41 protein-coding genes and 1 pseudogene (1 of these 42 running past the window's edge) are annotated in these 45618 nt (G+C 62.2%); 22 read left to right on the top strand and 20 right to left on the bottom strand.

Annotated elements, in window-relative coordinates; genetic code table 11:
• Window positions 1–775: the 5' portion of a fumarate hydratase gene (locus tag H620_RS0122835; protein ID WP_023378890.1), read on the bottom strand. The gene continues 749 nt to the left of window position 1, outside the view; only the first 775 of its 1524 coding nucleotides appear in the window; it begins with the start codon at window positions 773–775; the stop codon falls past the left edge of the window.
• A 249-nt stretch (window positions 776–1024) separates the two neighbouring features.
• Here H620_RS0122835 and H620_RS0122840 point away from each other — a divergent pair, with 249 nt between their 5' ends.
• Window positions 1025–1945: an iron-sulfur-binding ferredoxin reductase gene (locus H620_RS0122840; RefSeq protein ID WP_023378891.1), complete on the top strand. Its 921-nt coding sequence runs from the start codon at window positions 1025–1027 to the stop codon at window positions 1943–1945.
• A gap of 80 nt (window positions 1946–2025) precedes the next feature.
• Here the strand turns inward: H620_RS0122840 and pyk are convergent, their stop codons facing one another.
• Window positions 2026–3480 (bottom strand): pyruvate kinase, encoded by a 1455-nt coding sequence (gene pyk, locus H620_RS0122845; protein WP_023378892.1) that lies wholly within the window; start codon window positions 3478–3480, stop codon window positions 2026–2028.
• A 180-nt stretch (window positions 3481–3660) separates the two neighbouring features.
• Between pyk and H620_RS0122850 the strand changes: the two genes are divergently transcribed.
• From H620_RS0122850 to sbcB, 3 genes are all read left to right on the top strand, one after another.
• Window positions 3661–4047 carry a tol-pal system YbgF family protein gene (locus tag H620_RS0122850; RefSeq protein ID WP_023378893.1) on the top strand — a complete coding sequence of 129 codons (387 nt, stop codon included), beginning with the start codon at window positions 3661–3663 and terminating at the stop codon, window positions 4045–4047.
• Between the two features lie 124 nt (window positions 4048–4171).
• The gene (locus H620_RS0122855) at window positions 4172–4531 is read left to right on the top strand and encodes a PilZ domain-containing protein (protein ID WP_027908098.1); all 360 of its coding nucleotides are present in this window, start codon (window positions 4172–4174) and stop codon (window positions 4529–4531) included.
• Between the two features lie 46 nt (window positions 4532–4577).
• A complete protein-coding gene (gene sbcB / locus H620_RS0122860; RefSeq protein ID WP_027908099.1) occupies window positions 4578–6014 on the top strand; it encodes an exodeoxyribonuclease I in 1437 nt (478 codons plus the stop codon).
• A gap of 70 nt (window positions 6015–6084) precedes the next feature.
• Here sbcB and mvaT read toward each other — a convergent pair whose 3' ends face one another.
• A complete protein-coding gene (gene mvaT, locus H620_RS0122865; protein ID WP_023378896.1) occupies window positions 6085–6462 on the bottom strand; it encodes a histone-like nucleoid-structuring protein MvaT in 378 nt (125 codons plus the stop codon).
• Between the two features lie 278 nt (window positions 6463–6740).
• Here mvaT and purU point away from each other — a divergent pair, with 278 nt between their 5' ends.
• Together purU and H620_RS27530 are read left to right on the top strand one after the other, a co-directional pair.
• Entirely contained in the window at window positions 6741–7592 is an 852-nt protein-coding gene (purU, locus tag H620_RS0122870) for a formyltetrahydrofolate deformylase (protein WP_023378897.1), read from the top strand.
• 14 nt (window positions 7593–7606) lie between these two features.
• The gene (locus tag H620_RS27530) at window positions 7607–7840 is read left to right on the top strand and encodes a hypothetical protein (RefSeq protein WP_081669750.1); all 234 of its coding nucleotides are present in this window, start codon (window positions 7607–7609) and stop codon (window positions 7838–7840) included.
• On the opposite strand, the gene gpgF is transcribed toward H620_RS27530, so the two are convergent.
• From gpgF to H620_RS27945, 5 genes and pseudogenes are all read right to left on the bottom strand, one after another.
• Entirely contained in the window at window positions 7746–8738 is a 993-nt protein-coding gene (gpgF, locus tag H620_RS0122875; RefSeq protein WP_023378899.1) for a glucosaminyl phosphatidylglycerol flippase, read from the bottom strand. The genes H620_RS27530 and gpgF overlap by 95 nt on opposite strands.
• Window positions 8735–9499, bottom strand: a complete 765-nt coding sequence (gene gpgD, locus H620_RS0122880) for an N-acetylglucosaminyl phosphatidylglycerol deacetylase (protein ID WP_023378900.1) — start codon at window positions 9497–9499, stop codon at window positions 8735–8737. Before gpgD ends, gpgF begins: the two co-directional genes overlap by 4 nt.
• Window positions 9492–10613: an N-acetylglucosaminyl phosphatidylglycerol synthase gene (gene gpgS / locus H620_RS0122885; RefSeq protein ID WP_023378901.1), complete on the bottom strand. Its 1122-nt coding sequence runs from the start codon at window positions 10611–10613 to the stop codon at window positions 9492–9494. The genes gpgD and gpgS overlap by 8 nt, the downstream gene beginning before the upstream one ends.
• Window positions 10614–10784: 171 nt before the next feature.
• Window positions 10785–11549 carry a methyl-accepting chemotaxis protein gene (locus tag H620_RS27940; RefSeq protein WP_374374736.1) on the bottom strand — a complete coding sequence of 255 codons (765 nt, stop codon included), beginning with the start codon at window positions 11547–11549 and terminating at the stop codon, window positions 10785–10787.
• 93 nt (window positions 11550–11642) lie between these two features.
• Window positions 11643–12728 (bottom strand): annotated as a pseudogene (locus H620_RS27945) (HAMP domain-containing protein); the annotation flags it as partial.
• A gap of 99 nt (window positions 12729–12827) precedes the next feature.
• Here H620_RS27945 and H620_RS0122895 point away from each other — a divergent pair.
• A complete protein-coding gene (locus H620_RS0122895; RefSeq protein ID WP_023378903.1) occupies window positions 12828–14303 on the top strand; it encodes a helicase HerA-like domain-containing protein in 1476 nt (491 codons plus the stop codon).
• Between the two features lie 109 nt (window positions 14304–14412).
• On the opposite strand, the gene H620_RS0122900 is transcribed toward H620_RS0122895, so the two are convergent.
• The gene (locus H620_RS0122900) at window positions 14413–15885 is read right to left on the bottom strand and encodes an inorganic phosphate transporter (protein ID WP_023378904.1); all 1473 of its coding nucleotides are present in this window, start codon (window positions 15883–15885) and stop codon (window positions 14413–14415) included.
• Window positions 15886–16198: 313 nt separating this feature from the next.
• Entirely contained in the window at window positions 16199–16399 is a 201-nt protein-coding gene (locus H620_RS0122905) for a hypothetical protein (RefSeq protein WP_023378905.1), read from the bottom strand.
• Between the two features lie 536 nt (window positions 16400–16935).
• Between H620_RS0122905 and pcaR the strand changes: the two genes are divergently transcribed.
• The 9 genes from pcaR to pcaC all read left to right on the top strand — a co-directional run bounded on the left by pcaR (window position 16936) and on the right by pcaC (window position 26535).
• Window positions 16936–17811: a pca regulon transcriptional regulator PcaR gene (gene pcaR / locus H620_RS0122910; RefSeq protein ID WP_023378907.1), complete on the top strand. Its 876-nt coding sequence runs from the start codon at window positions 16936–16938 to the stop codon at window positions 17809–17811.
• 294 nt (window positions 17812–18105) lie between these two features.
• A complete protein-coding gene (gene pcaK / locus H620_RS0122915; RefSeq protein WP_023378908.1) occupies window positions 18106–19449 on the top strand; it encodes a 4-hydroxybenzoate transporter PcaK in 1344 nt (447 codons plus the stop codon).
• 202 nt (window positions 19450–19651) lie between these two features.
• Window positions 19652–20512 (top strand): CoA transferase subunit A, encoded by an 861-nt coding sequence (locus H620_RS0122920; RefSeq protein ID WP_027908101.1) that lies wholly within the window; start codon window positions 19652–19654, stop codon window positions 20510–20512.
• Window positions 20509–21288 (top strand): CoA-transferase subunit beta, encoded by a 780-nt coding sequence (locus tag H620_RS0122925; RefSeq protein ID WP_023378910.1) that lies wholly within the window; start codon window positions 20509–20511, stop codon window positions 21286–21288. Before H620_RS0122920 ends, H620_RS0122925 begins: the two co-directional genes overlap by 4 nt.
• On the top strand, window positions 21285–22490 hold the full coding sequence (gene pcaF, locus H620_RS0122930; protein ID WP_177325259.1) for a 3-oxoadipyl-CoA thiolase: 1206 nt from the start codon (window positions 21285–21287) through the stop codon (window positions 22488–22490). Before H620_RS0122925 ends, pcaF begins: the two co-directional genes overlap by 4 nt.
• A 184-nt stretch (window positions 22491–22674) precedes the next feature.
• Window positions 22675–23964, top strand: a complete 1290-nt coding sequence (locus H620_RS0122935) for an MFS family transporter (RefSeq protein WP_023378912.1) — start codon at window positions 22675–22677, stop codon at window positions 23962–23964.
• Between the two features lie 9 nt (window positions 23965–23973).
• The gene (locus H620_RS0122940) at window positions 23974–25326 is read left to right on the top strand and encodes a 3-carboxy-cis,cis-muconate cycloisomerase (protein WP_027908102.1); all 1353 of its coding nucleotides are present in this window, start codon (window positions 23974–23976) and stop codon (window positions 25324–25326) included.
• An 11-nt stretch (window positions 25327–25337) separates the two neighbouring features.
• Complete coding sequence (gene pcaD / locus H620_RS0122945) at window positions 25338–26129, top strand: 3-oxoadipate enol-lactonase (protein ID WP_023378914.1); 792 nt, start codon at window positions 25338–25340, stop codon at window positions 26127–26129.
• Window positions 26130–26139: 10 nt separating this feature from the next.
• On the top strand, window positions 26140–26535 hold the full coding sequence (pcaC, locus tag H620_RS0122950; RefSeq protein WP_027908103.1) for a 4-carboxymuconolactone decarboxylase: 396 nt from the start codon (window positions 26140–26142) through the stop codon (window positions 26533–26535).
• 78 nt (window positions 26536–26613) lie between these two features.
• Here the strand turns inward: pcaC and H620_RS0122955 are convergent, their stop codons facing one another.
• The 5 genes from H620_RS0122955 to ttgA form a co-directional block, all read right to left on the bottom strand.
• Window positions 26614–27138 carry an Mpo1 family 2-hydroxy fatty acid dioxygenase gene (locus H620_RS0122955; RefSeq protein ID WP_027908104.1) on the bottom strand — a complete coding sequence of 175 codons (525 nt, stop codon included), beginning with the start codon at window positions 27136–27138 and terminating at the stop codon, window positions 26614–26616.
• A 222-nt stretch (window positions 27139–27360) separates the two neighbouring features.
• Complete coding sequence (locus tag H620_RS0122960) at window positions 27361–28614, bottom strand: OprD family porin (protein WP_023378917.1); 1254 nt, start codon at window positions 28612–28614, stop codon at window positions 27361–27363.
• Window positions 28615–28885: 271 nt separating this feature from the next.
• Window positions 28886–30340: an AdeC/AdeK/OprM family multidrug efflux complex outer membrane factor gene (locus tag H620_RS0122965; RefSeq protein ID WP_027908105.1), complete on the bottom strand. Its 1455-nt coding sequence runs from the start codon at window positions 30338–30340 to the stop codon at window positions 28886–28888.
• Window positions 30337–33489, bottom strand: coding sequence for a multidrug efflux RND transporter permease subunit TtgB (gene ttgB / locus H620_RS0122970; RefSeq protein ID WP_023378920.1), 3153 nt, complete (start codon window positions 33487–33489; stop codon window positions 30337–30339). Before ttgB ends, H620_RS0122965 begins: the two co-directional genes overlap by 4 nt.
• Before the next feature lie 3 nt (window positions 33490–33492).
• Window positions 33493–34647 carry a toluene efflux RND transporter periplasmic adaptor subunit TtgA gene (gene ttgA, locus H620_RS0122975; RefSeq protein WP_023378921.1) on the bottom strand — a complete coding sequence of 385 codons (1155 nt, stop codon included), beginning with the start codon at window positions 34645–34647 and terminating at the stop codon, window positions 33493–33495.
• Window positions 34648–34903: 256 nt separating this feature from the next.
• Here ttgA and ttgR point away from each other — a divergent pair, with 256 nt between their 5' ends.
• Window positions 34904–35536, top strand: a complete 633-nt coding sequence (gene ttgR, locus H620_RS0122980; RefSeq protein ID WP_023378922.1) for an efflux transport transcriptional regulator TtgR — start codon at window positions 34904–34906, stop codon at window positions 35534–35536.
• Between the two features lie 70 nt (window positions 35537–35606).
• On the opposite strand, the gene H620_RS0122985 is transcribed toward ttgR, so the two are convergent.
• A complete protein-coding gene (locus tag H620_RS0122985; protein WP_023378923.1) occupies window positions 35607–37058 on the bottom strand; it encodes an MDR family MFS transporter in 1452 nt (483 codons plus the stop codon).
• A gap of 438 nt (window positions 37059–37496) precedes the next feature.
• Between H620_RS0122985 and H620_RS0122990 the strand changes: the two genes are divergently transcribed.
• The gene (locus H620_RS0122990) at window positions 37497–38366 is read left to right on the top strand and encodes an isocitrate lyase/PEP mutase family protein (protein WP_023378924.1); all 870 of its coding nucleotides are present in this window, start codon (window positions 37497–37499) and stop codon (window positions 38364–38366) included.
• Window positions 38367–38623: 257 nt separating this feature from the next.
• Here the strand turns inward: H620_RS0122990 and H620_RS0122995 are convergent, their stop codons facing one another.
• Complete coding sequence (locus H620_RS0122995; protein ID WP_027908106.1) at window positions 38624–39532, bottom strand: LysR family transcriptional regulator; 909 nt, start codon at window positions 39530–39532, stop codon at window positions 38624–38626.
• Window positions 39533–39672: 140 nt separating this feature from the next.
• Between H620_RS0122995 and H620_RS0123000 the strand changes: the two genes are divergently transcribed.
• Window positions 39673–40287: an NAD(P)-dependent oxidoreductase gene (locus tag H620_RS0123000; RefSeq protein WP_027908107.1), complete on the top strand. Its 615-nt coding sequence runs from the start codon at window positions 39673–39675 to the stop codon at window positions 40285–40287.
• A gap of 45 nt (window positions 40288–40332) precedes the next feature.
• On the opposite strand, the gene H620_RS0123005 is transcribed toward H620_RS0123000, so the two are convergent.
• Window positions 40333–41208 (bottom strand): LysR substrate-binding domain-containing protein, encoded by an 876-nt coding sequence (locus H620_RS0123005; protein WP_023378927.1) that lies wholly within the window; start codon window positions 41206–41208, stop codon window positions 40333–40335.
• 114 nt (window positions 41209–41322) lie between these two features.
• Here H620_RS0123005 and H620_RS0123010 point away from each other — a divergent pair, with 114 nt between their 5' ends.
• Window positions 41323–42960, top strand: a complete 1638-nt coding sequence (locus H620_RS0123010; RefSeq protein ID WP_023378928.1) for a 5-guanidino-2-oxopentanoate decarboxylase — start codon at window positions 41323–41325, stop codon at window positions 42958–42960.
• 34 nt (window positions 42961–42994) lie between these two features.
• Here the strand turns inward: H620_RS0123010 and H620_RS0123015 are convergent, their stop codons facing one another.
• Window positions 42995–43915, bottom strand: a complete 921-nt coding sequence (locus H620_RS0123015) for an AraC family transcriptional regulator (RefSeq protein ID WP_023378929.1) — start codon at window positions 43913–43915, stop codon at window positions 42995–42997.
• A 202-nt stretch (window positions 43916–44117) separates the two neighbouring features.
• Between H620_RS0123015 and H620_RS0123020 the strand changes: the two genes are divergently transcribed.
• Together H620_RS0123020 and H620_RS0123025 are read left to right on the top strand one after the other, a co-directional pair.
• Entirely contained in the window at window positions 44118–44411 is a 294-nt protein-coding gene (locus tag H620_RS0123020; RefSeq protein WP_023378930.1) for an antibiotic biosynthesis monooxygenase family protein, read from the top strand.
• A 128-nt stretch (window positions 44412–44539) separates the two neighbouring features.
• Entirely contained in the window at window positions 44540–44773 is a 234-nt protein-coding gene (locus H620_RS0123025; RefSeq protein ID WP_027908108.1) for a hypothetical protein, read from the top strand.
• Here the strand turns inward: H620_RS0123025 and H620_RS0123030 are convergent, their stop codons facing one another.
• Window positions 44774–45385 carry a flavin reductase family protein gene (locus tag H620_RS0123030; protein WP_023378932.1) on the bottom strand — a complete coding sequence of 204 codons (612 nt, stop codon included), beginning with the start codon at window positions 45383–45385 and terminating at the stop codon, window positions 44774–44776. It lies immediately after the preceding gene.
• Window positions 45386–45618 lie beyond the last annotated feature (233 nt).

A 45618-nucleotide genomic window follows, 5' to 3' on the forward strand; every position in this document is an offset into this window, starting at 1 on the left:
TCTTGACGTCGAGCACGGTGGTCAGGCCGCCCAGGCCCTGGGCGCCGATGCCCAGTTGGTTGACCTTCTCGAACAGCTCCAGGCGGATCTCTTCGAGGCGGTTCTGTGGGCCGCGTGCTTTCAGTTCATGAATGTCGATGGACTCCATCAACACTTCCTTGGCCATGACCGCGGCTTTCTCGGCGGTGCCGCCGATGCCGATGCCGAGCATGCCAGGCGGGCACCAGCCTGCGCCCATGGTCGGGACGGTCTTCAGGACCCAGTCGACGATCGAGTCGGACGGGTTGAGCATGGCCATCTTCGACTTGTTCTCGGAGCCGCCGCCCTTGGCCGCGACATCGACTTCGACCTTGTCGCCAGGGACGATCGAGTAGTGGATGACAGCCGGGGTGTTGTCCTTGGTGTTCTTGCGGGCACCGGCCGGGTCGGCCAGGATCGAGGCGCGCAGGACGTTCTCAGGCAGGTTGTAGGCGCGACGCACACCTTCGTTGATCATGTCGTCGACGCTCATGGTGGCGCCGTCCCAGCGCACGTCCATGCCCACGCGGATGAACACGGTGACGATACCGGTGTCCTGGCAGATCGGGCGGTGGCCGGTGGCGCACATGCGCGAGTTGATCAGGATCTGGGCGATGGAGTCGCGCGCAGCAGGCGACTCTTCACGCAGGTAGGCCTCGTGCATCGCCTGGATGAAATCGACGGGGTGGTAGTACGAGATGAATTGCAGGGCGTCGGCGACGCTCTGAATCAGGTCGTCTTGCTTGATCACGGTCATGCAGCGCGCTCCTCTTAAAGACGGGAACATTCAAAAAGACGCTCGACGGTGCCGACCAGCGTGTCGAAGCGCCTTGCAAGGCGCCGGCTGGTCAGGCCGACGGAAAAAGGCGCGGCAGTATAGCGCGCCTGTGGCGATGAAACACCTGCGACTGGTCTGGACCATGGTCGGCAGCGCTTGGGCATCTTTTTTGCTGCCGTTGCGCCCTTGACTTACAGTGCAAGCGTGACTTTTGGAGAAACACCCACCATGCCCGAACTTTGCGTGGGCGAGCACCGCTGGGCGGTGCCGACCGGCAGTAACTTGCTCGATGCCCTCAACGAGGCAGGGTTCAACGTGCCTTTCAGTTGCCGGGCAGGCGGTTGCCATGCCTGCCTGGTGCATTGCCTGGATGGGCAGCCGGTGGATGCCTTGCCCGAGGCATTGGCGCTGGAAAAGCACGCCCAGGGTTGGCGCCTGGCCTGTCAGTGCCGCGTGGTCGAGGATTTGCGCGTGGCGGTATTCGATCCGCTGCACGATGGCATCGCCGCGCAGGTCTGCGCGGTGGACTGGTTTGGCGAAGTGCTGCGTCTTCGTCTGCGGCCGGAGCGGACGTTGCGTTACCAGGCCGGGCAGCATGTGGTGCTGTGGAACGGCTCGCTGGCGCGGCCTTACTCCGTGGCAAGCCTGCCCGGCGAAGATGACTTTCTTGAGTTTCATATCGACTGCCAACGGCCAGGCGCCTTTTGCGACAAGGCGCGCGTGCTGCAGGTCGGTGACGTGCTGCGCGTGGGGGAGATTCGAGGCGGAGCGTTGCATTACGACCCAGATTGGCAAGCGCGACCGCTCTGGTTGCTGGCAGCGGGTACTGGGCTGGCGCCATTGTGGGGCATTTTGCGCGAGGCGTTACGGCAGGGGCACCAAGGGGAAATCAGGGTGGTGCATGTCACGCGCGATGACCTTGGGCACTACTTGGCGGGTCCGTTGCGGGAAATGGAGGGTGTTCAGGCCGAGCTGGTGCTGGCGGAGCATATGGAGGAGGCGCTGGCAGGGTTGCGGCCGTCATCGCGGCAGACCGTCGCGCTGGTGTGCGGGGCGCCGGGGAGCGTCGAGCGGTTCGCGCGGCGGTTGTTCATAGCCGGCGTGCCGAGGAATCAGGTGTTTGCCGACGTGTTCGTCGAGCATGCATGAGGCAGTTGCGACTGATCGCCAGTCAAGCCGGCTCCTGCAATCCTGTAGGAGCCGGCCTGCCGGCGATTGGGCCGGGGCTATCAGCCGACCAGCGGATCACCAACGTGCAGGATCTTCATGCCGTTGGTGCCACCGATGGTGTGGTAGCTGTCGCCCTTGGTCAGGATCACCCAGTCACCTTGCTCTACCAGGCCGCGCTTGAGCAGCTCGTCGACGGCCGCCTGGCTGACCTTGTCGGCTGGCAATGCCGCCGGGTCGAAGGCGATCGGGTAGACGCCGCGGAACATCGAGGCGCGAGCCTGGGTAGCGCGGTGTGGCGACAGGGCGAAGATCGGCACGTGCGAACGCAGACGCGACATGATCAGCGGGGTGTAGCCACTTTCGGTCAGCGCGATGATCGCCTTGACGCCTGGGAAGTGGTTGGCGGTGTACATGGCCGCCAGGGCGATGCTCTCGTCGCAGCGCTCGAACGTGGTGTGCAGGCGGTGGCTGGACTTCTGGCTGGTCGGGTGCTTCTCGGCGCCCAGGCAGATGCGGGCCATGGCCTGAACCGCTTCGATCGGGTAGGCACCGGCGGCGCTTTCGGCCGACAGCATCACCGCGTCGGTGTTGTCCAGCACGGCGTTGGCCACGTCCGACACTTCGGCACGGGTCGGCATCGGGTTCTGGATCATCGACTCCATCATCTGGGTCGCCACGATCACCGCCTTGTTGTTGCGGCGGGCGTGCTGGATGATCTTCTTCTGGATGGCGATCAGCTCGGCGTCGCCGATTTCCACGCCCAGGTCGCCACGGGCAACCATCACCGCGTCGGAAGCGGCGATCAGGCCGTCGAGGGTTTCATCGTCGGCCACTGCCTCGGCGCGCTCGATCTTGGCCACCAGCCAGGCGCTGCCACCCGCTTCGTCCCGTAGCTTGCGGGCGTATTCCATATCTTTGGCGTCGCGTGGGAAGGACACGGCCAGGTAGTCCAGGTCCATTTCCGCGGCCAGCTTGATGTCTGCCTTGTCTTTTTCGGTCAGGGCTGGAGCGGTAAGGCCGCCACCTTTGCGATTGATGCCTTTGTGGTCCGACAGCGGGCCACCGACGATCACCACGCAGTGCAGGGCGTCGGCAGTGGCGGTTTCGACCCGCATCACCACGCGACCGTCGTCGAGCAGCAGTTCGTCACCGACGCCGCAGTCCTTGACCAGATCGGGGTAATCGATACCGACGATGTCCTGGTTGCCTTCGGTCAGCGGGTGGGCGGTGGAGAAAGTGAATTTGTCACCGACTTTCAGTTCGATGCGCTTGTTGCTGAATTTGGCGATGCGGATCTTCGGACCCTGCAGGTCGCCCAGCAGTGCGACATGGCGGCCGTTCTTGGCGGCGATGTCACGGATCAGGCGGGCGCGCGCCTTGTGCTCGTCCGGGGTGCCGTGGGAGAAGTTCAGGCGTGCCACGTCCAGGCCGGCGAGGATCAGCTGTTCGATCACTTCCGGCGAATTGCTGGCGGGGCCAAGGGTGGCGACGATTTTGGTACGGCGGATGGTCATGCACAGACTCCTATAGTGAAGCGCAGCGAAAGGCTACTCCTGAATCTCGCTGTAGTCATTGTTCCGTTGCACTACCTGCAACCAAGGCAGGGTGGCATTTGAACGGGCGGGGTATCCTTGCAAAAGGGTGTGAAGATTTGCGTGCAAAGGCCGATAATCTGGCATCAAAGGAGATTCCCCATGCGAGCCCTGATCGTTTTAGCCCTGGCGGCCAGCACCGTCGGTTGCACCCGCTGGTCCATGGACCATCATTTGAACAATGCCTACCGTGCCTATGACCGTGGCGATTGCCAGCGGGTCATGCTCGAACTGTCGCAGGTTGACCGAACCAGCCGTGCCCGGCCGTTCATCCATCCCGAAGTGTCCCTGCTGCGCGGCCAGTGCCTGGAGCGCCAGAAGCTGTTCGTCGATGCGGCGCAGACCTACGAGTACCTGATCCAGCAGTATCCAGGCAACGAGTACGCCTATCGCGCTAAGGCACGCCTGCAAACGCTGGAGAAGACCGGTCATTATCGGGTGGGAGACACGGCAGTGGCGAACCCGGTCAACACCACTCCTTGGCGTTAACACCAACGTGTCAACTAATTCACGGGATTTGCCGCGAGTGTTGAGCTAACCTGTTAATTGGATGTAACAACCACTGGCCAGTCTCTTGCATTCCTGGCATCGGGTATGGACTGCAATAGCGATCATGTACAACCAACGCCATATCGAACGCCATCAGCTGCCTTGTGTGCTCAAGGTCTACAACCGCTTCACCGAGCAGCAGATCGGCTTTCTGGGTAATGCCTCGGAAGATGGCTTGATGTTGATCAGCCAGCTGCCGGTGCTGGTCGGCCCGGATTTCGAGTTGCAGCTGCGCCTGCCACTGGCCGGTGGCGGCTTGCAGTTCATCAACGTGACAGCCAGTTGCCTGTGGTGCCGTGAGGACCAGACCCCCGGCCACTACGATTCTGGTTTCATGCTCTTGCAAGCCCCCCGCGAGTACGACGATTTCGTCCGTTCATTGCGAGACTATTTCAGTTTTAACCCTGCCAACGCTTCCGCCTGAAGCTCGGTCCGCTAGAATCGGGACGACCTCGATACAGGACGACCCCGTGAGCTCCAGCATTTTCTGGCACGACTACGAAACCACCGGCATCAACCCACGCTGCGACCGACCGCTGCAGGTTGCCGGTGTGCGCACCGACCTCGATCTGAATGAGATCGAAGCGCCTATCAACCTCTATTGCCGCCCCTCCGACGACATCCTGCCGCACCCGGCCGCGTGCCTGGTAACCGGTATCACGCCCGAACAGTTGGCGACCCAGGGCCTATGCGAAGCTGAATTCATGACCCGGGTTCACGAGCAGCTTGCGCGCCCGGGAACCTGTGGCGCGGGCTACAACACCTTGCGTTTCGATGACGAGGTCACGCGTTACAGCCTGTATCGCAACTTCTTCGACCCCTATGCCCGTGAGTGGCAGGGCGGTAACAGTCGTTGGGACCTGATCGACGTCGTGCGCACGGCTTACGCGCTACGCCCTGAGGGCATCGTCTGGCCCCAGCAGGAGGGCCGTACCAGCTTGCGCCTGGAGTTGCTCAGCCAGGCCAATGGCATTGTCCATGGGCATGCCCATGAAGCACTTTCCGACGTGCGGGCGACCATTGGGTTGGCCCGTCTGATTCGCCAGAAACAACCTAAGTTGTATGACTGGTTGTTCAACCTTCGCAGTAAGCACAAAGTGCTGGAACAGATTCGCTTGTTGCAGCCGCTGGTGCACATATCAGGACGTTTCTCGGCCGCGCGTCATTATCTGGGCGTGGTGTTGCCACTGGCCTGGCACCCGCGCAATCGCAATGCACTGATTGTGTGCGACCTGCATCAGGAAACCCTACCGTTATTAAGGGAAAGTGCCGAAGTCCTGCGAGCGCGCTTGTACACTCGGCATGAACATTTATCTGAGGGGCAACTACCGGTACCGCTGAAGTTGGTGCAAATCAACCGCTGCCCGGTAGTGGCTCCGCTATCGGTATTGCGCCCTGCAGATCAACAACGCCTTGGGCTGGACATGGCATTGTTGCAATCGCGCGGTGAGGCCTTGGCCACGCAACAGTCGGTTTGGCAAGACAAGCTTGAACACATCTATGGCACGGAAGATTTCACCCCCAGCGAAGACCCTGAACAGCAGTTGTATGACGGTTTCCTGGGAGAGCGTGACCGTCGTCTATGTGAACAAGTGCGTACCCTGGAACCAGCGCAATTAGGGCATGGCCACTGGATGTTCGATGACCCACGAATGCCTGAGTTGCTGTTCCGGTATCGTGCGCGAAACTTCCCCGAGACCTTGAACCCCCAGGAGCGTCAGCGCTGGTTCGCGTTCTGCCAGCAGCGTTTGAGCGACCCTTTGCACGGCGCCCCGAACACGCTGGCGGGCTTCGAGCAGGCCCGGCAGGGGGCTTGGGCCGATGCCGATGAAGCGGGGCGCATGGTGCTGGACGCCTGGCAGGCCCATGCCGGGCAATTACAGGCACGGTTCGAATTGCACCCGTGAATGAGCCAACAAAAACGCCGGCATTAAGCCGGCGTTCGTGTTTGCAAAAGCGAGGAAACAGTGCGGACTATCAGTCCAGCAGAGTCGCCCAGCCTTCAACCACATCACCACCCCACTTGGCTTTCCATTCTTTCAGGGTCTTGTGGTTACCGCCTTTGGTTTCGATCACTTCACCGTTGTGCGGGTTTTTGTATTGCTTGACTTTGCGTGCACGCTTGGTGGTAGTGGTTTTAGCCACGGCGCGCGGGCCTTTGCTCAGTTTCGACTCTGGGTCGAGCAGGGCGATCACGTCGCGCAGCGACTTGGAGTATTCACCCATCAGTGCGCGCAGTTTGCCTTCGAACTCCAGTTCTTGTTTCAGCTTGTCATCCTGCGACAGGTTGGCCAGGCGGGCCTGAAGTTCCTTGATGGCTTCTTCGGTAGCGCGGTACTCGTTGATCAGGGACATGGAGTGTTCCTTAGTGCGTGTTCAGAAATGTGTGTGCCAATAATAGACAGGCGATACTCTCAAGTAAACATATAAATAAGCAATAAACTGTTAATTAGGTTGCGACAACATATTTCTTCGGTTAAGAAAAATTCACAAAACTCTCGATCCCGAGGTGGTAGTGCCAGGGACAGTGGCATAAGGCTGGCGCTGGCGGTGCGGGCGCACACGATCAATACTGCGTTTTTGCTGGTGTGCCGCTAGAATGAGCGCCTTTGCGAAGTTTTGGAGTCTTATTCATGCGCACCTATCGTCTGGTGATCGCCTGCCCCGACCGTGTAGGCATCGTGGCGAAAGTCAGTAATTTCCTGGCCTTGTACAACGGCTGGATCAACGAGGCCAGCCACCACTCCGACGAGCAAAGTGGCTGGTTCTTCATGCGCCATGAAATCCGTGCCGAGTCGCTGCCGTTCGGTATCGAAGCCTTCCGCGAGGCGTTCGCGCCCATCGCCGAAGAGTTCTCCATGACCTGGCGCATCACCGACTCTGCGCAGAAGAAGCGCGTGGTGTTGATGGCCAGCCGCGAATCCCATTGCCTGGCCGATCTGCTGCACCGCTGGCACACCGACGAGCTGGACTGTGAGATTCCTTGCGTGATTTCCAACCACAACGACCTGCGCAGCATGGTCGAGTGGCACGGGATCCCGTTCTTCCATGTGCCGGTGGACCCCAAGGACAAGGCCCCGGCCTTTGCCGAAGTGTCGCGCCTGGTTCAGGAGCATGCGGCCGACGTGGTGGTGCTGGCCCGCTACATGCAGATCCTGCCGCCGCAACTGTGCCAGGACTATGCTGAAAAAGTGATCAACATCCACCACAGCTTCCTGCCCTCGTTCGTTGGCGCCAAGCCTTACCACCAGGCTGCGCTGCGTGGCGTGAAGCTGATCGGCGCAACTTGCCATTACGTGACCGAAGAGCTCGATGCCGGCCCGATCATCGAACAGGACGTGGTCCGCGTGAGCCACGCCGACAGCATCGAAGATATGGTTCGCTTCGGCCGTGACGTCGAGAAGATGGTGTTGGCCCGTGGTCTGCGCTATCACTTGGAAGACCGTGTACTGGTCCACGGCAACAAAACGGTGGTCTTCGACTGATAGCGAGGTGGCCTGTGGCAGATCCGCGTGACAAGGCGGGTGCCTCGGCACCTGCGACCCTCGGCGAGGGCTGCCTGGCCCGCTTCGATCCCGAAGCGCTGAGCGACGACGACGGCACCGAGTTTTCCGGTGCCGCCGAACTCTGGCAGCAGCTCAATGCGCCTGACCCCGCCAGCGCGCCAGCAACGGACGCGCCAGCAGGCACACGAACACCGGCCCTCCGGCAAGCAGATAGAAGTAGTAAGTGACTGCCCGCCAGATCAGCACTGCCGCCGCTGCGGTCGAGCTGCCGACCAAGGGGGTCAGCAAGCTCGCCGACGTCAGTTCTGCGGCGCCTGCACCACCTGGCAGCAAGCTGAACTGACCGGCGCTCAGCGAAAGCATCTGCACCAGAAAGCTCGGTATCCACGAAAGCTCCACACCCAATCCCCGCAGTACCAGGAACAACACGCTGTAGCGTAGGCTCCAGTGCGCGCAGGTGAGGGTGAATACCAGCGCCAGCGTGCGTTTGGGCAGGCGCCAGGTTTGCGCCAGGGCATGGATGAAGTGCAGCAGCTTGCGAGCCCAGCGTTGTCGACGTTGCCGGGCAACGCCAAGGCGCCTTAGCAGCCGCCCGATGAACCGCATCACCCGGCGTCGGTAGCGTAGTAAACCAACCACCAGCGCCAGCGCCACGCACAGCAGCGACGCGCTGCCCAGCAGCATGCTTTCCTGGCTTTGCCCGAGGCTGTGAAACGCGGCATAGCCGGCGATAGCCAGCAGGGCACAGAAGAAAAACACCAAGTCGTTCAGTTGGTCCATGGCAAACACCGCCCCGCTGCGCGCTGGGCCGATGCGATCATGGGCCAGCAGCGCCATCAAGGTCAGCGGTCCGCCGCTACCCCCCGGGGTGGTGCAGATCGCGAACTCGGTGGCCATCACCACGCCCAGGCTACGTACCCGGCTAATCTTCTGCGCCTGCTGGCCGAGCAGCAGGCGCAGGCGAACGGCGTTGATGACCCAGCACAGCATGATCATCCCCAGCAGCGACATCATCAGTGTCGGTGCGAAGGCGCGTAGCCTGGGTAGCAGTTCGCTGCCGCCCAGCAGCGTCGGCACCAACACCGCCAAGAGCAAGGCCAGGACCAGCCAGCCCAGGCGGTTCATGCGATCACCTGGCGCTCCAGCCAGCTTGACTTGGTCAAGGGCTCGCGGCCTTCTGCCAGTAGGGTCTGGAGGGTGCGCAACCAGTACTGTCGTGAGTCGCGATGACGCATGTCCACCGGGTGCAGCCCCAGGCGCAGTGTCTCTGCCTCGCGCCAACGTCGGCATTGCCAGTCACAGAGCAGCCGAGACAGTCCCCGACGCCAGGCACTGCGGGCGCTCCATACCAAACCAGGGGCTGGGATGGCGGTGAACTCGGGCAGGCGGTACAGGTGCTGGGCTGTGCTGGTGTAGCGCAAGGGCAGATGGCGCAGCGCCTGTCGGGTGCCTTCGCTCATCAACCAGGCCGGTGCGACGAAGCCTGCTACCGGCCAGCCTTGCCGCTCGAATAGCGCCAGGCCGCTTTCCAGGCGTTGCAGGGCTTGCTGGCGGTCCAGCCGGTAGAATTCGCCTTCATGGGTCAAGACACGGCGCATGAAGTATTCGCCAGGGCTGCGTGGTGGCGGCTCGTCATCGGCATGGTAGAAGCCATGCAAGGCAAGTTCGTCTCCCCGCGCCAAACGGTGTTCGAGCATGCGGCAGAAGGTGGGCGAGCGTGACAGCAGGTTGCGGTGATGGAAGTCCGGCACCACCAACCAGGTCATCGGCACATTGCCCAGTTGGTCGACGGCCTCGACGAACGGCTGGTAGTCGGGCCAGGTTTCGGGCGCGATGTCGTGCAGCACCAGCATCAGGCTGCGCGGCTTGCCGCTGTTTTCAACCATGGGCACGTACCTGCGGTGTGTGGCCGAGCACGGCCTGATAGTGCCCCAGCAAGCCGCTTACCACGCTGTCCCACGAGTAGTGTTGCTCTGCCTGGCAACGGGCTTGGACGCCTAGGTCGTGAATGCCTTCTTCGAACACCTCACGCACGGCGGTGGCCATGGCCTGGCCATCGTTGGGGCGGCACAGGCGCCCGCACCGGTCGTTGATGATCTCGCTGAACGCCCCGGCCCGCACCGCGACCACCGGGGTTGCGCTGGCCATCGCTTCGAGGATGACCAGGCCGAAGGTTTCCTGGTCGCCTGCGTGAACCAGCAGGTCGGCACTGGCCATCAGCCTGGCGACCTCATCGGGTGGGCAGAATCGATCGATCACGGTGACGTTGGCTGGCACATTGGCTGGCATGTTCGAGCCAACCAGCAACAGGTGATACGGTCGGCCCAGGCGCTCTATGCAGTCAAGCAGAACGGGCAGGTTCTTTTCCCGCGAACCGCGACCTGCGTAGATCAGCAGGCGGCTGGTGTCGGGAATCCCCAGTCTGGCTTTCAGATGCGGATCGCGGTGCCCAGGGTGGAAGGTCGACAGGTCGACGCCCAGAGGCTGCACATGAACTTGTTTAACCCCCAGGCGGCGCAGTTTGTCGGCCATGACTTGGCTGGGAGCCAGCACCCGGTCGAAGTTGCCATACAGCTTGCTGACATAGGCTTCGACATTGGGGGTGAACCAGTTGCCCATCCGATTGCTGACCAGCAAGGGGAGATCGGAATGATAGAAACCGATCACCGGCACGTTGAGCTTGCGCCGCGCTTCCAGGGCTGCCCAGGCGGTCAGGTAGGGGTCGCCCACCTCGATCAGGTCGGGCTTGAGGCGGCGAAGCACGTTGCACCAAGGGGCCAGGCGCACCGGGAAGCGGTAGCCGTTGCCAAACGGCAGGGGAGGAGCGGGCACCTGATAGATGCCGTTGTCGTGGCTGGCGCTGGCGCCGGGGATCAAGAGACTGTGGCGCACGCCTGCAATGGCGTCGAGTCGATGGTGTTTGGCATCAAGATAGGTACGTACGCCGCCGCTGGCCGGGGCGTAGAACATGGTGATGTCAGCAATGTGCACGATCAGCATCCCTCCGGGATCGTCTTCGGGTCTGTCATCCGGCTGCAACGGGCCGGCGATGACGCGCCTAAAGGTTGACCTTCCTGAAGAATAGTTTGTTCGATCGGGGTAGGGGGCTTGGCGGGATAGCTTCGAACGACAGGAGCAGGCAGGCGGACTGCCTGCTCCTGTGGCGTGCGGTCAGATGCGGAACGTGCCGACCAGATGCTTGAGGCGGCTCGCTTGCTGCTCCAGGTCAGAGCATGCACGCAGGGTGGCCTGGAGGTTTTCGACGCCTTCCTGGTTGAGCATGTTGATTTCGTTGATGTCCATGTTGATCGAATCGACCACGGCAGTCTGTTCCTCGGTGGCGGTGGCCACCGACTGGTTCATGCCGTCGATCTCGCCGATGCGCACGGTCACGCTGTCCAGACGCTCGCCGGCCTGGTTGGCGATCTCCATGCTGTCCTGGCTGTGGCGCTGGCTTTGGCCCATGGTCTCCACCGATTCGCGGGCACCGATCTGCAGTTCCTCGATCATGGTCTGGACCTGCTGCGCCGATTCCTGCGTGCGGTGGGCCAGGTTGCGCACTTCATCGGCTACCACGGCAAAGCCTCGGCCAGCCTCGCCGGCGCGGGCAGCCTCGATCGCGGCGTTGAGTGCCAGCAGGTTGGTCTGCTGGGAGATACTGGTGATGACTTCGAGAATCTGGCCGATGTTGACGGTCTTGCTGTTGAGGGTCTCGATGTGCGCGCTGGAGCTGACGATCAGGTCGGACAGGCGGTTCATCGCCTCGATGTTGCGCTCCACTACTTGCTGGCCTTCCTCGGCCAGCAGGCGAGCCGAGCTGGCGTGTTGCGAGGCTTGGGCCGCATTGCCAGCGATCTCCTGGGCGGCAGCACCCAGTTCGTTGATGGCGGCGGCGACGCTGTTGGTGCGGTTGGACTGTTCGTCGGAGTTGGCCATCGACGAGTTCGATGCGCTGATGACCCGAAGGGCTACTTCATTGACCTGCTCGGTGGCCGAGGACACTTCGCGGATCGAGCTGTGGATACGCTCGACGAAGCGGTTGAAGGCGGTACCCAGAATACCGAACTCGTCGTGGCTGTGGATTTTCAGCCGCTTGGTCAGGTCGCCTTCGCCTTCGGCGATGTCTTCCATCGCTCGGGTCATGGTGTGCAGCGGCTGCATGAGTGCGCGGATCAGCAGGCCGAGCAGACCGATGATGATCACCACGGCAACGACCGTGGCGATGACCGCCGAGGTGCGGAAAGTGCTCAGCATGGCGAAGGCTTTTTGCTTGTCCACCGACAGGCCGATGTACCAGTTGGCCGATGGCAGGCCTTTGATCGGCGTGAAGGTCAGCAAGCGCGCCTGACCGTCGGTATCGACTTCGGTCAGTTCACCGGACAGCTTGGGGGTCTTTTGCGGGAACAGGTCCGACAGCGACTTCATCACCAGCTCTTTGTCCGGGTGAACCAGGATCTTGCCTTGATCGTTGACCAGGAAGGCATAACCCATGCCGCCGAAGTTCAGCGAGTTGACGATCCGTACCAGGCCATCGAGGTCCAGGTCGCCGCCGACCACGCCGACGGAGCCGGAAACCTTGTTGATGATGCCGATGACCATCTTGTTGGTGGCCATGTCGATGTAAGGTTCGGTAAGCGTCACGCCGGAGGCGTTCATGCCGTCCTTATACCAAGGGCGGGTACGTGGATCGTAGCCATCGGGCATCTTGGTGTCGGGGCGGACACTGAAACCACCATCGACCTTGCCCAGGTACACGGTCAGGAAGCTGGAGGTCAGGGCATTCTGGCCCATCAAGGTCTCAGCCTTGGCGGGTTCCTGGGCAATGTTCTGTGCCAGATTCTCCACCAGTTTTATGCGACCTTCGAACAGGTTGCGAATGTTGGTCGAAGTGGATTCGCCCATTTCAGCCAGATAATTCTCCAGATTTTCCCGGATCGCATTACGCTGGAGGTAATCGTTGTAGAGGGTGAACAAACTGAAGGCGAGTATCACGATCAGTGAGGCTGCCAATAGGATCTTATGGCTGAAACGAAGGCTTTTGTTCATGGCGTAATCGGTTCCGCTAAGGTTTTTATCGGGCGTTCGCACGAATACAGCAGTCAAACAGTGCAACATCCCGGAAAGTCCTTTTTCGGTTGTTCCTGCTTTGAAGGCGAATATCACATGGGTGTATCGGCCGATTCAGGGTGAAGCTTGAGTAGAGGAAGAGAGAACATGTCGGATTCTTCGCAATTAGTTGTCGGCGCAGGTTTGGATGGCCAGCCCGTCACCCAAGCCATGCGCCTGGCCAACCGTCATGGTTTGGTCGCCGGGGCCACGGGGACGGGTAAAACCGTCACACTTCAGCACCTTGCGGAAGCTTTCAGCGATGCGGGGGTGGCGGTATTCGCGGCCGATGTCAAAGGTGACCTGTGTGGCCTGGGGGCGATGGGGGCCCCGCAAGGCAAGGTAGCCGAGCGGATTGCCGGCATGCCCTGGTTGGGACACACGCCACAGGCTTATCCGACCAGCCTCTGGGATATCGCTGGCCAGTCCGGTCACCCGCTGCGTACCACCCTCAGCGAAATGGGGCCGCTGTTGCTGGGCAACTTGCTTGAACTGACCGACAGCCAACAGGCCGCGCTGTATGCCGCGTTCAAGGTGGCGGACCGCGAAGGCCTGTTGCTGCTGGATCTGAAGGACCTCAAGGCTCTGCTAGGGCATTTGAAGGACAACCCACAATTGCTCGGCGAAGACAGCGCTCTGATGACTGGCGCCTCGACCCAGGCACTGTTGCGTCGGCTGGCCACCTTGGAGCAGCAAGGCGCCGAGGCCCTGTTCGGCGAGCCAGCCTTGCAGCTCGAAGATCTGCTGCGCCCTGACCACGACGGGCGTGGGCGCATTCACCTGCTCGATGCCAGCCGCCTGGTGCATGAGGCGCCGAAGGTGTATGCGACCTTCCTGCTATGGCTGCTGGCTGAGCTGTTCGAGCAACTGCCGGAGCGTGGGGATGCCGACAAGCCTGTGCTGGCGCTGTTCTTCGATGAAGCCCACTTGTTGTTCAACGATACGCCCAAGGCTTTGCAGGACCGGCTGGAGCAGGTGGTGCGGCTGATCCGCTCAAAAGGAGTGGGGGTTTATTTCGTCACTCAGTCACCGGGCGATCTGCCGGATGCCGTGCTGGCTCAACTGGGATTGCGCATCCAGCATGGTCTGCGGGCATTCACCGCCAAGGAGCAGAAGTCGCTACGGGCGGTGGCTGATGGTTTTCGGCCGAATCCTGCGTTCGATACCTTGGCTGTGCTGACCGAGCTGGGTATCGGCGAGGCCTTGGTGGGAACACTGGAGGAGAAGGGCACGCCAGCGATGGTCCAGCGCGTGCTGATCGCCCCGCCGCAGTCGCGGATCGGGCCGCTCACGGCAGCCGAGCGAAGTGCCTTGATCGCCGGCTCACCGTTGCTAGGACGCTATGACAAGCCGGTCGACCGCGAGTCGGCGTACGAGATGTTGAGTCAACGCAAAGGTGAGCCGGTGGAGCCTGCGCCGGTGCCCAAGGTGGATGAAGACAGTTTTGCCGACAAGGCCGGGGAGTTCTTGCAGAGTGCGGCAGGGCAGGCAATCAAGTCGGCGGTGCGGCAAGCGGCCAACCAGTTGGGGCGCCAGCTGGTGCGGGGGTTGATGGGGTCGTTGTTGGGAGGCAGGAAGCGGTAGTGAACCTGCGCCGACCCTTGCGCGGGTAATCCCGCTCTTACTAAGCAGGGGCGGGGAGCAGATATGAAAAGGGCGCCCGAAGGCGCCCCTTTCACATGTGCGGTATCACTTAGCCAATGGCTTTCGACGCCAGCCAGAACAGGCCGGCCGCGAGGCCCATCGAGGCCGGCAGGGTCAGGACCCAGGCCAGCAGGATGGTTTTCACGGTACCGCCCTGCAGGCCGCTCTTGTTGGCGACCATGGTACCGGCGACGCCGGATGACAGGACGTGGGTGGTCGACACCGGCAGGCTGAACACGTTGGCCATACCAATGGCGCAGGCTGCGGTGATCTGTGCCGACATGCCTTGGGCGTAGGTCATGCCCTGTTTGCCGATTTTCTCGCCAACGGTCAGTACCACGCGTTTCCAGCCGACCATGGTGCCCAGGCCCAATGCCAGCGCAACGGCAACGATCACCCAGAACGGAGCGTACTCGGTGGTGGCGGTGAGGTCCTTGCGCAGTTTTTCCAGGTCGGCCTTCTCACGGGCTTCCAGGCCTGGCAGCTTGCCGACCTTCTTGGCCGTGTCATCCAGGCAGAGCAGGTAGCGACGTACTTCCACGCGTTTTTCCGCGCTCAGGTCGCGGTAGTCGGTCACGCCTTGCAGCGAGGTCTGCAGTGCCGCGATGGTGGGTTCGGTCTGCTGGGGGTTGCAGCTGAACTGTTCCGGCAGGTCGCTGGCCTTGGCCTTGCCCAGCGCCAGGAATTCGCCCAGGGTCGCGGCGTTGCGCTGGTAGAACTGGCTCATGTGCAGGGTGGCGTCGCGGGTACGCTCGATCTGGTAGGTCGTGCTGTTCAGGTCGAGGACGAATTTGGCCGGGACGATACCGATCAGGACCAGCATGATCAGGCCAATGCCTTTCTGGCCGTCGTTGGAACCGTGCACGAAGCTCACGCCCATGGCCGAAATAACCAGCACCAGGCGGTTCCAGAAGGGGGGGTGTTTCTTGTCGTCGAGCTTGCGACGCTGCTCGGGCGTCTTGTGCATCTTCGACAGCGGGCGCCACCATTTCAGTCCGATCAGGACCAGGGCTGCCACGGCGAAGCCCGCCATGGGCGAGACCACCAGGGACATGGCGATGTCGATCGCCTTCTGCCAGTTGACGCCGTCACCCAGCGGAATGTCGTTGATCAAGGCATTGGCCAGGCCCACACCGAGGATCGAGCCGATCAGCGTGTGCGAGCTGGAGGCGGGGATGCCGAAATACCAGGTGCCGAGGTTCCAGGTGATGGCCGCAGCCAACAGCGAGAAAACCATGGCCAGGCCATGCCCGGTGTTCACATTGATCAGCAATTCGACTGGCAGCAGGTGCACGATGGCATAGGCCACCCCGACTCCGCCGAGCAAAACGCCGAGGAAGTTGAACACGCCGGAGAAGAATACGGCGAGGTGCGGCGGCATGGCTTTGGTATAGATGACGGTGGCTACCGCGTTGGCGGTGTCATGAAAGCCATTGATGAACTCGAATGCGAGCACGAATGTCAGCGCGAGCAGCAAGCTCACCAACACCCAGGCATCCAGTCCGCTGAATAAATCGATCATGAAGGTTGTCTGGCGGTCAAAGGGGGCGCGATTATGCCAGAAAACCTTGGCAATCGATGCACCTGCTGCTGACCGATGGCAGTCATTCTCGACCTGGGTTCGGACGCCGAAGCCGTATTCCAGGCAGATTAATGGCGCCTAAAAGTCGTGAAAGCCCTGTAATTTCGGCAAATTATCAAAAAAAGCAGTGCGGCCTCCCGGTTCAAACGGTCGTATGAAATTTGTGTAATTCCATTTCATCCCCGATCTCCCGGTAAAGATCGCCCGCGCCCTGGCCTTTCAGCCTGCGGCGCGGATGCCAAGGATCGGACGCTCAGGATTTCTCGCTGCGCAGTTCCTTTTCCATCTTTTCCAGTTCATGGCTGAAGGCTTGGTCTTGCACGGTGGCTCGTTTACGCCAGGGTTTGCGTTCCGGGTCCGGTTGGGCGGCGTAGGTTGTAACTTCCCCGCCGTAAACTTCCTTGTAACGTTCAGCCTGGCGCTCGAGTTCCGCGCGCAGTTCATCTTTCGTCACAGTAATACCTGAATGAGTTGGTTACCTATTTGTTGTTTGCCAGGTGCGTTGCGTCCACGCGGGTATCGCCTGTCGACGCTCTGGGTATTCGCCGAAAGCGCATGGAACAGCGGAAGGCGTGAATCAGCAGCCTGAGTGCTGGCGATTGGATAAGCATGACCCCGGTGAAGTCCATGACCGCGTCTCGATCCGGGCCAGCAGAATCGATTATAGCAACCGTTAATTCGTCGAACAGGGTTATTTACCCAATACTGACATCGCCTACGCAAGTTGTTGTCGCGTTCGCCACGAAGTGCCGGGGTTCGATGTTGGAACAACAGAAGCGGAAGTCGGTGTTGCAAGAGGATAATGAAAAACGGCCTCGCGCGAGGCGAGGCCGTTGCCTGGGGACTTCTACGGTGGGTACCTGACCAGTCTCTCCAAAGAAGCCACATGTGGCAGGAGAAAGGTATAAGCAAAAGTGTCAGCGGTCAATTGCGATTATCGGCCGTTCGTTCGATAATCGCACGAGCGAGCGATTTTTTTAGAGGTGTGCGATGAGCGATGAAACCCTGGTCAATGAGTCTGCCCACGCAGAGCCGGTGCGTGGTGCCGCTCCCTCGTTGGCACCACCGATCGTGGCTTCACCGGCCAAGCGGATCCAGGCGTTCACGGGCGACCCTGACTTCATGACCTCACTGGCGCGGGGACTTGCAGTGATCCAGGCGTTCCAGGAGCGCAAGCGCCACCTGACCATCGCCCAGATCAGCCACCGTACCGAGATTCCACGGGCTGCCGTTCGGCGTTGCCTGCATACCTTGATCAAGCTGGGGTATGCGACCACCGACGGGCGCACGTATTCATTGCTGCCCAAAGTGCTCACCCTTGGGCATGCCTACCTGTCTTCGACGCCGCTGGCCGTTTCGGCGCAGCCTTATCTGGACCGCATCAGTGACCAGCTGCATGAGGCGGCCAACATGGCCACGCTCGAAGGTGACGACATTCTTTATATCGCGCGTTCGGCAACGGTCGAGCGGCTGATCTCGGTCGATCTGTCGGTAGGTGGGCGGTTGCCGGCCTATTGCACGTCGATGGGCCGCATCCTGCTGGCTGCGCTGGACGATGCCAGCCTCAGGGAGTACCTGGAACGGGCGGACCTCAAGGCGCGTACCAGTCGCACATTGCATGACCCCGATTCATTGTTCGCCTGCATCCAGCAAGTGCGTGCCCAGGGCTGGTGTGTGGTGGATCAGGAGCTGGAACAAGGGCTGCGATCGATTGCAGTACCCATCTATGACGCATCGGGTCAGGTGCTGGCTGCCTTGAATGTCAGCACCCACGTGGGCCGCGTCAGTCGCAGCGAGCTGGAGCAGCGGTTCCTGCCGATTCTGTTGTCCGCCAGCCAAGACCTGTGCCACCAGCTTTTTGGCTGAGGCGAGGCGTGGCAGCGTTTCCTGTTCGATAAACGCACAGTGTCGTTGCTGGTCAATTGCGCAGTCCCAAGGCGCTGATTAATGTCTCTCGCAACGGTCGGCTTTGCCGACCGAACAAAAACAACACGAGAGATACCTTGATCATGAACACTGTCGCTTCGCTGCTGCGGCCGCACCCGCACGCAGTGCCCTCGTATCCAGGCTGATTCCAGCCACACTCCACCGACTTTCGAATACGTTGCTCGTGCCTCGCGTGCAGTGGTTTGTCCGTGCCCATCATTCTGGATAACAACAATGAATCAACCGCAATCTGTCGGGAACAGCCTCGACGTCCAGTCGTTCATCAATGAACAGCCTCTGTCCCGCTTTCAGTGGCGGGTGGTGATCCTCTGCTTCCTTATTGTCTTCCTTGACGGCCTGGATACAGCCGCCATGGGTTTCATCGCGCCGGCCTTGTCCCAGGAGTGGGGCATCGACCGCGCCAGCCTTGGCCCGGTGATGAGTGCGGCGCTTATCGGCATGGTGTTCGGGGCCCTCGGCTCGGGGCCTTTGGCTGACCGCTTCGGTCGTAAAGGTGTACTGGTGGGGGCCGTGCTGGTGTTCGGCGGCTTCAGCCTGGCTTCGGCCTACGCCACCAATGTCGATCAGTTGCTGGTGCTGCGCTTCCTGACCGGCCTGGGTCTGGGGGCAGGCATGCCCAACGCCACCACCTTGCTGTCCGAGTACACCCCCGAGCGCCTGAAGTCGCTGCTGGTGACCAGCATGTTCTGTGGCTTCAACCTGGGCATGGCGGGTGGTGGTTTCATTTCCGCCAAGATGATCCCGGCCTACGGTTGGCACAGTCTGCTGGTGGTGGGTGGTGTGCTGCCTCTGCTGCTGGCCTTGGTGCTGATGATCTGGCTGCCGGAGTCGGCGCGTTTTCTGGTGGTGCGCAACCGGGGCACCGACAAAGTGCGCAAGACCCTGGCACCGATCGCCCCTGCGGTGATCGCTCAGGCGGCCAGCTTCAGTGTGCCCGAACAAAAAGCGGTAGCTGCTCGCAACGTGTTTGCAGTGATCTTCTCCGGTACCTATGGCGTCGGCACTTTGCTGCTGTGGCTGACCTATTTCATGGGCCTGGTGATCGTGTACCTGCTGACCAGCTGGCTGCCCACACTGATGCGTGACAGCGGTGCCAGCATGGAACAGGCGGCCTTCATTGGTGCTTTGTTCCAGTTCGGCGGCGTGCTCAGTGCGGTCGGGGTGGGTTGGGCCATGGACCGCTTCAACCCGCACAAGGTCATTGGCATCTTCTACCTGCTGGCCGGCGTGTTTGCCTACGCAGTGGGGCAGAGCCTGGGCAACATTACCTTGCTGGCCACACTGGTGCTGATCGCAGGTATGTGCGTGAACGGTGCGCAGTCGGCGATGCCCTCGCTGGCGGCGCGCTTCTACCCGACCCAAGGCCGTGCCACCGGGGTTTCGTGGATGCTGGGCATCGGCCGTTTCGGCGCGATTCTGGGTGCCTGGAGCGGTGCGACCCTGCTGGGCCTGGGCTGGAGCTTCGAGCAGGTACTGACTGCCTTGCTGGTGCCCGCAGCGCTGGCGACGGTGGGTGTAATCGTCAAAGGGTGGGTGAGCCACGCGGACGCGACCTGATCCTGGTCGGCAAGCGGGTGTCTGCGGGGCGTTGCAAGCCCCGCGTGAGCCCGGCTTGCTGGCGATGAGGTCTTGAGAGACAGAAGGTTAGCCTGGCAACAAATTGTTCGATAACCGCACAAATAGTCGATTATCGGATTGTAGCCACCCACCAGTCTCCTTAATCTGAGTTCAACGTAGCACCCTGACCAGGAGTCTCCCCATGGCTGCAATCCTCCCGCTTCACGAAGCTGTGAAGCAGTTCATTCAAGACGGCGATACCGTCGCGCTCGAAGGCTTCACCCACCTGATCCCGACCGCCGCTGGCCACGAGATCATCCGTCAGGGCAAGCGCGACCTTACCCTCGTGCGCATGACCCCGGACCTGATCTACGATCAGCTGATCGGCGCTGGCTGCGCCAAGAAGATCATCTTCTCGTGGGGCGGCAACCCAGGTGTCGGTTCGCTGCACCGTCTGCGTGACGCGGTCGAGAAGCAGTGGCCGCACGCGATCGAAATCGAAGAGCACAGCCACGCCGACCTCGCCAACGCTTACGTCGCTGGTGCTTCCGGCCTGCCATTCGCGGTGCTGCGTGCCTACGCCGGTTCCGACCTGCCGAAGGTCAACCCGCTGATCAAGAGCGTTACCTGCCCGTTCACCGGCGAAGTCCTCGCCGCGGTACCGTCGGTGCGTCCGGACGTCACCGTGATTCACGCGCAGAAGGCCGACCGTAAAGGTAACGTGTTGCTGTGGGGCATCCTCGGCGTCCAGAAAGAAGCCGCCCTGGCCGCCAAGCGTTGCATCGTCACCGTCGAAGAAATCGTCGATGACCTGCAGGCACCGATGAACGCCTGTGTCCTGCCGACTTGGGCGCTGAGCGCAGTCTGCCTGGTACCGGGTGGCGCACACCCGTCCTATGCCCATGGTTACTACGAGCGTGACAACCGCTTCTACCAGGATTGGGACCCGATTGCGCGCAACCGCGAGTCGTTCAGTGCCTGGATCGACACTTATATCCGTGGCACCGCTGACTTCAACGAATACAAGGCCAAGCTGGCCAGCTCCTCGGAGGCTGCACAATGAGCTACTCCACCTCTGAAATGATGACCGTCGCCGCTGCCCGTCGCCTGCGCAACGGCGCTGTCTGCTTCGTCGGCATTGGCCTGCCATCCAAGGCTGCCAACCTGGCTCGGCTGACCTCCTCGCCAGACGTGGTGCTGATCTACGAGTCTGGCCCGATCGGTGCCAAACCGAGCGTACTGCCGCTGTCGATCGGTGACGGCGAGCTGGCCGAAACCGCCGATACCGTGGTGCCGACCGGCGAGATCTTCCGCTACTGGCTGCAAGGTGGTCGTATCGACGTGGGCTTCCTCGGTGCCGCCCAGGTCGACCGCTTCGGCAACATCAACACCACCGTGGTGGGTGACTACCATGCACCCAAGACCCGTCTGCCGGGTGCGGGTGGCGCGCCGGAAATTGCAGGCTCCGCCAAGCAAGTACTGATCATCCTCAAGCAGTCGACCCGTGCCTTCGTCGACAAGCTGGACTTCATCACCTCGGTCGGTCACGGCGAGGGTGGCGATTCGCGCAAGCGCCTGGGCCTGCCAGGTGACGGCCCTGTCGGGATCATCACCGACCTGTGCATCATGGAGCCTGAAGCTGGCACCAACGAGTTCGTGGTCACCTCGATTCACCCTGGCGTCACTCGCGAGCAGATCGTTGCCGCCACCGGCTGGGCGATCCGTTTCGCCGACGATGTGCAGACCACCAGCGCACCGACCGAAGTCGAACTGACCGCTCTGCGCGACCTTGAAGCCCGTACCGCCGTGGCCCATGGCCAGGTGGCAGGAGAAGCCTGATGCGTGACGTATTCATCTGTGACGCCATCCGCACCCCGATCGGCCGCTTCGGCGGTGCCCTGGCCGGTGTGCGTGCCGACGACCTCGCCGCAGTGCCGCTCAAGGCGCTGATCGAGCGCAACCCGTCGGTACAGTGGGACCAGGTCGATGAGGTGTTCTTCGGCTGCGCCAACCAGGCTGGCGAAGACAACCGCAACGTGGCGCGCATGGCGCTGCTGCTCGCGGGCCTGCCCGAGAGCATTCCCGGCGTCACCCTCAACCGTCTGTGTGCTTCGGGCATGGACGCTATCGGCACGGCCTTCCGCGCCATCGCCAGCGGCGAAATGGAGCTGGCCATTGCTGGCGGCGTCGAGTCGATGTCGCGTGCCCCGTTCGTCATGGGTAAGGCCGAGAGCGCTTACTCGCGCAACATGAAGCTCGAAGACACCACCATCGGCTGGCGTTTCATCAACCCGCTGATGAAGAGCCAGTACGGCGTGGACTCGATGCCCGAGACCGCCGACAACGTCGCCGACGACTACCAGGTATCGCGTGCCGACCAGGATGCGTTTGCTTTGCGTAGCCAGCAGAAGGCCGCAGCGGCCCAGGCTGCCGGCTTCTTCGCCGAGGAAATCGTCCCCGTCCGCATCACCCACAAGAAGGGTGAGACCCTGGTCGAGCAGGATGAACATCTGCGTCCGGAGACCACCTTGGAAGCGCTGACCAAGCTCAAACCGGTCAATGGCCCGGACAAGACCGTCACCGCTGGCAACGCGTCGGGTGTCAACGACGGCGCCGCAGCCCTGATCCTGGCGTCGGCCGAGGCAGTGAAGAAACATGGCCTGACCCCACGTGCTCGAGTGCTCGGCATGGCCAGCGCCGGTGTGGCGCCCCGTGTCATGGGCATTGGCCCGGTACCGGCAGTGCGCAAGCTCACCGAGCGTCTGGGTGTGGCGGTTGGCGACTTCGATGTCATCGAGCTCAATGAAGCGTTCGCCAGCCAAGGCCTGGCGGTGCTGCGCGAGCTGGGTGTGGCCGATGACGCGCCGCAGGTCAACCCCAATGGCGGCGCCATCGCCCTGGGCCACCCGCTGGGCATGAGTGGTGCGCGTCTGGTCCTGACTGCGCTTCACCAGTTGGAGAAGAGCGGTGGGCGTAAAGGCCTGGCGACCATGTGCGTGGGTGTAGGCCAAGGTCTCGCCCTGGCCATCGAACGGGTCTGACCCGTACCGGCGCTATTGCCGGCAAGTCGGCTCCTGCAGGGAACCACGCAATCCTTGTGGGTGCCGGCCTGCCGGCAATAGGGCCGGTAGCTACGACACAAGGCCAATTGCCAGCCTCCGTGCGGAACGAGTGTGTTACTAGGTATGTCTAGAATACCTATGACCCTCCAGGAGTAAACACACCATGACCTCAGCCTATTACACCGGCGAAGAGCGCAGTAAACGCATCTTTGCCATTGTCGGTGCCTCTTCGGGCAACCTGGTGGAGTGGTTCGACTTTTACGTCTACGCCTTCTGCGCGATCTACTTCGCGCCGGCTTTCTTTCCCTCCGATGACCCCACCGTGCAGCTGCTGAACACCGCTGGCGTGTTCGCTGCCGGCTTTTTGATGCGGCCCATCGGTGGCTGGATCTTCGGCCGCCTGGCCGATCGTCATGGCCGCAAGAACTCCCTGATGATTTCGGTGCTGATGATGTGCGCCGGTTCGTTGATGATCGCCTGCCTGCCCACATACGCCAGCATCGGCACCTGGGCGCCGGCGCTGCTGTTGCTCGCGCGCCTGATCCAGGGCCTGTCGGTGGGTGGCGAATACGGCACCACTGCCACCTACATGAGTGAAGTGGCGCTACGAGGCCAGCGTGGTTTCTTCGCCTCGTTCCAATACGTAACGCTGATTGGTGGCCAACTGCTGGCGGTGCTGGTAGTGGTCATCCTGCAGCAACTGCTGAGCGAGGATGAACTGCGTGCGTGGGGCTGGCGCATTCCGTTCGTGGTCGGTGCCATTGCCGCCCTGGTCTCGCTGATGTTGCGCCGTTCGCTGGAGGAAACCAGCAGCGCCGAAACCCGCAAGGACAAAGACGCCGGTACCATCGCTGGGTTGTTCCGCAACCACACCGCAGCGTTCATCACCGTGCTGGGCTACACCGCCGGTGGTTCGCTGATCTTCTATACCTTCACCACGTACATGCAGAAATACCTGGTCAACACGGCGGGGATGAACGCCAAGAGCGCAAGCTTCGTGATGACCGGCGCGTTGTTCCTGTTCATGATCCTACAGCCGTTCTTCGGCATGCTCTCCGACCGAATCGGTCGACGTAACTCGATGCTGCTGTTCGGCGCTTTGGGCACCCTGTTCACCGTCCCGCTGCTGATGGCGCTCAAGACCGTGACCAGCCCGTTCGTGGCCTTCGTGCTGGTGACGCTGGCCCTGTGCATCGTCAGTTTCTACACCTCGATCAGCGGCCTGGTGAAGGCCGAAATGTTCCCGCCGCAGGTGCGTGCGCTGGGTGTGGGCCTGGCCTATGCGGTGGCCAACGCCATGTTCGGCGGTTCCGCCGAATACGTTGCCCTGGGCTTGAAAACCATGGGCATGGAGAACACCTTCTACTGGTACGTGACGGCCATGATGGCAGTTGCCTTCCTGTTCAGCCTACGACTGCCGAAGCAGGCAGCGTACCTGCATCACGATCATTAAGGACGTTGCATGAGCAATCTGCTGTTCGACGCTTATTTCACCGCACCGGCCATGCGTGAGATTTTCTCCGACCGTGGCCGGCTGCAGGGCATGCTCGATTTCGAAGCCGCCTTGGCCCGTGCCGAAGCCAGCGCCGGGCTGGTACCGCACAGTGCGGTGGCCGCCATCGAGGCGGCCTGCCACGCCGAGCGCTACGATGCCCGCGCCTTGGCCGATGCCATCGCCACTGCCGGCAACTCGGCTATCCCCTTGGTGAAGGCGTTGGGCAAGGTCATCGCCAGTGGTGTGCCTGAAGCCGAGCGCTATGTGCACCTGGGCGCCACCAGCCAGGATGCCATGGACACCGGTTTGGTCCTGCAACTTCGCGATGCGCTCGACATGATCGAAGCGGACCTCGGCAAGCTTGCCGAGACCCTCGCGCACCAGGCTTTGCAGCACGCCGACACCCCGCTGGTGGGCCGCACCTGGCTGCAGCACGCCACGCCGGTGACCCTGGGCATGAAGCTGGCCGGCGTACTCGGTGCTCTGACCCGTCACCGCCAGCGCCTCAAGGAGCTGCGTCCGCGTCTGCTGGTGCTGCAGTTCGGTGGCGCGTCCGGCAGCCTCGCGGCCTTGGGCAATAAAGCGATGCCGGTCGCAGAGGCCCTGGCTGAACAACTCAAGTTGACCTTGCCCGAGCAACCCTGGCACACCCAGCGTGATCGCCTGGTGGAATTCGCCTCGGTGCTGGGCCTCATCGCTGGCAGCCTGGGCAAGTTCGGGCGGGATATCAGCCTGTTGATGCAGACCGAGGCGGGGGAAGTGTTCGAGCCTTCCGCGCCGGGCAAGGGCGGCTCTTCGACCATGCCGCACAAGCGTAATCCGGTGGGCGCGGCGGTACTGATCGGTGCTGCCACTCGTGTGCCGGGCCTGCTGGCGACCATGTTCGCGGCCATGCCTCAAGAGCACGAGCGCAGCCTTGGCCTGTGGCATGCCGAATGGGAGACCCTGCCAGACATCTGCTGCCTGGTCTCTGGCGCGCTGCGCCAGGCCCAGGTGATTGCCGAGGGGATGGAAGTCGATGGTGAACGCATGCGCCGCAACCTCGACCTGACCCAAGGCCTGGTGCTGGCCGAAGCCGTGAGTATCGTGCTTGCCCAACGCCTGGGCCGTGACCATACCCACCACCTGCTGGAGCAATGCTGCCAGCGTGCCGTGGCCGAGCAGCGCCACCTGCGCGCCGTGCTCGGTGACGAGCCGCAGGTCAGCGCCGAGCTGTCCGCCGAAGAGCTGGACCGCCTGCTCGATCCTGCCCATTACCTTGGCCAAGCCCGCGTCTGGGTGGCGCGTGCCGTGGCCGAACATCAACGTTTCACTGCCTGAAGGAGACCGCTGTGGCGCAATTGCAACTGGCCGATGGCGTATTGAACTACCAACTCGACGGCCCGCAAGACGCACCGGTGCTGGTGCTGTCCAACTCGCTCGGCACCGACCTGGGCATGTGGGACAGCCAGATTCCGCTGTGGAGCGAGCACTTCCGGGTGCTGCGCTACGACACCCGTGGCCATGGCGGGTCGCTGGTTACCGAAGGCCCTTACAGCATCGAACAGCTGGGGCGTGACGTGCTGGCGCTGCTCGATGGTCTGGATATCGAGCACGCGCATTTCGTGGGCCTGTCGATGGGCGGCCTGATCGGCCAGTGGCTGGGTATCAATGCCGGTGCACGCCTGCACAGCCTGACGCTGTGCAATACCGCCGCCAAGATCGCCAATGACGAGGTGTGGAACACCCGCATCGACACCGTGCTCAAAGGTGGCCAGCAGGCCATGGCTGACCTGCGTGACGCCTCCATCGCCCGCTGGTTCACCCCAGGCTTCGCCCAGTCGCAGCCTGAGCAGGCCCAGCGTATCTGCCAGATGCTCGCAACGACTTCCGCGCAAGGTTACGCAGCCAACTGCGCCGCGGTCCGCGATGCCGATTTCCGTGAGCAACTGGGTCGTATCCAGGTGCCGACGCTGATCGTGGCGGGTACCGAAGATGTGGTGACCACCCCGGAGCATGGCCATTTCATGCAGGCTGGAATCATTGGTGCCACCTACGCCGAGTTCCCTGCGGCACACCTGTCCAACGTCGAAATCGGCGAAGCGTTCAGCCGCCGCGTGCTCGACTTCCTGCTGGCTCGCTGAGGGTAGCGCAATGGATGAGAAACAACGTTACGAGGCCGGCATGCAAGTGCGCCGGGCGGTGCTTGGCGACGCCCATGTCGACCGCAGCCTGGAAAAGCTCAATGACTTCAACAGCGAGTTCCAGAACATGATCACCCGGCATGCCTGGGGTGATATCTGGACTCGCCCCGGACTGCCGCGCCATACCCGCAGCCTGATCACCATCGCCATGCTGATCGGCATGAACCGCAACGATGAGCTGAAATTGCACCTGCGCGCCGCGGCCAACAATGGTGTGACCCGCGACGAGATCAAGGAAGTACTGATGCAGAGTGCGATCTACTGCGGTATTCCGGCGGCCAACGCCACCTTCCACCTGGCGGAGTCGGTGTGGGATGAGCTGGGGGTCGAGTCGCGCCAGGCTTGAGTGTGCAGTCGCTGCCGCCTCTGGCACCGGCACGTCAGCCCCCGCAGGTTGGGGGCTGGCGTTACCGGCAATGTCCCATCAAACGGTCGCTTTCTTCTGCCGGATAGCCACCGGGCCGGCCTTGGCCTCCACCGCCTGCTTCAGCGTCGGACACAGTCCCAGCATGAATGCAGCTTCTGCCACCACGAACAAGGGCCCGATGATCAGCCCGCTGATGTCGTCGACGAATGCTGGCTTGCGGCCTTCGTAGTAATGGCCGACGAACTGAATGATCCAGCCCACCACGAAGGCACCGATTCCTGCTGTGAGCCACAGCGCGGTGCTTTGCATCGCCAGCACCTGGCCTACCCACAGGCACAGCCCCAGCAACAGCCCCATCACCAGGCCCAGGCGCAGGTCAAGGCGCAGGTAGAACCATGCCGATGCCGCCGCCGCCAGCATGGCCGGGGACAGCCATGCGCCTGCAATGTCCCAGCCGGGGCGTGACAGCAGGATGGTCACGGCCACGACGATCATCGGGATTCCGATGAAATGAGTGGCGATGTTGCGTGGGTCGCGGTGGTAGCTGGCGTATTGGCTCAGGTGGTCGACGAGGTTTTTCATTGTTGTTCCTCCCTGGGGGGGCCTGTTCTGCTCCCGATATAACTGAGGATAGCCCGCAACCGACAGCATCATCAGTTCAGCGAATGGCGGTAGCGTACGCCGGCGTATTCAGGTCGATCGCGGTGCGCAGGGCAGCGCGGGGGAGGTGGCGGGGGCCGTAGAAGCGCAAGTGAGGAAGGGTGCTGTAGTGGCCTCATCGCCGGGCGATGAGGCCAGGCCAGCTTACAACAGGTTCAGCGGATAGCTGACGATCAACCGATTCTCATCGAAGGCGTTGGTGCTGAAATCGCGGCGCATGGTGGAGTTGCGCCATTTGACCGACAAGTCCTTGAAGGTGCCGGACTGCACCACATAAGCCAGCTCGGTCTCCCGTGCCCATTCCTTGCCATCGTCGACGCTGCTGGTGTGAACGTTGTCGCCCTTGATGTAGCGGTTCATCAAGGTGAGACCCGGCACGCCGACAGTGGCGAAGCTGAAATCATGACGTACCTGCCACGAGCGTTCCTTGGCATTGTCGAAGCTGGAGTTGTAGCTGTCGTTGGCCAGGGTGCCGCCACTGGTGCCGTTGACCCGCATCCAGGCGTCGTCACCGCTGACCTTCTGCAAGCCGACGTAGAAGGTATGCCCCTTATAGCGGGCCGAGAGCATGGCCGACGCGGTGCGGTTGTCGAGTTCGCCTGCGCGCTCGGCGCCGTCTTCCTTGCCGATGAAGTAGCCGAGGTTGGCGCCCAGGGTCCAGTCACCCAGTGGCTGGCTGTGCACCAGGTTGATGTATTGCTGGCGGTAGATGTCCTTGAGCTGGGCATCCCACAAGCCAATCATCGTGCGCTTGTCGTTGAAGGTGTACTCACCCCCGCCGAAATTGAAGCGATCCGAGGTGAAGGCGGCGCGGCCGTTGAGCGACATGTCTTCCATGCTGGCGTCGTTGCGTGGGCTGTTGCCACGGAACTGGCCGGCATACAGGGTCAGGCCGTCGATTTCCTTGGAGGTGATCTGGCCGCCGCGGAAGGTTTGCGGCAGCGAACGGCCATCGTCCGAACGCAGGATCGGCAGCACCGGCATCCACTCGCCGACCTTCAGTTCGGTTTGCGAAAGCTTGGCTTTGAGCGCCACGCCCAGACGGCCGAAATCATCGGCAGGGCGACCATCGTCATGAACCGGGAGCAGGTGGGTGTTGGTGGTGCCTTTGCCGCCATCGAGCTTGACCGAGTACAGGCCTAATACATCGACGCCAAAGCCTACGGTGCCCTGGGTGAAACCGGAACGGGCGTCGAGGATGAAGCTTTGCGTCCACTCTTCGGCCTTCGCTTGTGGGTGGGCCGAGTCGACGAAATTGCGATTGATGTAGAAGTTACGCAGGTTAAGTGTGGCCTTGGCATCCTCCACGAAACCGCCTTCGGCGGCCAGAACAGGGAAGGCGCAGGACATGGCCAACAGGCCGGGCAGCAGCTGGCGTGCGGGGTACGAAGTGCTCATCTGTTGTCAATCTCTTGTTTTTATGGGGCGAACCGGCGCGCTGCAGGGACACGTGTGCAGGGGCGGGTCTTTTTCTGATGAACGTGTGCAGCGTTTCGGGGCAGATGGTGCTGAATCGGGGGAGGGTGGGGCAATTGGTCGCAAACGGAAGCGGGCGATAATCGAACGGAATGTTCCAGCTGGTTAATTGTCCGCAGTCGATGGGGTCGATACGGCCAGGTCGCAACAAAAAGCCCACTGCGAAGGTGGGCTTGATGTTTTAGCTGTCGACTCAGCTTTTCGGTGTTTCCACCGAAGCTTGCTGGTTGGCTTGTCCGGTCTGCTCGTACCAGCCCCCACCCAGAGCCTTGTACAGGTTGACCTCGCTGGTCAGCTGCGAGAGGCGGTCGCTGATCAGGGCTTGCTGGGCGCTGAACAGGTTGCGCTGGGCATCGAGGAAGGTCAGGTTGCTGTCGATACCGATACGGTAGCGACGCTCGGCCAGGCGGTAGTAATCCTGGTTCGCCTGCACCAGGTCACGCTGTGCCTGCAACTGCTCTTCGAAGGTCTTGCGCGCCGCCAGGCCATCGGAGACTTCCTGGAAGGCGGTCTGGATGGTCTTTTCGTACTTGGCGACGTTGATGTCCTTCTGGATCTTGGAGTAGTCCAGGCTGGCCTTCAGGCTGCCGGCGTTGAAGATCGGCAGGTTGATCTGCGGCTGGAACAGCCAGGTGCCTTGGCCGCCCGAGAACAGGTGACCCATGTCCGGGCTTAGGCTGCCTGCGTTGGCGGTCAGGCTGATACTCGGGAAGAACGCGGCCCGAGCCGCGCCGATGTTGGCGTTGGCGGCCTTGAGCAGGTGCTCGGCTTCCTGGATGTCCGGACGGCGCTGGAGGATGTCCGATGGCAGGCCGGCCGGTACCTCGGCCAGCTGGTCGGCATTGAGCTCCAGCGGCTTAGGCAGGTCGGCCGGAATGCTGGTGCCGAGCAGCACCGCCAGGCTGTTGACGTCCTGGGCGACCAGGCGCTGGTACTGCGAGTACTTGACCCGGGCGCCTTCCACGGCGGTGCGTGCCTGGCTGACATCGAGCGCGGAAGCCACACCGACTTCGTTGCTGCGGCGAGTCAGGTTGTAGCTTTCCTCGTAGGTCTTGAGGGTCTCTTCGGTGAGCTTGAGTAGCGCCTGGTCGGCCTGCCAGGTGTAGTAGGCATTGGCCACGCTGGCCACCAGGGCGATCTGCGTGGAGCGACGTGCCTGCTCGCTGGACAGGTAGGTTTCCAGGGCCTGCTCGGTCAGGCTGCGCACTCGACCGAACAGGTCCAGTTCGTAGGCGCTGACACCCAGCGTAGCCGAGTACTGGCTGTTGATCCCGGCTTCACCGGTGGTCGACATGTTCGCCGGCACCCGCTGGCGGCTGCCGCTGCCAGTGGCCGAAACCGCTGGGAACAGGTCGGCCCGCTGGATGCGGTATTGCGCGCGGTAGGCGTCGATGTTCAGCGCCGCCACGCGCAGGTCGCGGTTGTTCTCCAGGGAGGTCTGGATCAATCGCTGCAGTGCCGGGTCGTGGAAGAACTGGCGCCAGCCCTGCTCGGCGGCGGCTACCTCGGCCGATTGGGTAGGCGAGTACGCAGGGCCTTGCGGCCACTGCGCTGCCACCGGAGATTCCGGGGGCTGGTAGTCAGGGATCAGCGAGCAGCCGCCGAGAATGAAAGCGGTTACCGCCAGGGTCAATAAAGACTTGGTCATTGCCCAGCCTCATAACGTGGAGTTTCAGGGGTGGCGTCTTGTTTCGGTTCTTTGCTGCCGAACAGCGACGACACTGCGACGAAGAATAGCGGTACCCAGAAGATGGCCAGTACGGTCGCACTGATCATGCCGCCGATCACGCCCGTGCCGATGGCGTGCTGGCTGCCGGCGCCCGCGCCGCTGGCGATGGTCAACGGTACCACGCCGAGGATGAACGCCAGCGAGGTCATGATGATCGGACGCAGACGCATACGGCACGCCTCGATCGCCGCATCGTATAGGCTGCGGCCCTGCTCGTGCAGTTCCTTGGCGAACTCGACGATCAGGATCGCGTTCTTCGCCGCCAGGCCGATGGTGGTCAACAGGCCCACGAGGAAGTACACGTCGTTCGACAAGCCGCGCAGACTGGTGGCGATCAGCGCACCGATGATACCCAGCGGTACGACCAACACGACGGCGATCGGGATCGACCAGCTTTCGTACAGCGCTGCCAGGCACAGGAACACGAACAGAACCGAGAGGGCGAACAGTGCTGGCATCTGCGAGCCGGAGAGTTTTTCCTCGTAGGACATGCCGGTCCACGAGTAACCGATACCGGACGGCAGTTCGCCAACGATGCGCTCGACCTCGGCCATGGCTTCACCGGTACTGTAGCCCGGCGCCGGGGCACCGAGGATCTCGACCGCTTCCACGCCGTTGTAGCGCGACAACTTCGGCGAACCGTAGCTCCATTCGCCTTTGGCGAAGGACGAGAACGGCACCATCTCGCCTGCAGCGTTGCGCACGTACCACTTCTGCAGGTCTTCCGGGCTCATCCGCGAGCTTGGCTCGCCCTGGATGTAGACCTTCTTGACCCGGCCACGGTCGATGAAGTCGTTGACGTAGCTGGCACCCAGGGCGATCGACAGGGTGCTGTTGATGTCGGCGATGGTCACGCCCAGCGCGCTGGCACGTTCGTCATCGACTGTCAGCAGGTACTGCGGCTCGTCGTTCAGGCCGTTCGGGCGTACCGCGCTGAGGATCTTGCTTTGCGCGGCCTTGGCCAGGAACTGGTTGCGCGCCTCCATCAGCTTGGTATGGCCGACGCCGGCGCGGTCCTGCAGGAACACGTCGAAGCCGGTGGCGTTACCCAGTTCGAGCACCGCGGGCGGTGCGAAGGCGAACACCATGGCATCGCGGAAGCTGAAGAAGTGCTGCTGGGCGCGTTGTGCCAGGGCAAACACGCTGTTCTCCTTCGAGCGCTCGTCCCACGGCTTGAGCATGATGAATGCCATGCCCGAACTCTGGCCACGACCGGCGAAGTTGAAGCCGTTCACGGTAAAGACCGAGGCAACGGTTTCGGACTCGTCCTTGAGCAGGTATTCACGCATCTGGTCGATCACAACCTGGGTGCGCTCGGCGCTGGAACCTGCTGGCGTCTGCACCTGGGCGAACAGTACACCCTGGTCTTCCTCAGGCAGGAATGCCGTTGGAATGCGGGCGAACAGCCAGATCATGCCGACCACGATCAGGGCGTAGGCGAGCAAAAACGGCAGTTTGTTGCGCAGGATGGCACCGACGCTGCGCTCGTAGCCTTGTACGCTGCGGTCGAAGTTGCGGTTGAACCAGCCGAAGAAGCCGCGCTTGGCCACATGGTGTTCGCCTTTCTTCAGCGGCTTGAGCATGGTGGCGCACAGGGCCGGGGTGAAGATCAGGGCTACCAGCACCGACAGGCCCATGGCCGAGACGATGGTGATGGAGAACTGGCGGTAGATCACACCGGTGGAGCCGCCGAAGAAGGCCATCGGTAGCAGTACAGCCGACAGCACCAGGGCGATACCCACCAGGGCACCCTGGATCTGTTGCATGGAACGCTTGGTCGCTTCCTTGGGCGGCAGGCCCTCCTCGGACATTACCCGCTCGACGTTTTCCACTACGACGATGGCATCATCCACCAACAGGCCGATGGCCAGTACCATGGCGAACATGGTCAGGGTGTTGATGCTGAAGCCTGCGGCGGCCAGGATACCGAAGGTACCCAGCAACACCACCGGCACGGTCATGGTGGTGATGACGGTGGCGCGGAAGTTCTGCAGGAACAGGTACATCACCAGGAACACCAGGACCACCGCTTCGATCAGGGTATGGATAACCCCGCTGATCGACTCGGTCACCACTGGGGTGGTGTCATACGGGAACACAGCCTTCACGCCCGGCGGGAAGAACGGCTCCAGGTCGCTGATGGTCTTGCGCAGGGCCTTGGCAGTGTCCAGGGCGTTGGCGCCGGTGGCCAGCTTGACCGCCAGACCCGACGCCGGCTTGCCGTTGAACTGGGCGCTGACGGCGTAGTTTTCGCCGCCGAGGCCAACGGTCGCCACATCGCCCAGGCGGACCTGGGAACCGTCGCTGTTGACCTTGAGCAGAATCTTCTCGAACTGTTCGGCGGTCTGCAGGCGGGTCTTGCCGATGATGGTGGCGTTGAGCTGGTTGCCAGGCAGGGCAGGCAGGCCACCGAGCTGGCCGGAGGATACCTGGATGTTCTGCGCGCTGACGGCGGTCTTCACATCGACCGGAGTCAGCTGGAACTTGTTGAGCTTGGCCGGATCGAGCCAGATACGCATGGCGTACTGGGCACCGAACACCTGGAAGTCACCTACACCGGCAGTCCGAGAGATCGGGTCCTGCATGTTGGAGACGATGTAATTGGCCAGGTCGTCCTTGGTCATGCTGCCGTCTTCGGACACCAGACCGATCACCAACAGGAAGTTTTTCACTGCCTTGGTAACGCGGATGCCCTGTTGCTGCACTTCTTGCGGCAGCAGCGGGGTGGCCAGGTTCAGCTTGTTCTGTACCTGGACCTGCGCGGTGTCGGGGTTGGTGCCCTGCTCGAAGGTAGCGGTAATGGTCATGCTGCCGTCGGAGTTACTTTCCGACGACACATAACGCAGGTTGTCGATACCGTTGAGCTGCTGCTCGATGACCTGCACCACGGTGTCCTGCACGGTCTGCGCCGAAGCGCCCGGGTAGGTCACGGCGATGGCGATGGCCGGCGGCGCGATGCTGGGATACTGGTTGATCGGCAGCTTCAGGATCGACAAGGCGCCGACCAGCATGATCACCAAGGCGATCACCCAGGCGAAGATCGGGCGATCGATAAAGAACTTCGACATGGTTTACTCCGCTTTGGCGTCTGCTTTGGCCGTGCTGGCCTGGGCTTGGCCGGCCGGCTTCTTGACGTTGGTGGCTTCGCTGACCTTGACCTCGACACCCGGACGCACATACTGCAGCCCTTCGGTGATCAGGCGGTCGCCAGGGTTCAAACCTTCCTCGATCAGCCAGTCGCTACCCAGGGTCCGGCTGGCCTTGAGCTGGCGCAGCTCGACTTTGTTTTCCTGATTGACCACCAGTGCGGTCGGCGCACCCTTGAGGTCGCGGGTCACACCCTGCTGCGGGGCCAGGATGGCGTTGCTGTTGACCCCGGCCTGCAAGCGGGCATGTACGAACATGCCTGGCAGCAAGGTGTGTTCAGGGTTGGGGAAAATGGCGCGCAGGGTGACCGAACCGGTGGTCTCGTCGACCGCGACTTCGGAGAACTCCAGGCGACCTTCCTGCTTGAACAGGCTGCCGTCCTCCAGCACCAGTTGCACCTTGGCGGCATTGTTGCCGGCCTTCTGCAGCTGGCCGCTCTCCAGGTCACGGCGCAGCTTGAGCAGCTCGGCAGTGGACTGGGTGACATCGACGTAGATCGGGTCAAGTTGCTGGATCGTCGCCATGGCATTGCTCTGGCCATTGCTCACCAGGGCGCCTTCGGTCACCGAGGAGCGACCGATACGGCCGCTGATCGGCGCCAGTACCTTGGTGTAGCGCAGGTCGATCTGGGCGCTCTTGAGGGAAGCCTCGGCCTGCAATCGTTTGGCATTGGCATCGTCGTATTCCTGCTTGGAGACAGCCTGTTCGTCGATCAGCTGCTTGTAGCGCTCGGCCAGCGAGCGGGTCGCCTGCAGGTTGGCCTGGGCATTGGCCAGGTTGGCTTCGTAGACGGCCGGGTCGATCTGGTAGAGCTGCTGGCCTTCCTTGACGTCGCTGCCTTCCTTGAACAGGCGTTTGAGAATGATGCCATTGACCTGCGGACGCACTTCGGCGACCCGATAGGCACTGGTACGCCCCGGCAGTTCCGAGGTGAGGGTGAAGGCTTGTGGCTGGATGGTTACGACGCCGACCAGAGGAGCCTGCGCTGCGGGCGCTGCTTCTTCTTTCTTACAGCCACTGAGCAGGGTTGCCAGGGCGACGGCGGAAACCAGAGCGGTAACGGCTGGCTTGAATTGCATGAGGATCCTCGGGTCGCTAGAGCAGGGAGACGCTCAAGAGTAATGGAAGAGTCTTGTCAGAAAAAAATCTATCCGGTGGATAAATAGCTTACTAACGAATATACTTACATTCACGGTTGTTTGTAAATACCGCTGGGTGGTACTCGGCTACTGCCACAGCCCTTGATTAGCCTGTACGGAAGGTGCCCTGCAGAGGCAGCTCCGGTGGTTTCCCCGTCCGCGACACGCGTTCGGGCCCAAATGAGGTTGTACTGCCATGGTCCGTCGAACCAAAGAAGAAGCCCAGGAAACCCGCGCCCAGATTATCGAAGCCGCGGAAAAGGCCTTCTACAAGCGCGGAGTTGCGCGAACCACCCTGGCCGACATCGCTGAACTGGCGGGCGTAACCCGGGGGGCGATCTACTGGCATTTCAATAATAAGGCCGAGCTGGTTCAGGCGCTGCTGGACAGCCTGCACGAAACCCATGACCACTTGGCGCGTGCCAGTGAAAGCGAGGACGAAGTAGACCCGCTCGGCTGCATGCGCAAGCTGCTGCTGCAAGTGTTCAACCAGCTGGTGCTCGACGCCAGAACCCGGCGTATCAATGAAATCCTGCATCACAAGTGCGAGTTCACCGATGACATGTGTGAAATTCGCCAGCAGCGCCAGGGCGCGGTGCTGGACTGCCACGAGGGCATTACCTTGGCACTGGCCAATGCAGTGCGCCGGGGCCAGTTGCCTGCCGAACTGGATGCAGAACGCGCTGCCATCGCACTGTTCGCCTATGTCGATGGCTTGATCGGGCGCTGGCTTTTGCTGCCGGACAGTTTCGACCTGCTGCGCGATGCCGAACAATGGGTCGACACCGGGCTGGATATGCTGCGCTTGAGCCCGGCGCTGCGCAAATGACACTTTGTTAAGGATTGTGATGAAGTGTTTCCCCCATGTATTAAGGGGGGATTAACTGGGCGAGCCTGGCTTACCGTCCCCGCAACTGCCGATCAGGCAACGCAATCGCCGCCAGCAACCCTAACACCGCGGCCAGCGCACTTCCCATCAATAGCTGGCGGAACGTCTCAAGCAATCGCGCCTGGGTCTGCGCGTCTGCCTCCCCGGCCTGCAGGCTCCCCAGCAGTGGGTTGCCCAATAATTCGAAGCCGCCCTGGTGCAGCAAGGCCAGCAGGAAGCTGGACATGCACGCCACGCCCATGGCTCCGCCGAGCGAGCGGAACAGGTTGGTGGTGCTGGTGGCTACACCGATATCCTTGATGTTCACCGCGCTCTGCGTGCCCACCAGCGAGGTTGGGAACTGCAACCCGCAAGCGATCCCGGTCAGCAGCATGAAGAGGCCACTGAGCAGGCTGGATTGTGGCGGAGTGATGGCCATGGCGAAGATCGCTACCGGCATCAGCAGCGCACCGGCCAGGATCTGTGGTTTGTAGCGGCCGGTGAAGCTGGTCAAGCGCCCGCCGGTGAAGGCGCCCACGGGCAGCCCCATGGCGAGTGGCAACAGGTGCAGTGCGGCGCTGTCGGCGCCGGCACCGGTGATGCCCTGGAAACGCAGCGGCATGAGCATGGTCAGCGAGATCGACTGGAAACTGGCGAAGAAAATCACGCACCAACACAGCACCGCGACGCGATTACCGAACAGGTCCATGGGCAGCAGTGGTTCGCGGCAGCGCCGCTCGTGCGCCACGAACAGGGCCAAGCCGAGGGCGGCGCTGGCCAAAAGGGCCAGTACCGGAGCGGCTGTCCAGCCCTCGCCCTGGCCGACCAGTGTGATGCCCAGCAACAGGCTGCCCAGGCCAAGAATCAACAGCACCGCGCCCAGATAATCGACCCGCGCCTCGCGACGCCTGACCGGCATGTCGCGCAGGGCGCGGTGGATCGCCCATAGCGCGAAAAGGCCCAGCGGCAGGTTGATCCAGAACACCCAGCGCCAGGACAGGTATTCGGTGAGCCAGCCGCCGACCACGGGCCCGGCCACGCTGGCCAGGGCATACATGCTGCTGAAATACCCCTGGTAGCGACCTCGCTCCCGAGGGGGCACGAAGTCGCCGATGATGGCCTGGCTCACCGATACCATGCCGCCGGCGCCGATCCCTTGCAGCACCCGGGCGAGCACCAGTTGCTGCATGTCCTGGGCCAGGGCACAGGCGACCGAGGCCAGGGTGAACAGGCCGATACCGGTCAGAATCATGCGGCGGCGCCCATACAGGTCGCCGAGCTTGCCGTAGATCGGTACGGCCACGGTCATGGCCACCATGTAGCCGGAGATGACCCACGCCAACAGGCCGACGTCGTTGAACTGTGCCGAGATGGCAGGCAGTGAGATGGCAACGATGGTCTGGTCGAGGGCGCCGAGGAAGATGGCCAGCATCAACGCGGTGAGTACGTTGCGCAAAACGGCGGGGGGCAGGGCGGCGGTCACGGGGCTTACCTTGTCTTGGCTTTGGGCAGTGGCTCTATCTCGGTGACAGGGCGCCGTCGTCAGCGAAAGCGGCGTGTTTCCTGTGAGAGCGGAGTTGCCCGCGATGGGCGGGTGCGAATTCCCGGATTGTAACCCGAGTTAGGTAGCTCCCTATGTACTATCTGCATCCCCTATGCAAGATCGGCATTGGCGCATTCATCCAGAGCTGCATGGCTGCGTGCTATCTTGGCTGAGCCGCAGAGGCTGAAATCCGGGGCTTGCCCCAGCTTGGTGCGAACTGCAAATGCCGGATTTTCTCGTCGCTGTATCCCATACCTTTTATTCCTCTGCCTGCATGTCGAGCATGACCGCCCAGATGGCGACGGTTGGAACAGGTCAGGTAGACCCGATTCAGGGGTCGGTAGCAACCGTTCAATTTCACGTTATTGCGGAGTGATCATGCCCAAGGCTTCCCATAAAGATCTGCGTATTGCCTTCCGCGAGCTGCTCGCTTCAGGTTCCTGCTATCACACCGCGTCCGTGTTCGACCCGATGTCGGCGCGCATTGCCGCTGACCTGGGCTTCGAAGTGGGCATTCTCGGTGGCTCGGTGGCCTCGCTCCAGGTGCTGGCCGCCCCGGACTTCGCCCTGATCACCCTGAGCGAATTCGCCGAGCAAGCTACCCGTATTGGCCGTGTGGCCCAGTTACCGGTGCTTGCCGATGCCGACCATGGCTACGGCAACGCGCTCAATGTCATGCGTACGGTCATCGAACTGGAGCGCGCCGGTGTCGCCGGCCTGACCATCGAAGACACCTTGCTGCCGGCCCAGTTCAGCCGCAAGTCCACCGACCTGATCTCGGTCGAGGAAGGTGTCGGCAAGATCCGTGCGGCCCTTGAGGCCCGAGTCGATTCGTCGATGGCGATCATTGCCCGTACCAACGCAGGGGTGCTGAGCACCGAAGAAATCATCGTGCGCACCCAGAGCTACCAGAAGGCCGGTGCCGACGGCATTTGCATGGTGGGCGTGAAGGACTTCGAGCAGCTCGAGCAGATTGGCGAGCACCTGAACGTGCCGATGATGCTGGTGACCTACGGCAACCCGAACCTGCGCGACGACGAGCGCCTGGCCCGCCTGGGCGTGCGTGTGGTGGTCGATGGCCATGCCGCCTACTTTGCCGCGATCAAGGCCACCTACGACTGCTTGCGCCTGCAACGGGGCCAACAGAACAAGTCGGAGAACCTCAGTGCGACCGAGCTCTCGCACACTTACACCCAGCCCGAGGACTACATCCGCTGGGCCAAGGAGTACATGAGCGTCGAGGAGTGACCGGCGCGTGGCGCCGAGGTCAACGCACGGCGCTCAAGGTTGCACTCTGAGGCACGCAGTGCTCATGCTGGCAACTGGCTGCTGAGTGGGGTTGGCTGCGAAGCAGCTCTACCCGCCAGCAAGCCGAGCCGTAAACACCCGCTACGGCCAGCAGCATTACCACAAGGGCGATTCTTCTGGTTTTGATGCCCATGATGCTCACCTCCAGTCCCGGCAACAGGTGATACACCTGAGCATAGGTCAGTCGGGACGGCTTGTCAGGGCCAGCCCTGGTCCCATTCTGGTTCCGCCTGAAAACGTTGAGACAGAAAATCCAGCATGCTGCGCAAGGTTGCCGGCATGTGCTTGCGCGAGGTGTACACCGCGTTCAGGCTCAGCGCTTGCGGTTGTGCCTCTGGTAGCACGCGAACCAACTCTCCACTGCGCAGCGCCGCGGCAGCCAGGTAGCTTGGCAACATTGCGATACCCGCGTTGGCCAGCGTCGCCGTCTGCAGGGTCATGGCCTCGTTGGCGGTGATATTGCCTGCGACGGGGACCGCGATCTGTTGGCCCTGCACATCGAATTGCCACAGGTCGTGCCCGAAGTAGGCGTGGGTCAGGCAGTTGTGCCGGCTCAAATCCTCGACCCGCTGTGGCGTTCCGTGCTGGCGCAAGTAGGCTGGTGAAGCGCACACCACCGAACGGCACACGGTCAAGCGTCGGGCGATCAGGTTCGGGTCAAGGTCGTTACTGGTACGAATCGCCAGGTCGATGCGTTCATCGACCAGATTCACAGTGCGGTCCAGTACCTGCAGGTCAACCTTCACCCCTGGGTAGCGCTGCACGTAATCGGCGATCGCGGCCACCAGTTGTGCCTGTGCGAACGACGTGCTGACGCTGATGCGCAGCTCACCACGCGGTGCATCATCCGGCTGGCGCACGGCTGTTTCCAGCTCGCCGGCCAACTCCAGCAATTGGCGACAGCGGGGCAGGGTTTGCTGGCCGGCGGCGGTCAGGCTCAGCTTGCGTGTGGTGCGTTGCATGAGGCGCGCGCCGACCCAGTCCTCCAGCGCTGCCAGATACCGCGAAACCACCGGTCGCGATAATTGCAGCTGATCCGCCGCCGCCGATTGGCTTCCCAGGTCGACGACGGTGACGAAGACGCGCATGGCGTTCAGACGGTCCATGATTTGCTCGATTTCAGAAACAAACTATGTCCCAGCATCGCATTTTTCGTAATGAAGCGGGCAACTAAGCTGATGAGCATGTTGTCGCCGCTGCCTTGGCGATCGAAGTGGTAAACACCTTAACGAAGGGAGTGTTGTTCATGAGCAAGATCGCAATCATCGGTGCCACCGGCCGGGCTGGCGGCCAGTTGCTGGAGGAAGCCCTGCGCCGTGGTCATAGCGTCGTCGCGATTGCCCGCGACCCCTCGCGCTTGCAAGGGCGTGCAGGTGTCACGGTCAAGGCGTTGGATGCCAAGGACAGCGCAGCCTTGCAGGCGGCCGTTGCGGACGTGGATGCAGTGCTGAGTGCTGCGCACTTCTCGACCCTCGAACCGCAGGCGGTTATCGAGCCGGTCAAGCGCGCTGGGGTAAAGCGACTGCTGGTGGTAGGCGGCGCCGGCAGTCTGCTGCTACCGTCCGGCCAGCGGGTGATCGACAGTCCTGACTTCCCCGAGGCGTACAAGGCCGAGGCCAGTGCAGGGGTTCGTTTCCTGGATGCGTTGCGCCAGGAACAAGCGCTGGACTGGACCTTCCTGTCGCCTTCGGCGGAATTCGTCGAAGGAGAGCGCACGGGCCATTACACGCTTGGCAAGGATCATCTGTTGATCGGCAAAGACGGCAAGAGCTGGATCTCTTTCGCTGATTTCGCCATCGCCCTGATCGATGAATTGGAAAAACCAGCGCATTCGCGGCAGCGGTTCACCGTTGGCTATTGAGTCGGCTTCGAGTTCCGACAAGCCGGCCTCTACAGGGGGGCTGGTTCACTGATGGGCGCGTTGCTCCAGCCAGTCCAGCAATTCGATCAAGCCCGCTGGCAGGCTCTTGGCCTGGCTGACCAGATAGTAGCCTTTGCCGGTCGTGACCTTGACCCCGAATGGCATGCACAGGCGTCCGCTGCGCAGGTCGTCGCCAATCAGCGCCCAATCGCCAATGGCCACGCCGGTGCCCTGGGAGGCCATGGCCATCGCCATGTCCAGCGTCTCGAAATGTTGTTTCGGGCCTTGTGGGTCGAAGGTTGCCCCGGCAGCCTGCAGCCATAGCCGCCAGTCATGCTCGTCGCGCGAAGGGTGCAGCAGCATGTGACGCGCCAGGTCTTCGATCTGGCGCAGCGGCACGGGCCCTTCCAGTAGCGATGGCGCGCAGACCGGGGTCAGTTGCTCGTCGAACAGCTTGCGCACCCGCAGCCCATGGTTCGGCAGACTGCCGTAGACCACGGCGGCGTCAAAGCCTTCGCGACGGAAATCCACCCCGTGTTGCACGGTCGTGGTCAACTCCACCGGTATGTCGGGGCGCAAGGCCTGCCATTCCATCAGGCGCGGCAGTAGCCAGCGCATCACGCAGGTCGGTGCCTTGAGCTGCAACGTGGCATTGCGCCCGCTCACTTCGCGCACGCCTTGCTCGATCAGGGCGAATACCTGCTGCACCCGTGGCAGCCAGTCCTGGCCTTCACGGGTCAGGCTCAGCCCCCGGGCCTGGCGCTGGAACAGGGTATAGCCCAGATGTTCCTCGAGCCCGGCAATCTGCCGGCTTACGGCACCTTGGGTGATGTGCAACTGTTGCGCCGCACGGGTGAAGTTGCAGTGCTGCGCTGTCACCAGGAACGTGTGCAGGGCGGACAGGGGCGGAAGGCGTTTCATCGCGGCGAGCCATGATTAAAGGACATGGCTAGTATGTGTTTTTTTGCCTTGTGGCGATAGCCATGGCTTGGGTCCAATGGGCACAGATACCCAACAAGATCCAAGGTGAATTCCATGGCAACCTGCGGCGAAGTACTGGTCAAACTCCTTGAAGGCTATGGTGTGGACCATGTCTTCGGCATACCCGGCGTCCACACCGTGGAGCTTTACCGGGGCTTGGCGGGCTCCACCATCCGGCATGTCACCCCGCGGCACGAGCAAGGTGCTGGGTTCATGGCTGATGGCTATGCCCGTACTCGCGGCAAGCCAGGGGTGTGTTTCATCATCACCGGCCCGGGCATGACCAACATCACCACCGCGATGGGCCAGGCCTATGCCGACTCGATCCCGATGCTGGTGATTTCCAGCGTGCAATCGCGCGATCAACTGGGCGGCGGGCGCGGCAAGTTGCATGAGTTGCCGAACCAGGCAGCATTGGTGGGGGGCGTGGCGGCCTTCTCGCACACGCTGATGAGCGCCGATGACCTGCCGCACGTGCTGGCCCGAGCGTTTGCCGTGTTCGACAGCGGGCGTCCGCGTCCCGTGCATATCGAGATTCCCCTGGACGTTCTGGTCGAGCCGGCCGATCACTTGCTGCCCGCACGCGTGGTACGCAGTCATCGGGCCGGCGCCGCTGCGCAAGCCGTGGCGGCGATGGCCGAACGCCTGGCCAATGCACGCCGGCCGCTGATTCTGGCCGGTGGTGGCGCCTTGGCTGCGGGTGCGGTTCTGGTGCGTCTGGCCGAGCATCTGCAGGCTCCGGTGGCGCTGACCATCAATGCCAAGGGCCTGTTGCCGTCAGACCATCCGCTGCAAATGGGTTCGACCCAGTCGCTTGTGGCGACGCGCGCCCTGGTGGCAGAGGCCGACGTGGTGCTGGCCATTGGTACTGAGCTGGCCGAAACCGACTACGACGTGACGTTCAAGGGTGGTTTCGAAATCCCTGGCTGCCTGCTGCGCATCGATATCGACCCCGACCAGACCGTGCGCAATTATCTGCCGGCGCTGGCGCTGGTGGCCGATGCAGAGCTGGCGGCCCATGATCTGCTCAACGCCTTGCAAGCACAACCGCAGCCGGCGCGTGCCGAGGACTGGGGTGTGGCGCGGGTAGCGCGCCTGCGCCAAACGCTGTCGGCCGGCTGGGACCAACCGACTTTGAGCCAGACCCGGCTGCTGCGTAGCATCCTGGACCGGCTGCCCAACGCCATTCTGGTTGGGGATTCGACCCAGCCGGTGTACACCGGCAACCTGACCCTGGACATGGACCAGCCACGTCGCTGGTTCAACGCCTCGACCGGCTATGGCACCCTCGGTTACGCCCTGCCGGCCGCCATGGGCGCATGGCTGGGTAGCGCCGAAGCGGTGGCTGAGCGCGCCCCGGCGGTGTGCCTGATCGGCGATGGTGGGCTGCAGTTCACCTTGCCGGAACTGGCCAGCGCGGTGGAGGCCCAGGTCCCGCTGATTGTCCTGCTGTGGAACAATCAGGGCTACGAGGAAATCAAGAAGTACATGGTCAACCGTGCCATCGAACCGGTCGGCGTGGACATCCACACCCCGGATTTCCTGGGTGTGGCTCGGGCATTGGGCGCTGCGGCGGAGCATGTGGCCGATGTCGCCCAACTGCAGGAGGCATTGGGGCATGCCGTGGAGCGCCAGGGGCCGACGTTGATCCAGGTGGATCAGAACCAGTGGCAGTCGGCGGTTCGCGGCTGAGTTTTATACAGCCACGGCGCCTGTGGAGCGGCAATCAACCGGCACTGGCACGCAGCCGGGCCACATCGCGGATCGGTGGCGCGCCATACAGGCGGCTGTATTCCCGGCTGAACTGGGATGGGCTTTCATAGCCCACCCGGTACCCCGCCACCGCCGCCTCCAGGCCATCGTTGAGCATCAGCCTTCGCGCCTCCTGCAGGCGCAGTTGCTTCTGATACTGCAAGGGGCTCATGGAGGTCACGGCCTTGAACCGGTGGTGCAGGGTCGAAGTGCTGAGGTTGACCTCTCGGGCCAGATCCTCGATGCGCAGCGGCAACTGGAAGTTCTGGTTGAGCCAGGTGATCGCCTGGCAGACCCGATGGGTCTGGCTGTTCGCCAGCGCAATCTCGTACAGCCGATAGCCCTGTGGCCCTCGCAGCAGGCGGTAGAGAATCTCGCGGCGGATCAAGGGGGCCAGCATGGCAATGTCTCGCGGTGTGTCCAGCAGTCGGACCAGCCGCAGCAAGGCATCGAGCAACTGCGCATCGGTCCTTTCCACATACAGGCCGCGGCCCGAAGGCAGGTTGGGCACCAGCATCGGTCCGCTTTCGGCAATCAGCTGGCTGATCTCGGCCGGGTCAAGGTCAAGGCGCAACCCCAGGCTAGGGTTCTCCGGGCTCGCATCGAGCTTGACGCCACTGATCGGCAAGGTCACCGACACCACCATGTAATGCAGAGGGTCGTAGGCATACTGCTCGTCACCCAGAAACAGGCTCTTGCTGCCCTGCGCCAGAATGCACAACGCTGGTTGTGCCAACGTGGGCACGGAGCGGATGTTTTCCCGATAACTGACCAGGTACAGGTCATCGATGGCCGAGGCCGGCCCATATGGGTCGCCGGCGTGGCGGCGGATCAGATCGGCCAGTTCCTGACGTTGCAGTTCCAAGGTCGGGTCGATGGACGTGGCGGTGGTCATGGTGGCTTTCCTCTGCTGACCGACGCAGCATAGGTTTGGGCAATGACGGGCGCTAGTCGAAACCTGCACATCGATTGCCTGATCCTGCCGCGCTGCAGGATCAGGCAATCGATGTGCAGTAATGGCCTAACGTGACGCGTGTGCGACGCCCTAACCTTGGCAGCCTGGCTTTTTTGTCTGTCCGCTTCAAGGAGATCGTGCAATGACCCTACGACAACCGGTCACCCATTTGGCTTTCATCCGTGCAAGCAGTGGTCGTTCGGCAGAGCTGGGCGCCCGTCTGCGTGATCTGCTCGAGCCTTCGCTGCGCGCACCTGGCTGCTTGAGCTTCACCGTGCAGCGTTCGCAGGCCGATGGCGACCTGTGGCTGCTCAGCGGCAGTTGGCGGGACCAACAAGCGATGACTGGGTATTTTGCCTCGCCTACCTTGGAATTGTTCGGCGAACTGGTGCAGGCCCAGGTGGTCAGCAGCCTGGATTTGCATACGTTCGATTGATCGTGCGCGGGCTGATCGTCGGTAAACCACCTTGTGCAGGGTGTGTGCAGCCGGCGGAGGGCGACAGGGCTCAAGTGGGCAAGCTTGAGGTAAGATGCCGGCCTTCGATCAACGACGCGGATTGCAACATGGCACGTAGAGAGTTCCCGCATTTCGAAGCGGTTTCGGCAATGGTCCCGGTGCAAGGCGGTGGCTACAACGCCGCCATCGCCATCAAGGCCCTGGGCATGGGCGGTGCCCCACGTTTTCATAAGGTGCTGGACGGCGAGGTGTTCAAGAGCGCCGTGGCGGCCGATGAGGCCGCCTGCGCCGAGCTGGCGCGCCTGCAGGGTGTCAGCGAAGAAGGCGAACTGATCTGGTGATCAGCCGTTTGCCTGGGGCCTGACCATCTTGAACAGGTTGCCCAGCTCGAAGTAGTCCGCCGGGCCACCGCCACGCAGGATCGGTTCGGCGGCAGCGGTATCGTAGATGCCATCCTTGAGCAAATGCTCGGCGATATGCACCGCCACCACTTCGCCAAGAATCAACCAGCTGGGCACCCGTTCCTGGTCAGCTCGTTTGAGCTGGACGATCTGGCTGACCTTGCACTCGAAAGCCACGGGGCTTTCGCCTACCCGGGGCACGTTGACGATGCGCGATGGCGCTGCTGTGAGGTTGCTCAATTCGAACTCGTTCACTTGCGCGGGCACCGCGGCGCAGCTCTGGTTCATGGCTTCGGCCAGGGGGCGGGTGGCGAGGTTCCAGACGAATTCCCCGGTCTGCTCGATGTTGTTCAGGCTGTCTTTGCGCCCGACACTGCAGAAACCGATGATTGGCGGAATGTAGTTGAAGGCGTTGAAGAAACTATAGGGCGCCAGGTTCAGCTGACCTTCGCTGTCTTGCGAGGAAATCCAGCCGATGGGGCGGGGGCCGACGATGGCGTTGAACGGGTCGTGGGGCAGGCCGTGGCCTTTGCTAGGTTCGTAGTAATACATCTGTAGTGGGCTTGCTGGCCCTACCTCTGGGGGGACGAGAGTCCTAGTGTGCCAATCCTTTGCTCCCCTGAAAATGTTCAAGCCCGGCCGAAGCCGGGCTGGTTGGCTCACATCAGGTATCAGCTGATGCGGTTAGCGTTGGTGCGGTCGTAACCGTCTTCGGCGAAGCGTTGGCCGTTGGTGCGGTCGAAGCCGTCTTCGGCGAAGCGTTGGCCGTTGGTGCGGTCGAAGCC

This window comes from Pseudomonas taiwanensis DSM 21245 (assembly GCF_000425785.1).
Taxonomy (GTDB): Bacteria; Pseudomonadota; Gammaproteobacteria; order Pseudomonadales; family Pseudomonadaceae; genus Aquipseudomonas; species Aquipseudomonas taiwanensis.

Coding starts and splice junctions, on each gene's coding strand:
- H620_RS0122840 (WP_023378891.1), top strand. CDS start 1,025: ATGCCCGAACTTTGCGTGGGCGAGCACCGCTGGGCGGTGCCGACCGGC.
- pyk (WP_023378892.1), bottom strand. CDS start 3,480: ATGACCATCCGCCGTACCAAAATCGTCGCCACCCTTGGCCCCGCCAGC.
- H620_RS0122850 (WP_023378893.1), top strand. CDS start 3,661: ATGCGAGCCCTGATCGTTTTAGCCCTGGCGGCCAGCACCGTCGGTTGC.
- H620_RS0122855 (WP_027908098.1), top strand. CDS start 4,172: ATGTACAACCAACGCCATATCGAACGCCATCAGCTGCCTTGTGTGCTC.
- mvaT (WP_023378896.1), bottom strand. CDS start 6,462: ATGTCCCTGATCAACGAGTACCGCGCTACCGAAGAAGCCATCAAGGAA.
- purU (WP_023378897.1), top strand. CDS start 6,741: ATGCGCACCTATCGTCTGGTGATCGCCTGCCCCGACCGTGTAGGCATC.
- gpgF (WP_023378899.1), bottom strand. CDS start 8,738: ATGAACCGCCTGGGCTGGCTGGTCCTGGCCTTGCTCTTGGCGGTGTTG.
- gpgD (WP_023378900.1), bottom strand. CDS start 9,499: ATGGTTGAAAACAGCGGCAAGCCGCGCAGCCTGATGCTGGTGCTGCAC.
- gpgS (WP_023378901.1), bottom strand. CDS start 10,613: ATGCTGATCGTGCACATTGCTGACATCACCATGTTCTACGCCCCGGCC.
- H620_RS27940 (WP_374374736.1), bottom strand. CDS start 11,549: ATGGCCAACTCCGACGAACAGTCCAACCGCACCAACAGCGTCGCCGCC.
- H620_RS0122895 (WP_023378903.1), top strand. CDS start 12,828: ATGTCGGATTCTTCGCAATTAGTTGTCGGCGCAGGTTTGGATGGCCAG.
- H620_RS0122900 (WP_023378904.1), bottom strand. CDS start 15,885: ATGATCGATTTATTCAGCGGACTGGATGCCTGGGTGTTGGTGAGCTTG.
- pcaR (WP_023378907.1), top strand. CDS start 16,936: ATGAGCGATGAAACCCTGGTCAATGAGTCTGCCCACGCAGAGCCGGTG.
- pcaK (WP_023378908.1), top strand. CDS start 18,106: ATGAATCAACCGCAATCTGTCGGGAACAGCCTCGACGTCCAGTCGTTC.
- H620_RS0122920 (WP_027908101.1), top strand. CDS start 19,652: ATGGCTGCAATCCTCCCGCTTCACGAAGCTGTGAAGCAGTTCATTCAA.
- H620_RS0122925 (WP_023378910.1), top strand. CDS start 20,509: ATGAGCTACTCCACCTCTGAAATGATGACCGTCGCCGCTGCCCGTCGC.
- H620_RS0122935 (WP_023378912.1), top strand. CDS start 22,675: ATGACCTCAGCCTATTACACCGGCGAAGAGCGCAGTAAACGCATCTTT.
- H620_RS0122940 (WP_027908102.1), top strand. CDS start 23,974: ATGAGCAATCTGCTGTTCGACGCTTATTTCACCGCACCGGCCATGCGT.
- pcaC (WP_027908103.1), top strand. CDS start 26,140: ATGGATGAGAAACAACGTTACGAGGCCGGCATGCAAGTGCGCCGGGCG.
- H620_RS0122955 (WP_027908104.1), bottom strand. CDS start 27,138: ATGAAAAACCTCGTCGACCACCTGAGCCAATACGCCAGCTACCACCGC.
- H620_RS0122960 (WP_023378917.1), bottom strand. CDS start 28,614: ATGAGCACTTCGTACCCCGCACGCCAGCTGCTGCCCGGCCTGTTGGCC.
- H620_RS0122965 (WP_027908105.1), bottom strand. CDS start 30,340: ATGACCAAGTCTTTATTGACCCTGGCGGTAACCGCTTTCATTCTCGGC.
- ttgB (WP_023378920.1), bottom strand. CDS start 33,489: ATGTCGAAGTTCTTTATCGATCGCCCGATCTTCGCCTGGGTGATCGCC.
- ttgA (WP_023378921.1), bottom strand. CDS start 34,647: ATGCAATTCAAGCCAGCCGTTACCGCTCTGGTTTCCGCCGTCGCCCTG.
- ttgR (WP_023378922.1), top strand. CDS start 34,904: ATGGTCCGTCGAACCAAAGAAGAAGCCCAGGAAACCCGCGCCCAGATT.
- H620_RS0122990 (WP_023378924.1), top strand. CDS start 37,497: ATGCCCAAGGCTTCCCATAAAGATCTGCGTATTGCCTTCCGCGAGCTG.
- H620_RS0122995 (WP_027908106.1), bottom strand. CDS start 39,532: ATGGACCGTCTGAACGCCATGCGCGTCTTCGTCACCGTCGTCGACCTG.
- H620_RS0123000 (WP_027908107.1), top strand. CDS start 39,673: ATGAGCAAGATCGCAATCATCGGTGCCACCGGCCGGGCTGGCGGCCAG.
- H620_RS0123005 (WP_023378927.1), bottom strand. CDS start 41,208: ATGAAACGCCTTCCGCCCCTGTCCGCCCTGCACACGTTCCTGGTGACA.
- H620_RS0123010 (WP_023378928.1), top strand. CDS start 41,323: ATGGCAACCTGCGGCGAAGTACTGGTCAAACTCCTTGAAGGCTATGGT.
- H620_RS0123015 (WP_023378929.1), bottom strand. CDS start 43,915: ATGACCACCGCCACGTCCATCGACCCGACCTTGGAACTGCAACGTCAG.
- H620_RS0123020 (WP_023378930.1), top strand. CDS start 44,118: ATGACCCTACGACAACCGGTCACCCATTTGGCTTTCATCCGTGCAAGC.
- H620_RS0123025 (WP_027908108.1), top strand. CDS start 44,540: ATGGCACGTAGAGAGTTCCCGCATTTCGAAGCGGTTTCGGCAATGGTC.
- H620_RS0123030 (WP_023378932.1), bottom strand. CDS start 45,385: ATGTATTACTACGAACCTAGCAAAGGCCACGGCCTGCCCCACGACCCG.